Origin of the sequence: Paraburkholderia tropica (genome assembly GCF_014171495.1) — a bacterium.
Classification (GTDB): domain Bacteria; phylum Pseudomonadota; class Gammaproteobacteria; order Burkholderiales; family Burkholderiaceae; genus Paraburkholderia; species Paraburkholderia tropica.
On sequence record NZ_CP049134.1, the window covers coordinates 1,319,934 to 1,377,604 of the forward strand.

Annotated in this window: 50 protein-coding genes (2 of these 50 cut by a window edge); 40 read left to right on the forward strand and 10 right to left on the reverse strand. The window is 65.6% G+C overall.

The annotated features are described in order from the left end of the window. A protein-coding gene (locus G5S35_RS05925; protein WP_420874522.1) for a regulator crosses the window boundary here: on the reverse strand, positions 1-295 show its 5' portion. The gene continues 818 nt to the left of window position 1, outside the view; the window shows 295 of its 1,113 coding nt (coding positions 1-295); it begins with the start codon at positions 293-295; its stop codon lies off the left edge, out of view. Positions 296-708: 413 nt separating this feature from the next. Here G5S35_RS05925 and G5S35_RS05930 point away from each other — a divergent pair, with 413 nt between their 5' ends. From G5S35_RS05930 to ftsB, 9 genes are all read left to right on the forward strand, one after another. Then, on the forward strand, positions 709-1,962 hold the full coding sequence (locus G5S35_RS05930) for a lipoprotein-releasing ABC transporter permease subunit (RefSeq protein ID WP_065060257.1): 1,254 nt from the start codon (positions 709-711) through the stop codon (positions 1,960-1,962). Next, the gene (gene lolD, locus G5S35_RS05935; RefSeq protein ID WP_065060256.1) at positions 1,955-2,698 is read left to right on the forward strand and encodes a lipoprotein-releasing ABC transporter ATP-binding protein LolD; all 744 of its coding nucleotides are present in this window, start codon (positions 1,955-1,957) and stop codon (positions 2,696-2,698) included. The genes G5S35_RS05930 and lolD overlap by 8 nt, the downstream gene beginning before the upstream one ends. A 135-nt stretch (positions 2,699-2,833) precedes the next feature. Then, positions 2,834-3,622: a TatD family hydrolase gene (locus tag G5S35_RS05940; protein WP_065060255.1), complete on the forward strand. Its 789-nt coding sequence runs from the start codon at positions 2,834-2,836 to the stop codon at positions 3,620-3,622. Between the two features lie 67 nt (positions 3,623-3,689). Beyond that, complete coding sequence (locus G5S35_RS05945) at positions 3,690-6,407, forward strand: ComEC/Rec2 family competence protein (RefSeq protein WP_183038733.1); 2,718 nt, start codon at positions 3,690-3,692, stop codon at positions 6,405-6,407. Then, positions 6,404-7,219 (forward strand): alpha/beta fold hydrolase, encoded by an 816-nt coding sequence (locus G5S35_RS05950; RefSeq protein ID WP_065060253.1) that lies wholly within the window; start codon positions 6,404-6,406, stop codon positions 7,217-7,219. The genes G5S35_RS05945 and G5S35_RS05950 overlap by 4 nt, the downstream gene beginning before the upstream one ends. Positions 7,220-7,358: 139 nt before the next feature. After that, complete coding sequence (locus G5S35_RS05955) at positions 7,359-9,020, forward strand: CTP synthase (RefSeq protein ID WP_065060252.1); 1,662 nt, start codon at positions 7,359-7,361, stop codon at positions 9,018-9,020. Then, positions 9,017-9,871 carry a 3-deoxy-8-phosphooctulonate synthase gene (gene kdsA, locus G5S35_RS05960; RefSeq protein WP_027814924.1) on the forward strand — a complete coding sequence of 285 codons (855 nt, stop codon included), beginning with the start codon at positions 9,017-9,019 and terminating at the stop codon, positions 9,869-9,871. Before G5S35_RS05955 ends, kdsA begins: the two co-directional genes overlap by 4 nt. A gap of 413 nt (positions 9,872-10,284) precedes the next feature. Continuing rightward, entirely contained in the window at positions 10,285-11,568 is a 1,284-nt protein-coding gene (eno, locus tag G5S35_RS05965; protein WP_065060251.1) for a phosphopyruvate hydratase, read from the forward strand. A gap of 101 nt (positions 11,569-11,669) precedes the next feature. Next, complete coding sequence (gene ftsB, locus G5S35_RS05970) at positions 11,670-12,095, forward strand: cell division protein FtsB (protein WP_183038734.1); 426 nt, start codon at positions 11,670-11,672, stop codon at positions 12,093-12,095. A gap of 143 nt (positions 12,096-12,238) precedes the next feature. On the opposite strand, the gene G5S35_RS05975 is transcribed toward ftsB, so the two are convergent. The 3 genes from G5S35_RS05975 to G5S35_RS05985 form a co-directional block, all read right to left on the reverse strand. Next, entirely contained in the window at positions 12,239-12,682 is a 444-nt protein-coding gene (locus G5S35_RS05975) for a hypothetical protein (protein WP_065060249.1), read from the reverse strand. Between the two features lie 165 nt (positions 12,683-12,847). Next, complete coding sequence (gene hslO, locus G5S35_RS05980; RefSeq protein ID WP_065060368.1) at positions 12,848-13,795, reverse strand: Hsp33 family molecular chaperone HslO; 948 nt, start codon at positions 13,793-13,795, stop codon at positions 12,848-12,850. 63 nt (positions 13,796-13,858) lie between these two features. Then, positions 13,859-14,383: a gamma carbonic anhydrase family protein gene (locus G5S35_RS05985; protein ID WP_065060248.1), complete on the reverse strand. Its 525-nt coding sequence runs from the start codon at positions 14,381-14,383 to the stop codon at positions 13,859-13,861. Between the two features lie 237 nt (positions 14,384-14,620). On the opposite strand from G5S35_RS05985, the gene G5S35_RS05990 reads away from it, so the two are divergent. From G5S35_RS05990 to G5S35_RS06035, 10 genes are all read left to right on the forward strand, one after another. Then, entirely contained in the window at positions 14,621-15,520 is a 900-nt protein-coding gene (locus tag G5S35_RS05990) for a ferritin-like domain-containing protein (RefSeq protein WP_183038735.1), read from the forward strand. A gap of 70 nt (positions 15,521-15,590) precedes the next feature. Beyond that, entirely contained in the window at positions 15,591-16,487 is an 897-nt protein-coding gene (locus G5S35_RS05995) for an alpha/beta fold hydrolase (RefSeq protein ID WP_074984431.1), read from the forward strand. 106 nt (positions 16,488-16,593) lie between these two features. Then, a complete protein-coding gene (locus G5S35_RS06000) occupies positions 16,594-17,424 on the forward strand; it encodes a 3',5'-nucleoside bisphosphate phosphatase (protein WP_065060366.1) in 831 nt (276 codons plus the stop codon). Positions 17,425-17,599: 175 nt separating this feature from the next. After that, on the forward strand, positions 17,600-18,235 hold the full coding sequence (locus G5S35_RS06005; RefSeq protein WP_074984434.1) for an L-threonylcarbamoyladenylate synthase: 636 nt from the start codon (positions 17,600-17,602) through the stop codon (positions 18,233-18,235). 126 nt (positions 18,236-18,361) lie between these two features. Next, complete coding sequence (locus tag G5S35_RS06010) at positions 18,362-19,027, forward strand: site-2 protease family protein (RefSeq protein WP_065060245.1); 666 nt, start codon at positions 18,362-18,364, stop codon at positions 19,025-19,027. Between the two features lie 4 nt (positions 19,028-19,031). Beyond that, on the forward strand, positions 19,032-20,234 hold the full coding sequence (locus tag G5S35_RS06015) for a tryptophan--tRNA ligase (RefSeq protein ID WP_065060244.1): 1,203 nt from the start codon (positions 19,032-19,034) through the stop codon (positions 20,232-20,234). An 8-nt stretch (positions 20,235-20,242) separates the two neighbouring features. Next, entirely contained in the window at positions 20,243-20,914 is a 672-nt protein-coding gene (locus G5S35_RS06020; RefSeq protein ID WP_124263162.1) for a class I SAM-dependent methyltransferase, read from the forward strand. 45 nt (positions 20,915-20,959) lie between these two features. Beyond that, positions 20,960-21,865: a 4-hydroxy-tetrahydrodipicolinate synthase gene (gene dapA / locus G5S35_RS06025; protein ID WP_074984436.1), complete on the forward strand. Its 906-nt coding sequence runs from the start codon at positions 20,960-20,962 to the stop codon at positions 21,863-21,865. A 105-nt stretch (positions 21,866-21,970) separates the two neighbouring features. Then, the gene (gene bamC, locus G5S35_RS06030) at positions 21,971-23,110 is read left to right on the forward strand and encodes an outer membrane protein assembly factor BamC (protein WP_065060242.1); all 1,140 of its coding nucleotides are present in this window, start codon (positions 21,971-21,973) and stop codon (positions 23,108-23,110) included. A 7-nt stretch (positions 23,111-23,117) separates the two neighbouring features. Continuing rightward, complete coding sequence (locus G5S35_RS06035) at positions 23,118-23,891, forward strand: MBL fold metallo-hydrolase (RefSeq protein ID WP_074984437.1); 774 nt, start codon at positions 23,118-23,120, stop codon at positions 23,889-23,891. 122 nt (positions 23,892-24,013) lie between these two features. Here the strand turns inward: G5S35_RS06035 and G5S35_RS06040 are convergent, their stop codons facing one another. Beyond that, positions 24,014-24,709 carry a Bax inhibitor-1/YccA family protein gene (locus G5S35_RS06040; protein WP_065060240.1) on the reverse strand — a complete coding sequence of 232 codons (696 nt, stop codon included), beginning with the start codon at positions 24,707-24,709 and terminating at the stop codon, positions 24,014-24,016. Between the two features lie 325 nt (positions 24,710-25,034). Here G5S35_RS06040 and ndk point away from each other — a divergent pair, with 325 nt between their 5' ends. The 17 genes from ndk to G5S35_RS06125 all read left to right on the forward strand — a co-directional run bounded on the left by ndk (position 25,035) and on the right by G5S35_RS06125 (position 44,798). Further along, positions 25,035-25,460 carry a nucleoside-diphosphate kinase gene (ndk, locus tag G5S35_RS06045; RefSeq protein ID WP_027814909.1) on the forward strand — a complete coding sequence of 142 codons (426 nt, stop codon included), beginning with the start codon at positions 25,035-25,037 and terminating at the stop codon, positions 25,458-25,460. 122 nt (positions 25,461-25,582) lie between these two features. Continuing rightward, on the forward strand, positions 25,583-26,746 hold the full coding sequence (gene rlmN / locus G5S35_RS06050; protein ID WP_065060239.1) for a dual-specificity RNA methyltransferase RlmN: 1,164 nt from the start codon (positions 25,583-25,585) through the stop codon (positions 26,744-26,746). A 220-nt stretch (positions 26,747-26,966) separates the two neighbouring features. Beyond that, positions 26,967-28,106 (forward strand): helix-turn-helix domain-containing protein, encoded by a 1,140-nt coding sequence (locus G5S35_RS06055; RefSeq protein WP_074984439.1) that lies wholly within the window; start codon positions 26,967-26,969, stop codon positions 28,104-28,106. Between the two features lie 114 nt (positions 28,107-28,220). Further along, positions 28,221-29,543 (forward strand): flavodoxin-dependent (E)-4-hydroxy-3-methylbut-2-enyl-diphosphate synthase, encoded by a 1,323-nt coding sequence (gene ispG / locus G5S35_RS06060; RefSeq protein ID WP_065060237.1) that lies wholly within the window; start codon positions 28,221-28,223, stop codon positions 29,541-29,543. 131 nt (positions 29,544-29,674) lie between these two features. Further along, on the forward strand, positions 29,675-31,012 hold the full coding sequence (gene hisS, locus G5S35_RS06065; protein ID WP_065060236.1) for a histidine--tRNA ligase: 1,338 nt from the start codon (positions 29,675-29,677) through the stop codon (positions 31,010-31,012). Positions 31,013-31,145: 133 nt separating this feature from the next. Beyond that, positions 31,146-31,775, forward strand: coding sequence for a tetratricopeptide repeat protein (locus tag G5S35_RS06070; protein ID WP_065060235.1), 630 nt, complete (start codon positions 31,146-31,148; stop codon positions 31,773-31,775). Positions 31,776-31,862: 87 nt separating this feature from the next. Then, complete coding sequence (gene bamB / locus G5S35_RS06075) at positions 31,863-33,008, forward strand: outer membrane protein assembly factor BamB (RefSeq protein WP_183038736.1); 1,146 nt, start codon at positions 31,863-31,865, stop codon at positions 33,006-33,008. Between the two features lie 499 nt (positions 33,009-33,507). Then, positions 33,508-34,845, forward strand: a complete 1,338-nt coding sequence (der, locus tag G5S35_RS06080; protein ID WP_065060365.1) for a ribosome biogenesis GTPase Der — start codon at positions 33,508-33,510, stop codon at positions 34,843-34,845. A gap of 164 nt (positions 34,846-35,009) precedes the next feature. Next, positions 35,010-35,246 carry an RNA chaperone Hfq gene (gene hfq / locus G5S35_RS06085; RefSeq protein ID WP_027814901.1) on the forward strand — a complete coding sequence of 79 codons (237 nt, stop codon included), beginning with the start codon at positions 35,010-35,012 and terminating at the stop codon, positions 35,244-35,246. 73 nt (positions 35,247-35,319) lie between these two features. Continuing rightward, a complete protein-coding gene (gene hflX / locus G5S35_RS06090; RefSeq protein ID WP_173816756.1) occupies positions 35,320-36,492 on the forward strand; it encodes a GTPase HflX in 1,173 nt (390 codons plus the stop codon). A gap of 83 nt (positions 36,493-36,575) precedes the next feature. Continuing rightward, the gene (gene hflK / locus G5S35_RS06095) at positions 36,576-38,048 is read left to right on the forward strand and encodes an FtsH protease activity modulator HflK (RefSeq protein WP_065060232.1); all 1,473 of its coding nucleotides are present in this window, start codon (positions 36,576-36,578) and stop codon (positions 38,046-38,048) included. Positions 38,049-38,060: 12 nt separating this feature from the next. Continuing rightward, positions 38,061-38,960 (forward strand): protease modulator HflC, encoded by a 900-nt coding sequence (gene hflC, locus G5S35_RS06100; RefSeq protein WP_183038737.1) that lies wholly within the window; start codon positions 38,061-38,063, stop codon positions 38,958-38,960. A 44-nt stretch (positions 38,961-39,004) separates the two neighbouring features. Next, on the forward strand, positions 39,005-39,196 hold the full coding sequence (locus G5S35_RS06105) for a DUF2065 domain-containing protein (protein WP_065060230.1): 192 nt from the start codon (positions 39,005-39,007) through the stop codon (positions 39,194-39,196). A 123-nt stretch (positions 39,197-39,319) separates the two neighbouring features. Next, positions 39,320-40,471 (forward strand): ATP phosphoribosyltransferase regulatory subunit, encoded by a 1,152-nt coding sequence (locus tag G5S35_RS06110; protein WP_065060229.1) that lies wholly within the window; start codon positions 39,320-39,322, stop codon positions 40,469-40,471. A 189-nt stretch (positions 40,472-40,660) separates the two neighbouring features. Next, positions 40,661-42,007 carry an adenylosuccinate synthase gene (locus tag G5S35_RS06115; protein WP_065060228.1) on the forward strand — a complete coding sequence of 449 codons (1,347 nt, stop codon included), beginning with the start codon at positions 40,661-40,663 and terminating at the stop codon, positions 42,005-42,007. A 23-nt stretch (positions 42,008-42,030) separates the two neighbouring features. Further along, a complete protein-coding gene (locus G5S35_RS06120) occupies positions 42,031-42,606 on the forward strand; it encodes a phosphoribosyltransferase (RefSeq protein WP_065060227.1) in 576 nt (191 codons plus the stop codon). Between the two features lie 305 nt (positions 42,607-42,911). Continuing rightward, on the forward strand, positions 42,912-44,798 hold the full coding sequence (locus tag G5S35_RS06125) for a potassium transporter Kup (RefSeq protein ID WP_065060226.1): 1,887 nt from the start codon (positions 42,912-42,914) through the stop codon (positions 44,796-44,798). A gap of 147 nt (positions 44,799-44,945) precedes the next feature. On the opposite strand, the gene G5S35_RS06130 is transcribed toward G5S35_RS06125, so the two are convergent. Continuing rightward, positions 44,946-47,291, reverse strand: a complete 2,346-nt coding sequence (locus G5S35_RS06130; RefSeq protein ID WP_183038738.1) for a Tex family protein — start codon at positions 47,289-47,291, stop codon at positions 44,946-44,948. A 285-nt stretch (positions 47,292-47,576) separates the two neighbouring features. Here G5S35_RS06130 and G5S35_RS06135 point away from each other — a divergent pair, with 285 nt between their 5' ends. The 3 genes from G5S35_RS06135 (at position 47,577) to G5S35_RS06145 (ending at position 51,123) form a co-directional block, all read left to right on the forward strand. After that, positions 47,577-48,491, forward strand: a complete 915-nt coding sequence (locus tag G5S35_RS06135) for a hypothetical protein (RefSeq protein WP_183038739.1) — start codon at positions 47,577-47,579, stop codon at positions 48,489-48,491. An 82-nt stretch (positions 48,492-48,573) separates the two neighbouring features. Beyond that, positions 48,574-48,807 (forward strand): DUF465 domain-containing protein, encoded by a 234-nt coding sequence (locus G5S35_RS06140; RefSeq protein ID WP_074984447.1) that lies wholly within the window; start codon positions 48,574-48,576, stop codon positions 48,805-48,807. 75 nt (positions 48,808-48,882) lie between these two features. Next, positions 48,883-51,123 carry a DNA repair helicase YoaA gene (locus G5S35_RS06145; protein WP_183038740.1) on the forward strand — a complete coding sequence of 747 codons (2,241 nt, stop codon included), beginning with the start codon at positions 48,883-48,885 and terminating at the stop codon, positions 51,121-51,123. 226 nt (positions 51,124-51,349) lie between these two features. Here the strand turns inward: G5S35_RS06145 and G5S35_RS39390 are convergent, their stop codons facing one another. Both G5S35_RS39390 and G5S35_RS06150 read right to left on the reverse strand, forming a co-directional pair. Further along, positions 51,350-51,625: a hypothetical protein gene (locus tag G5S35_RS39390; RefSeq protein ID WP_074984450.1), complete on the reverse strand. Its 276-nt coding sequence runs from the start codon at positions 51,623-51,625 to the stop codon at positions 51,350-51,352. A gap of 231 nt (positions 51,626-51,856) precedes the next feature. Beyond that, complete coding sequence (locus tag G5S35_RS06150) at positions 51,857-53,107, reverse strand: cupin domain-containing protein (protein WP_183038741.1); 1,251 nt, start codon at positions 53,105-53,107, stop codon at positions 51,857-51,859. A gap of 32 nt (positions 53,108-53,139) precedes the next feature. Between G5S35_RS06150 and G5S35_RS06155 the strand changes: the two genes are divergently transcribed. Beyond that, positions 53,140-53,685, forward strand: a complete 546-nt coding sequence (locus tag G5S35_RS06155; protein WP_065060220.1) for an FKBP-type peptidyl-prolyl cis-trans isomerase — start codon at positions 53,140-53,142, stop codon at positions 53,683-53,685. Positions 53,686-53,768: 83 nt separating this feature from the next. Here G5S35_RS06155 and G5S35_RS06160 read toward each other — a convergent pair whose 3' ends face one another. Then, the gene (locus tag G5S35_RS06160) at positions 53,769-55,145 is read right to left on the reverse strand and encodes a hypothetical protein (protein ID WP_237181351.1); all 1,377 of its coding nucleotides are present in this window, start codon (positions 55,143-55,145) and stop codon (positions 53,769-53,771) included. Positions 55,146-55,218: 73 nt separating this feature from the next. Continuing rightward, on the reverse strand, positions 55,219-57,671 hold the 3' portion of the coding sequence (mutS, locus tag G5S35_RS06165; protein WP_124261199.1) for a DNA mismatch repair protein MutS. The gene runs 256 nt beyond the window's last position; 2,453 of the gene's 2,709 nt are visible here — the last part of the coding sequence; its start codon lies beyond the right edge, outside the window — the gene reads right to left on this strand; the stop codon is at positions 55,219-55,221.

Sequence of the window (57,671 nt, forward strand, 5' to 3'; positions counted from 1 at the left end):
GCGTGCCGCCGTCGGCAAGCAGCATCCAGGGCGCGAGCGGCGCTTCGTCGTCGGCGCTGGCGCTTTTGGCGTTGGCGCTCGCAGCGCCGTCGCCGAGCGCGCCGAACTGACGCGCGACCCAGCGCTCATGCGGCAGCGTGCGCTGGAAATCTTCGCCGATGACCTGCTCGCCGAGCGTCGCGCGCGCGATCAGCTTCGAGAGCGCGGGAAACTGCAGGCCGGCGAGGGCGGTCGGCGCAACAGCCGCGGACGGCAGCGCGAAAGGCACGAGGAGATGGAGGCGGTCGGCAGGCATGGTGCGCATTGTACTTCGGCGCTCGCGGCTGCTGGGCGCGGCGGGCGGCGCATCCGGCGCGTCGAGTGCACCGCGTTGGCGTGCCGTGCCATACGAATCAGTAACTTACCGACGATCGGCGCGGCAGGCGGGCACCTGCGCGCCGAATCCGCATCCAAGGGGCAGGGGCGCAGACTGGGCGGGTACAGGCGGCCCGGGATGGCGCAAAGTCCGTGAGACCCCCGTAGTGTGGCAAACTTCGCGCTTGGTTGCGGACATGTTCCGGCACGGAAATCGGGCGGCGCGCGGACCGGTGGTCCTGCATCGACGTGATCGCGACGCAAATATGCGACGTAACCAGCACGATGCGACGTAACCCGCGACGCAACCCACGCGCCCATGCCCGCGCAACGAAGACGCTTTAAAGGATTCGCTTGAAACTTCCCTACGAATGGCAGATAGGCTGGCGCTACACCCGCGCCGGCAAGCGCACGACCGGCAATGGCTTCATCTCGTTCATCGCGCTGATCTCGATGTCGGGCATCGCGCTCGGCGTGGCGGCGCTGATCGTCGTGCTCTCCGTGATGAACGGCTTCCAGCGCGACGTGCGCGACCGCATGCTCTCCGTGCTCGCGCACGTCGAAATCTTCTCGCCCACCGGTTCGATGCCCGACTGGCAACTGACCGCGAAAGAGGCCAAGACCAATCCCGAGGTGATCGGCGCGGCGCCCTATGTGGACGCCCAGGCGCTGCTCACGCGCGGCGACAGCGTGAACGGCGTGGCGCTGCGCGGCGTCGAGCCCTCGGAAGAACCGCAGGTCTCGGACATCGGCAAGGAAATGAAGATCGGCACCATGAACGATCTGACGCCGGGCAGCTTCAACATCGTGCTCGGCTCCGATCTGGCCGTGAATCTGGGCGTGACGAAGGGCGACAAGGTCACGCTCGTCGCGCCCGAAGGCACGATCACGCCGGCGGGCATGCTGCCGCGCCTGAAGCAGTTCACCGTGGTGGGCGTGTTCGAATCGGGGCACTACGAGTACGACAGCACGCTCGCGCTCGTGAACATCCGCGACGCCGAAGTGCTCTACCGCCTGGCCGCACCCAGCGGCGTGCGCCTGCGCCTGAAAGACATGCAGCGCGCGCCCGCCGTCGCGCGGCAGCTCGTGCACACGCTCTCGGGCGACCTTTATATTCGCGACTGGACGCAGCAGAACAAGACGTGGTTCTCGGCCGTGCAGATCGAGAAGCGCATGATGTTCATCATCCTCACGCTGATCATCGCGGTGGCGGCGTTCAATCTGGTGTCGTCGCTGGTGATGACGGTGACCAACAAGCAGGCCGATATCGCCATTCTGCGCACGCTCGGCGCGCAGCCCGGCTCGATCATGAAGATCTTCGTGGTGCAGGGCGTGACGATCGGCTTCGTGGGGACGGCCATCGGCGTCGCGCTCGGCTGCCTGATCGCGTGGAGCATTCCGTGGCTCGTGCCGATGATCGAGCATCTGCTCGGCGTGCAGTTCCTGCCGCCCTCGGTCTATTTCATCAGTGAACTGCCTTCGGAACTCGTCGCCGGCGACGTGATCCGTATCGGTTTGATTGCGTTCGTGCTGTCCGCGCTCGCGACGCTTTATCCCAGCTGGCGCGCGGCCAGGGTTCGACCGGCGGAGGCACTGCGCTATGAATGATCGTCAAGCGAAAAACACCATCATGAGCGGCGTGGCAAGCGACTATCCGTATGTGATCGAGGCGCACGGCATTTCGAAGGTGTTCGGCCAGGGCGCGCTCTCGGTGCAGGTGCTGCACGACACCGAAATCTCCGTGAAGCGCGGCGAGAAGCTCGCGATCGTGGGCGCGTCGGGTTCGGGCAAGAGCACGCTGCTGCACGTGCTCGGCGGTCTCGACGAACCGGGCACCGGCAACGTGAAGCTGCTCGGCAAGCCGTTCACCGAACTGTCCGAACGCGACCGCAACGATCTGCGCAACCGCGCGCTCGGTTTCGTCTATCAGTTCCATCATCTGCTGCCGGAATTCTCGGCGCTCGACAACGTGGCGATGCCGCTGCGCATCCGCCGCATGCCGCAAGAGGACGCGCGCCGCGAGGCGATGGCGATTCTCGATCGCGTGGGCCTCGCGCATCGCGCGCGTCATCGTCCGGGCGAACTCTCGGGCGGCGAGCGTCAGCGCGTGGCGATCGCGCGTGCGCTGGTCACGCGGCCCGCCTGCGTGCTTGCGGACGAACCGACCGGCAATCTCGACGGCAGCACGGCGGACACGGTGTTCAACCTGATGCTCGAACTCTCGGACCAGTTCCAGACGAGCTTCGTGATCGTCACGCACGATCCCGATCTCGCGGCGCGTTGCGACCGCATCGTGCGTCTGCGCGAAGGCATGCTGCACGAGGAGCCGGTTCTGCCGGTCTAGGCGCGCAGCAACGGCGTCGCCTTGCGCCACGCCTCGGGCCCGCGAGTTGCGCCGCAGTTCTGCCGCGTGATTCGCGGGCCTTGTTTTTGGGTCTATTTCGATGACGTTCGCCGTTTGCGGCAGGAGCGCGTAACCATGTGGATCGACACGCATTGTCATCTCGATGCCGGCGAATTCGACGCGGATCGCGACGCGGTGGCGTCGGCGGCGCGGGCGTCGGGGGTGGCGCGCATCGTGATTCCCGCGGTGGCGCGCGAGAACTTCGCGACCGTGCGCGCGCTCGCGCGGCGCACGCCGGGCGCGGTCTACGCGCTCGGGATTCATCCGCTCTATACGCCGCAGGCGCGCGACGAGGACATCGCCGCATTGCGCGCCGAAATCGAGGCGAGTCTCGACGATCCGAAGTTCGTGGGTATCGGCGAAATCGGTCTCGACTTTTTCGTGCCGGGGCTCGACGCCGAGCGTCAGCAATTCATCTACGACGCGCAGTTGAAGCTCGCGCGCGAATTCGAGCTGCCCGCGATCTGCCATGTGCGCAAGTCGCAGGATCAGGTGCTCAAGGGCTTGCGCCGCAACGGCGTGCGCTGCGGCATCGCGCATGCGTTCAACGGCAGTTTTCAGCAGGCGCAGGCGTTCATCGAGCAGGGCATGCATCTGGGTTTCGGCGGCAATCTGACCTTCGAGCGCGCGTTGCAGATTCGCCGGCTCGCGGAGCAGTTGCCGCTCGACGCCATCGTGATGGAAACCGACGCGCCCGACATCTCGCCGTCCTGGCTCTACAAGCAGCGCAACACGCCGGATCAGGTGCCGCGCATCGGCGCCGTGCTCGCCGCCTTGCGGGGCGTGACGCCCGAGGATGTCGCCCTTGGCACGACGGCTAACGCGACGGCCGCGCTGCCGCGGCTCGCGCTTTCGTCGGCATAATTTCCGCATGGGTGGCGCGCGAGACGGCAGGGTGTGAGGGCTTGCGCCGCCGTTTCGCGGAGGCGCTATGCGGGCGATGTGGTGCGGTTTCGCGCTGGGCGTGATCGCGCTGCAACAGCAGGCGGCGTTGCCGGGGCGCGTCGCGTGGTGCGGTCTGATCGCGTTGATGTTGGGCGCGGCGATCGGCGGCGCGCCGATGGTGCGGCGGGGTGCGCGAGGGCGCATCGTGGGCTGGTCAGCGCTTGCGCTTGCTTCAACGTGTGTCGGGTTCGGTTACGCGGCGTGGCGTGCGGAAATCCGGCTGGCCGAATCGCTGCCCGAAGCCTGGCAGGCGCGCGACGTCGACGTGACCGGGTATATCGCGCGCATGCCTGCTTTCGGTGAAGGATCGGCGCGCTTTCTCTTCGCAGTGGAATCCTGGCCGGGGCGCGAGCTGACGGCGAGCGCTTTGCGTTTCTCGCGTACGCCGCGTCTGCTGCAATTGAACTGGATCGCGCGCGACGCGCCCGTGCCGCCGCTCGTGCCCGGCGCGCGCTGGCGGCTGACGGTGCGGCTCAAACCGGCGCACGGCGAAGGCAATTTCGATCTGCGCGATACAGAGGCCGCCTTGCTCGCGCGCGGCGTGCGCGCGACCGGTTACGTCAGCGACGCCGCGCACGCGCAACGTCTGGTTCGCGACGCGCAGGGCATCGGCATCGCCATCGAGCGCAGGCGGGCGGCGGTGCGTGCGCGCATCGGCGAGGTGCTGGCGGACGCGCCGCATCGCGGCATCGTCGTCGCGCTTGCGACCGGTGCACAGGACGATGTCAGCGATGCCGACTGGCAACTGATGCGCAACACCGGCACGAGTCATCTCGTTGCGATCTCCGGGCTGCATCTCGCCTTCGTCGCCGGGCTTGCGGGCTGGCTGTCGGGCGCGCTCTGGCGGCGAGCGCGCTGGCGCGGCATGGAAGCGCCGCTCGTCCTGCCCGCCCAGAAAGTGGCGCTCGCGGGCGCGGTGTGCGCGGGAGCGGCGTATGCCGCGCTGGCCGGATTCAACGTGCCGGTGCAGCGCGCGCTCTGGATGCTGGCGGTGGCGGCGGTGGCGCTGCTGGGTTCGCGCGAGGTGTCGCGTTCGCATGTGCTGGCGTGGGCGCTCGGGCTCGTATTGCTGCGCGATCCGTGGGCGGTGACCGCGCCGGGATTCTGGTTGTCGTTCTGCGCCGTCGCGGCGATTCTGTATGCGGCCAGCGGCGTGCCGCGCATGCGCCGCGAAGAGGATGCCGAACTCACACCCGATGAAGTCGATCCGATGCGCGAGAAGGAGCCGGTGGCGGCCGAGGTGCCGCGTGGGCCTTGGCGCGAACGCTTTGCCTCGCTCGTCGATTGGCAGCGCTGGCGCCGCGCCGCCAGGCGTTTCGCGGCCCGTCTGCATGACGGCGCGCGCGTGCAATGGGCGGTCACGCTGGCGCTGGCGCCGCTCACCGCGTACTGGTTCCTGCAGATTCCGCTGATCGGGCCGCTGGCGAACGCCTTCGCGATTCCGTGGGTCAGCATGCTGGTCACGCCGACCGTGCTGGCGGGCGCGGTCTTGCCCGCGCCGCTCGACGCCTTCGCGCTGCGTGCCGCGCACGCTTTGCTCGACCGCCTCGCGATGGCGCTCGGCGCGCTCGACGGTCTGCCGTGGGCGCTGCTGCGTCTGCCGCAGCCGTCCGGCTGGGCGTTGGCCTGTGCGGCGGTGGGCGTCGCGTGGTTGCTCGCGCCGCGCGGGTGGCCGTTGCGCTGGCTCGCGCCGTTCACGTGGCTGCCGCTGCTTGCGCCGTCGCCGGGCGGCCCGCCGGAAGGCGCGTTCCGCCTCACCGCGCTGGACATCGGGCAGGGCACCTCCGTGCTGATCGAGACCGCGCGCCACACCTTGCTGTTCGACGCCGGGCCAGGCCCGGAATCCACCCACGCGGGCGAGCGGATCGTCGTTCCCTATCTGCAGACCCACGCCGTGACGCAACTCGACATGCTGATGGTGAGCCACGACGACTCCGACCACTCGGGCGGCGCTCAGGCCGTGCTCGAAGCGCTGCGGGTGCGGCAGTTCGTGGCGGGCATTCTGCCCGCGCATCGGTTGTGGGCGACAGCGCAGTCGCGCGGGGCGGAGCGCGTGCAGTGCGCGGCAGGGCAGCGCTGGCAGTGGGACGGCGTGACCTTCGAGGTGCTCTGGCCCGATGCGGGGCCGCTCGCGGGCAAACCCAATGCGCATTGCTGCGTGCTGCGCGTGAGCACGGCGGGCACATCCGGGGCCGCGTCGGCGCCGGATGGCGCCGTCACCGCCTTGCTTGCCGCCGATATCGAAGCCGCCACCGAGCGCACGCTGATGGCACGCGACCCCGACAAGCTGCGCGCCCAGATTCTCGTCGTGCCGCACCACGGCAGCCGCACGTCGTCGACTGAACCGTTCCTCGATTCTGTCTGGCCGCTCGTCGCGATATTTCAGGTAGGCTTCATCAATCGCTTTCATCATCCTTATCCGGGTGTCTATGCGCGTTACGCGTCGCGCCACATCGTGCTGGCGCGCAGCGATTGGGACGGCGCGGCGCGCATCGAGGCCGCCCCCGGCGCGTTGACGGTCGAGCGCTTTCGCGATACGCGGCGGCGTTACTGGATGGACCGGTTGGACCGGCCGGATCGGACCGAAGAGGCGGCGGTGGGCGCGATGCAAGGGGCGGCTGCGGTCCGCCCGCCCGGCACGCAAGACAACGACGACAACGACAATCCGACAAGAACGAACGGAACGGAGACAGGCCCAGATTGAAGAACGTCATCCATTTTTCCCATGCGAACGGCTTCCCGGCCTCGACCTATCGCACTTTCTTCGCCGAACTCGGCGACACCTACGAGCTGCGCTATATCGAGCGCATCGGCCACGACGCGCGCTATCCCGTCACGCGCGACTGGCCGCACCTCGTCGAGCAACTGATCGAGGACATCGGCAGCCGCTATGAGCAGCCGGTCTGGCTCGTCGGCCACTCGCTCGGCGGCTATCTTTCGCTGATGGCGGCGCTCAGGAAGCCGCAGTGGGTGAGGGGCGTGGTGATGCTCGATTCGCCCGTGATCGCCGGCTGGCGCAGCGGCATGCTGCGCGTGTCGCAGTGGACCGGGCTCGACGAGCGCCTGTCGCCCGCCGCCGCGACGCGCACGCGCCGCACCAGCTGGGCGAGTCGCGACGAAGCCTGGCGTCATTTCCACTCGAAGCCCGCGTTCGCGCGCTGGGACGAGCGCGTGTTGTCGGACTACATCGACTTCGGCATTCCTCAGACTTCGCCCGACGGCGCACGCACGCTCGCCTTCGACCGCCGCACCGAATACCTCATTTACCGCACACTGCCGCACACCTTCGGCACGCGGCTCGCGCATGGCTCGCCGGTGCCGGTGAGCTTCGTCGGCGGCACGCATTCGAAGGAGGTGCGGCAGGTCGGTCTCGGCGCGACGCGGCGCATCGCGGGCGAGCGCTTCGAGTGGATCGAAGGCAGTCATCTGTATCCGATGGAGCGGCCCATCGAGACCGCGCGCGCGGTGCAGCGCATGCTCTACGCGATGGGTAACGGCGGCTGGACGCGCGCCTGATGGCCGCCGTCTGGCGGGGCACGATCAATTCGGCACATGCTTCATTCGCGCCGCGCCCCGTCACGCAAGATGCTCTTTCAAAATTCAGGGTTAGCCCTTGCTTTACGGTATAATCCGTTTTTCCCGCGAGCATCCAGCGATGACCAAATATGTTTTCGTCACCGGCGGCGTAGTTTCTTCCCTTGGCAAGGGTATTGCCGCCGCCTCCCTCGCCGCGATCCTCGAATCGCGCGGTCTGAAAGTCACCCTCCTCAAGCTTGATCCCTACATCAACGTCGACCCCGGCACGATGAGCCCGTTTCAACACGGCGAAGTGTTCGTGACGGAAGACGGAGCGGAGACCGACCTCGACCTCGGCCACTATGAGCGCTTCATCAGCACGAAGATGCGCAAGGCCAACAACTTCACCACGGGCCAGATTTACGAATCGGTGATCCGCAAGGAACGCCGCGGCGACTATCTCGGCAAGACGGTGCAGGTCATTCCGCACATCACCAACGAAATCCAGGCGTTCATCGAGCGCGGCGCGGCATCCGCGACGTGCGGTGAGCCCGACGTGGCGATCGTTGAAGTGGGCGGCACGGTCGGCGACATCGAGTCGCTGCCGTTCCTCGAAGCCGCGCGTCAGATGAGCCTGCGCCTTGGCCGCAACAGCGCGTGCTTCGTGCACCTCACGCTGGTGCCGTTCATCGCCACGGCCGGCGAACTCAAGACCAAGCCCACGCAGCACAGCGTGCAGAAGCTGCGCGAAATCGGTATCTATCCGAACGTGCTGCTGTGCCGTGCAGACCGCCGCATTCCGGACGACGAGCGCTCGAAGATCTCGATGTTCTCGAACGTGCCCGAAGACGCCGTCATTTCGGTGTGGGACGCCGACAGCATCTACAAGATTCCGCAGATGCTGCACGACCAGGGTCTCGACTCGATCGTCTGCGACGAACTCAAGCTGTCCGCCAAGCCCGCCGACCTGTCGATGTGGGCCGAAATGGTCGAGAAGCTCGAGCATCCGCAGCACGAAGTCACGATCGGCATGGTCGGCAAGTACGTCGACCTGACCGAGTCGTACAAGTCGCTCATCGAAGCGCTGCGTCACGCATCGATCAAGACCTCGACCAAGGTCAACATCGAGTACATCGACTCGGAAGAGATCGACGAACAGGGCGTGGACAGCCTCAAGCATCTCGACGCGATTCTCGTGCCGGGTGGTTTCGGCCGTCGCGGCACCGAAGGCAAGATCAAGGCCATTCAGTACGCTCGTGAATCGAAGGTGCCGTACCTCGGCATCTGCCTCGGCATGCAGCTCGCCGTGATCGAATTCGCGCGCGACGTGGTGGGCCTGAAGCACGCGAACAGCACGGAATTCGACGCCGACACGCCGGACCGCGTCGTCGCGCTCATCACCGAATGGGCCGACCGCGAAGGCAAGGTCGAGAAGCGCACGGAAGATTCGGACCTGGGCGGCACCATGCGCCTCGGCTCGCAGCGCTGCCCGATCAAGCCCGGCACGCTCGCTTCGGAAATCTATGGCAAGGACGTGAACGAACGCCACCGCCACCGTTATGAAGTCAATAACGGCTACGTGCCCAAGCTCGAAGCCGGCGGCCTTATCATCAGCGCCCGTACGCCGACTGAAGACCTGCCGGAAATGATGGAACTGCCGCGCGACATGCACCCGTGGTTCGTCGGCGTTCAGTTCCACCCGGAATTCACGTCCACGCCGCGTGACGGCCATCCGCTCTTCAAGGCGTTTGTCGAAGCGTCGCTCGCGCACCAGCAGTCGCGCGCTCAGGAGAAAGCATGAATCTGTGCGGTTTCGAGGTCGGCCTCGACAAGCCGTTCTTTCTGATTGCAGGCACCTGTGTCGTCGAATCCGAACAGATGACGATCGACACGGCGGGCCGCCTGAAGGAAATCACGGCGAAGCTCGGCATTCCGTTCATCTACAAGTCGTCGTTCGACAAGGCCAATCGCTCGAGCGGCAAGTCGTTCCGCGGCCTGGGCATGGACGAAGGCCTGCGCATCCTCTCCGAAGTGAAGCGCCAGCTCGGCCTGCCCGTGCTGACCGACGTGCACACGGAAGAGGAAGTGGGCCCGGTGGCGTCGGTCGTCGACGTGCTGCAGACGCCGGCGTTCCTGTGCCGCCAGACCGACTTCATCCACGCGTGCGCGCGTTCGGGCAAGCCGGTCAACATCAAGAAAGGCCAGTTCCTCGCGCCGCACGACATGAAGAACGTGATCGACAAGGCGCGCGACGCGGCGCGTGAAGCGGGTCTTTCCGAAGACCGCTTCATGGCTTGCGAACGCGGTGTCTCGTTCGGTTACAACAACCTCGTGTCCGACATGCGCTCGCTCGCGATCATGCGCGAGACGGCGGCGCCGGTCGTGATGGACGTCACGCACTCGGTGCAACTGCCGGGCGGCCAGGGCACCAGCTCGGGCGGTCAGCGCGAATTCGTGCCGGTGCTCGCGCGCGCGGCCGTCGCAACGGGCGTGGCGGGTCTCTTCATGGAGACGCACCCGAACCCGGCGCAAGCGAAGTCCGACGGTCCCAACGCCGTGCCGCTGAACCGCATGGCCGACCTGCTCGAAACGCTCGTCACGCTCGACCAGGCGGTCAAGCGCACGCCGTTCCTCGAGAACGACTTCAACTGATTCACGTAGTCAGGCACCAGCGCGCTTCATGCGCGTCGTGTGCTTTGTCGTATGGCTTCACCGCAAGATTGGATCGCGGAGTTCTACCGTAGTGCTGAAGCATCGCGCGCCGCTTCGATTGCATGAGCGGCGCGATGGAGGAGCCGCGGCGAGCGGCCCGCCGGCGCAGCAGGTGTCATGAAGCGATGCCATGCTGTGCCAGACGGCAGCCGCGCCGCGCCAGATGTACAAGGCAGCGTGGCGGCGCAGCGATTACGCAGTGTGTAATCCTCGCGACGCAACAAGTTGAACCCGACGACCGCGCCGCCTGTCCCATGTGACGGTGTGTCCCGCGCGAGCGCGTAGACCGCGCTTCGCCGGAGTCGCAGATGGTGCGTGTCTCGCAAGAATTACTGTCATTTCCTGAGGAAACCATGAGTGCAATCGTAGATATCATCGGTCGCGAGATTCTGGATTCGCGCGGCAATCCCACCGTCGAATGCGATGTGCTGCTCGAATCGGGCACGATGGGCCGCGCGGCTGTGCCGTCGGGCGCGTCGACCGGCTCGCGTGAAGCGATCGAACTGCGCGACGGCGAAGCCGGCCGCTACAACGGCAAGGGCGTGCTGAAAGCCGTCGAGCACATCAACACCGAAATCTCCGAGGCGATCATGGGCCTCGACGCGTCGGAACAAGCCTTCCTCGACAAGACCCTGCTCGAGCTCGACGGCACCGACAACAAGTCGCGTCTGGGCGCGAACGCGATGCTGGCCGTTTCGATGGCCGTCGCGAAGGCCGCTGCCGAAGAAGCCGGCCTGCCGCTGTACCGCTACTTCGGCGGTTCGGGCGCGATGCAACTGCCGGTCCCGATGATGAACATCGTCAACGGCGGCGCGCACGCGAACAACAGCCTGGACATTCAGGAATTCATGATCGTGCCGGTGAGCCAGCCGACCTTCCGCGAAGCGCTGCGTTGCGGCGCGGAAATCTTCCACGCGCTCAAGAAGATCCTCTCGGATCGCGGCATGAGCACGGCGGTCGGCGACGAAGGCGGTTTCGCACCGAACTTCGGCAGCAACGACGAATGCCTGTCGACCATCCTGCAAGCGATCGAGAAGGCAGGCTACCGCGCCGGTGAAGACGTGCTGCTCGCGCTCGACTGCGCAGCCAGCGAGTTCTACCACGACGGCAAGTACCAGCTCGCGGGCGAAGGCCTGCAACTGTCGTCGTCGGAATTCGCCGACTACCTCGCGACGCTCGCCGACAAGTTCCCGATCGTCTCGATCGAAGACGGCATGCATGAAAGCGACTGGGCCGGCTGGAAGCTCCTGACCGAAAAGCTCGGCAAGAAGGTTCAGCTGGTGGGCGACGACCTGTTCGTCACCAACACGCGCATCCTGAAGGAAGGCATCGAGAAGGGCATCGCCAACTCGATCCTGATCAAGATCAACCAGATCGGCACGCTGACGGAAACCTTCGCAGCGATCGAAATGGCGAAGCGCGCGGGCTACACGGCCGTGATCTCGCACCGTTCGGGCGAAACCGAAGATTCGACCATCGCGGACATCGCCGTCGGCCTGAACGCAGGTCAGATCAAGACCGGTTCGCTCTCGCGCAGCGACCGCATCTCGAAGTACAACCAGCTGCTGCGCATCGAGGAAGATCTCGGTGATATCGCCAGCTACCCGGGCAAGTCGGCGTTCTATAACCTCCGCTAAGCGGACCTGAACGCGACAGCCGCCTTGCTGTCACTCTTCGTCATCCCTCTTCGCCGCCCTGCGTTCAGCGCAGGGCGGCGTATGTTTATCCGGCACCATCCATGCGGCTTGTCACTGTCGTCCTGATCATCCTGCTCGCGCTGATCCAGTATCCGCTCTGGTGGGGCCACGGCGGGTGGCTGCACGTGCACGAACTGCAAGGGCAGCTCGCACAGCAGCAAAAGCTGAACGACGACGAAAAACTGCGCAACGAACGCATCGCGGGCGAAGTGCAGGATTTGCAAAACGGCACCGCGGCCGTCGAGGAGCGTGCGCGCTACGAGATGGGTATGGTGAAGGACGGCGAGGTGTTCGTGCAGTTCGTCTCGCCGAATCAGCCGTTGCCGGCTACGCCCGCGGGGTCGTCGAATACGTCGACGCGTGGCGAGATGTCGGCGGCGCCCGTCAAGGTGGTGCCGAATCCGGTGTCGCGCGTGCCCGAGAAACATCACGGACACGGCAAGGAAACGAAGAAGAAGGCGGGCTGAGCGTCACAGCCAACGATGCGGTTCGATAGCGTCGAAATAAAAAGCGCGGCCATCCAGCGGATGCCGCGCTTTTTTATTGCCGCGTGATTTTGCGGGGCGAGCCTTATACGATCGTCGCCCCGATCGTTGCGCACGCTACGATTTCACCAGCCCCAACCCCAGCCCGGATAGCCGTAGCCGATCCCGGTGCCCCAGCCGCCGCCCCAACCGCCGCTGTAGTAGCTGCCGTAGACGTTCACGGGCGGCGTGTACGCGCGCGACCACGCCTGCGCGGCCGCTTCGGCGTTCGCGGCGCGATTGGATTCGGCCAGCGCCTGCTGGTCGATCGCGTCGTAGCGCTGAAGCTGCTCGGGCGTGAGGGCAGGGGCGGCCTGCTGCTGCGGCGCGACCGTGGCGGTCGCGCCAGCTTGATCGGCGGGCAGGCGGCTGTAGATCGGCGAAGGACCAGGCGGATCGAGCGTGCAGCCGCTCATCAGCACGACGCCTGCGGCGGCGGCCGTCAGCGCGGTCAGGTAGATGAGCGTTCTGGCGCGGCGCACGGTGCGCGCGGGCAGGCGAGGTGATGCAGCCCCGAGGTTCGTCTTCATGTTCTTGCTTCCCTTTATCGGTCGGATTCCGGATCTCTGGGCCACGCGCGCGGCCGCATGGACAGCCGGTTCCGTGAATCGGCTCATGGTGCCGCGCGGCGGCGCCGTCCGCGTGGCGGAAGACGGCGTGCCATGAGCCGGGGAAGCAATCACTGCTTTGCTGGCTTAGTGGCGCTGGTCCGCTGCGGGAGAGACTCCTTCTGAGAGCCCCGGCGTGGCGAAAAGTTGCGCCACATCGACGGGATCGAACTCGTAGCGCTGGTTGCAATAGTCGCAGTGAACTTCGACGTGGCCGCGTTCTTCGATCACGCTGTCCACTTCCTCGCGGCCCAGCATCTTCAGCATCGAGCCGACTTTTTCACGCGAGCAGCTGCACAGGAAGCGCGTGGTGGCGGGCTCGAAGTGCTGCACGTTCTCTTGCCAGAAGAGGCGGCGGAACAGCGTTTCCGGCTCCTGTTCGAGCAGTTCTTCGCGCGTGAGCGTGCCGCCGAGCGTGCAGACGCGTTCCCACGTGTCGGCGTCGAGTTCGTGCGGATGCGGCACGATGCCGCCGTCGCCGGGCAGCTTCTGCAGCAGCATGCCGACCGCGCGATCTTCGTTCGCGCCGAGCCACAGGCGCGTGTCGAGCTGCTCGGAGTGGTGCATGTAATGCTCGAGCACTTCCGAGATCGACTTCAGCGCACCGTCTTCGCCGTTCAGCGGCACGATGCCCTGATAAGGCTGCTGGCCGGGCTGCTTGTTGGCCGGATCGAGCGTGATCACGCAGCGGCCGCGGCCGTTCACGTTGACGAGTTCGGCGAGCGAGAGGTCGTCGGCGACGGTTTCCACGCCTTCGGCCAGACGCGCCGTGGCGCGCATGGAGAGGTCGGAGCTGCACTGCACGACCAGCATGCGGACCGGGCCTTCGCCGAGGATCTGCATGATCAGCGTGCCGTCGAACTTGAGGTTCGCGGAGAGCAGCGCGCAGGCGGCCATCATTTCGCCGAGCACGGTGCGCACCGGCGCCGGGTACTGCCGGCGCGTCAGCACCTCTTGCCACGTGTTGCGCAGCGAGACGATCTCGCCCCGCACCGGAGCGGCGCTGAACATGAATTTTTGCAACTGGTCGTTCACAATCTTTTCCTTCGTTTCGATGCGTGCGGCGCGCTCGCGCGGCATGACGGCGGCGAGCAGCCGTCAGCCAATGCGTACGAGTTGCGCCTTGAAATACTCGCGGCGTTGCGCGTAACCGTCCGCGTTACGCTTGAGGCCGGCGATGTCGGCCTCGGTCAGCTCGCGCACGACCTTGGCCGGCGCGCCGAGAATGAGCGAGTTGTCGGGGAACACCTTGCCTTCGGTGACCACCGCGCCCGCGCCAACCAGACAGTTGCGGCCGATTACCGCGCCATTCAAGACCACCGCCTGAATCCCGATGAGCGCGCCTTCCTTCACCGTGCAGCCGTGCAGCATGGCCTGATGGCCGATCGTCACGTTGGCTTCGAGCGTGAGCGGGAAACCGGGGTCGGTATGCAGCACCGCGCCTTCCTGCACATTGCTGCGCGCGCCGACCGAAATCAGCTCGTTGTCGCCGCGCAGCGTCGCGCCAAACCAGACGCTCGAGTCTTCGGCGAGTTCGACCTTGCCGACGATGGTCGCGTTGTCCGCGACAAACACGCTTTCGTGAATGGTGGGTGCGGCTTCGCCAAGCTTGTAGATGGCCACGGTGTTGCGTCTCCTTTTTGTCTTGCGAGGCTGCGGCGCGCGGGCGGGTGAGAGCGGGCGCGGGCGGCGCAGAGCGGGTGAATCGCGTATTGTAAACGGTTGCGCCCCGAGTCCGCCTGGCCCGGCTTGCGTGCCGCGTGCGGCAGGTCTCACGCGGGCCGCCGCGCCGCCGTGCCGTGCGTTCGTACTACGCCGTTCGACCGCCTGTTTTCTGCCCGCTTTTCTGCCTGCTTGACGATGAATTCCGTATTTCCCGACTCCGCGCGCACCGGCGCCGAATTATCCGTCGATGCCGCCACGTCGCAGCCAGGCTGGCGCGCCGCCGCGCTTGCGGCGCTGTACGAAGCCGATCCGCTCGCCAAGTCCGGCGCGGTGAGCGCGCTTTACGCGCTCGCCCAGGACGGCGCGGCGCGCGGCGAGACGCACTGGCACGCCGAACAGACGCTCAGCGCGCCCGGGGACCTGCCGGGCCGTCCCGCGCGCCCGGATCTGGTCGAGCCGCGCAGCCTCCAGCGCCGCAGCATGAGCACGCCGCAAGGGCGCGTGGTGCTGCTGCATGCGCTCGCGCACATCGAGTTCAACGCGATCAATCTCGCGCTCGACGCGGTCTGGCGCTTTCCGGACATGCCCGCTGACTTCTACGCCGACTGGCTGAAGGTGGCGGCGGAGGAGGCGTATCACTTCTCGCTGCTGGTCAAGCGGCTGGCGGACTACGGCCACGCCTACGGCGACTTCCCGGCGCACAACGGCCTCTGGGAAATGTGCGAGCGCACCAGCGGCGACGTGCTCGCGCGCATGGCGCTGGTGCCGCGCGTGCTGGAAGCGCGCGGGCTCGACGCCTCGCCGCCGATCCGCGCGCGTCTGAAACAGGCCGGCGACGACGAATCCGCCGCGATCCTCGACATCATCCTGCATGACGAAGTGGGGCACGTGCGCATCGGCAATCACTGGTTTCGCCATCTGTGCGCGCAGCGCGGACTCGATCCGCATGCGGCGTGGCTCGAACTCGCCGCGCAATACCATGCGCCGAAAATGCGCGGGCCGTTCAACTTCGAGGCGCGCCGTTCGGCGGGTTTCGACGACGCCGAACTCGAAACGCTGAAAGCCCAGGGTGGCGACGTCGACGCCGAAAAATAAACGCGCGCCGCCCATCTGTCAGAACCTGTCGATATAATCGAACGACCATTCGTTTTTTTGCGCGAGCGCAATGAATCTTTCCCGATCCGAATTCATCGACGTGAACGGCATCCGTCTGCATGTGCGCCGCTGGGGCGCCGAGGACGCGCCCACGCTCTTCATGCTGCACGGCTGGATGGATGTGGCCGCCTCGTTCCAGTTCGTCGTCGACGCGCTGGGCGGCGACTGGCAGGTGATCGCGCCGGACATGCGCGGCTTCGGCCTGTCGGACTGGCCGGTGGCGCAACGCGGTGCCGGCAACTACTGGTTCCACGACTATGTTGCCGATCTCGACGCGCTGCTCGATCACTACGCGCCCGAAGGCGAGGTGAACCTCGTCGGGCACAGCCTCGGCGCGAATGTCGTCTGTCTGTATGCGGGCGTGCGGCCCGAACGCGTGCGGCGCGTGGTCGATCTCGAAGGCTTCGGCATGCCCGCCACGACGCCCGCGCAGGCGCCCGGCCGTTTGCGCGACTGGCTCGACGAAATGCGCTCGCCGCCGCAACTGCGTCCCTACAAGACGCTCGACGACGTGGCGGCGCGCCTCACGAAGACGAATCCGCGCCTGCTGCCCGCAAGGGCGCGTTTTCTCGCGCAGCACTGGTCGAAGCCGGTGAGCGGCGCGCAGGGCGAGGGCTACATGCTGCTCGGCGATCCGGCGCACAAGATGGTCAATCCCGTGCTCTACCGGCTCGAGGAAATCATGGCGATCTGGGCGCAGGTGCGCGCCAAGGTGCTGCACGTCGAGGCCACCGATTCGGAAACGCTCGCGCGCATCGCGGGCAAGGTGCCGATCGGCGAATTCAAGCGTCGATTCGAGGCGTTTCCCGACTGGCGCGAGCGCTTTATCGACGACGCGGGCCATATGGTTCATCACGATCAGCCGGAGGCCATTGCGCGTCTCATCGAGGCATTCTGCGCGGCCTGAATGCCCGCCGAATGTGGGCCGAATGCCTGCTAAACGCGGTCGGAGCGGCCCCGGACGGCTTCGCCGCGTTGCAGTAAAATAAGGCTTCATTTTCCAGATGCCCGCAATGAACGCCGATCTCCACTGTCACTCCACTGTTTCCGACGGCCAGATGGCCCCGGCTGCCGTCGCGCAGCTGGCGAAGGCGGGCGGCGTGACGCTGTGGGCGCTCACCGATCACGACGAGCTGGGCGGCCAGCGCGAGGCGCGCGAAGCCGCCGAATCGCTCGGCATGCGTTATCTCTCGGGCGTCGAGATTTCGGTCACGTGGGCGTCGCGCACGGTGCATATCGTCGGTCTGCATGTCGATCCGACCGCTCCGGCGCTCGTCGAAGGGCTGGCCCGCACGCGCGACGGCCGCGCGGCGCGCGCCGAAGCCATCGGCGAACGGCTTGAGGAACTCGGCATTCCCGACGCCTATGCGGGCGCGCTCCAGTACGTCTCCAATCCCGACCTGATCTCGCGCACGCACTTCGCGCGCTTTCTCGTCGAATCCGGCCGCGCGCAGAACACCCAGGACGCGTTCTCGCGCTGGCTCGGCGACGGCAAACCGGGCTATGTGGCGCATCGCTGGGCGAAGCTGGCCGATGCCGTTTCGTGGATCAAGGTTGCGGGCGGCGAGGCCGTCGTTGCGCACCCGGGGCGCTACAACTATACGCAGCTCGAATTCGACACGTTCTTCGGCGAATTCATCGATCTGGGCGGCAAGGCGATCGAAGTCGTCACGGGCAGCCACACGCCCGACCAGTACGGCGAATATGCCGCCGTCGCGCGCCGTTTCGGCTTCGAGGCCTCGCGCGGCTCCGATTTCCACGCCAAAGGTCCGGACGCCATCGAGCCCGGCACGCTGCCGCCGCTTCCCTCCGACCTCAAGCCCGTCTGGGAGCGATGGCTGTAAGCCGCGTGGCCCAACGCTTCCGTTCCCGCCGCGCGGCCTGCGCCTTGCACCGCTGCGCGACGTCCGCTTTATCCGTTCGCTACGCTTTACGATAGCGCGTGCGCGTCGCCTTCGTGCCGCGCGACTGCCGTATCGACTGTTCCGTCCGTTCCGAATTCGTCAGCTGATTACTGCCATGTCACAGTTTTTTCGGCTTCACCCTGAGAATCCGCAGCCGCGCCTCGTCAAACAGGCGGTGCAGATCATCCGCGATGGCGGCGTGATCGCGCTGCCCACCGATTCGAGCTACGCGCTGGCCGCCCGCATCGACGACAAACACGCGGCCGAGCGCCTGCGCCGCATCCGTCATCTCGACGAAAAGGCGCTGCTCTCGCTGATGGTGCGCGATCTGTCCGAGCTGGCGAATTTTGCAATGGTGGACAACCGCCAGTACCGGCTGATCAAATCGGTGACGCCGGGGCCGTACGTGTTCGTGCTCGAAGCGACCAAAGAGGTGCCGCGGCGGCTTTCGCATCCGTCGCGCAAGACAATTGGTCTGCGCGTGCCGGGGCATCCGATTCCGCTCGCGATCCTCGAAGAACTGGGCGAGCCGCTGTTGGCGTCCACGCTGATCCTGCCGCCCGACACGGAACCGCTCAACGACCCCGACGAGATCCGCGAACGGCTGGAAAAGCAGCTCGATCTGGTGATCGACGGCGGGGCGTGTCCGTGGGAGCCGTCGAGCATCATCGATCTGACCGGCGCGGAGCCGGTGCTCGTGCGTGCAGGGCGCGGTTCGCTCGCGCCGTTCGGGCTGGAAGAGGAGGCGTGATGGCGGCGCGGGCGGCGATCCCGACGGCGCCGATGATGTCGACGAACCGCGCAATCCGGCCATTCGCTGCGCGTGTGGCCGCGCGCACCGCGGCGCGCCGCTAGCGCGTTGTTACAATACGCCGCCATGGAATCCACGATCATTCAGACGCTCGCCGTCTACGCCTTGCCCGTTATTTTCGCGATCACGCTGCACGAAGCCGCTCACGGCTACGTCGCGCGCCTGCTCGGCGACAACACGGCCTACGTCCTCGGGCGCGTCTCGCTCAACCCGATGCGCCACATCGACCCGGTCGGCACGATCGCGATGCCGCTCATTCTGTATGTGCTGACGAGCGGCGCCTTCGTGTTCGGTTACGCCAAGCCGGTGCCGATCGCGTTCGGCAATCTGCGCAATCCGCGCTGGGGCAGCCTGTGGGTGTCGGCGGCGGGGCCGCTCTGCAATTTCGTGCAGGCGATCCTGTGGGGCGTCTTCCTCATCGCGCTGAGCGCGGCGGGCGTCGACGAGCCGTTTTTCCTGCTGATGGCGCGCGCGGGTATGACCGTGAACATCGTGCTCTGCGTGCTCAACTTCTTCCCCTTGCCACCGTTCGACGGCGGGCGCGTGCTGGCCGCGCTGCTGCCGCCGCGCGCGAGCATTGCGCTCATGCGGATTGAACCGTATGGTTTCTTCATCGTCATGGCGCTGCTGGTGACCGGCATCTTTTCGCGTTTCTGGATGTATCCGTTGGTTCAAGTCGGTCAACTGGCCCTGAACGTCATCCTCAGTCCCCTCGTATCGCTATTCTCATAACATCATGTTCCCAGACCGTATTTTCTCCGGCATGCGGCCGACCGGGTCGCTGCACCTCGGCCACTACCACGGCGTGCTGAAAAACTGGGTCCGGCTTCAGTCCGAGTACCCGTGCTTCTTCTGTGTGGTCGACTGGCACGCGCTCACCACGCACTACGAGACGCCGGATGTCATCGAGAAAAACGTCTGGGACGTGCTGATCGACTGGCTCGCGTCGGGCATCGATCCGAATCAGGCCACGCTGTTCATCCAGAGCCGTGTGCCCGAGCACGCCGAACTGGCGCTGCTGCTGGGCATGAGCACGCCGCTTAGCTGGCTCGAACGCGTGCCGACCTACAAGGAACAGATCGAGAAGCTGCGCGACAAGGATCTCGGCACCTACGGCTTCCTCGGCTATCCGGTGCTGATGGCCGCCGACATCCTGCTGTACCGCGCCTCGCTCGTGCCGGTCGGCGAAGATCAGGTGCCGCACGTCGAGATGGCGCGCGAAATGGCGCGTCGCTTCAACTACATGTACGGCCGCGAGCCGGGCTTCGAGGAGAAGGCCAACGAGGCCGCGAAGAAGCTCGGCGGCAAGCGCTCGAAGCTCTATCACGAGCTGCGCAACGCCTATCAGCAGGAAGGCAACGAAGAGGCGCTCGAACAGGCGCGCGCGATGTTGTCCGAGTCGCAGAGCCTGTCGATGAACGACCGCGAGCGTCTGTTCGGCTATCTCGAAGGCTCGCGCAAGATCATCCTGCCGGAGCCGCAGGTGCTGTTGACCGAGGCATCGCGCATGCCGGGCCTCGATGGTCAGAAAATGTCGAAGTCGTACGGCAACACCATCGCGCTGCGCGAAGACGCCCAGTCGATCGAAAAGAAAGTGCGCACCATGCCGACCGATCCGGCGCGCGTGCGCCGTACCGATCCGGGCGATCCGGACAAGTGCCCGGTGTGGCAGTTGCATCAGGTCTACACGGACGAAGCGACGCACGCGTGGGTGGAGAAGGGCTGCCGTTCGGCGGGCATCGGCTGTCTGGAGTGCAAGCAGCCGGTGATCGAAGGCATCCTGCGCGAGCAGCAGCCGATGCTCGAACGCGCGCAGAAGTACATGGACGATCCGTCACTGCTGCGCGCCATCGTCGCCGACGGCTGCGACCGCGCGCGCAAGTACGCCACGGAAACGATGCGCGACGTGCGCGAGGCGATGGGCCTCTCGTACAGCTAAGGCGCGCGATGACGCTCATCTCGGGGTCCACGCCCGTTGCCGCGGGCATGCACGGGCTCGGCGAGCCGTCGCCCTGGGTGTGCCGCTGGGCGCATCTGGTCTCGCCCGGCGGCACGGTGCTCGATCTGGCCTGCGGCGCGGGGCGGCACGCGCGCTGGTTCGCGCAGCGCGGCCATCCGGTGGCCGCGCTCGATCGCGACGGCGCGGCGCTCGCCACGATGCGCGAGATTCCCGGCATCGGCACATTAGAGTGCGACCTCGAAGGCGCGCCCTGGCCGCTGCCCGCCGATGTGCGTTTCGCCGGCATCGTCGTCACGAATTACCTGCATCGTCCGCTGATGGCGCGCCTTATCGACGCGCTCGCGCCGGGCGGCGTACTTATTTACGAAACTTTCGCGCAAGGGAACGAGACGGTCGGAAAACCGTCGAATCCCGCGTTCCTGCTGGCGGCGGGAGAGCTGTTGGCGATCTGCGCGCCGACGCTGCGCGTCGTCGCCTACGAAGACGGATTCCTCTCACAACCGCGTGAGGCGTTCGTTCAGCGGATCTGCGCGGTGCGCGAGGCGGAAAAATCTTCCGCTGCACCGCGCTCGGGGTCGGACGCAAATCAGGCCGAAAATTCCGGTAACGGGCCTGTGACTCAGGTACTACCCGTACCGCGTTACGATCTGACCGGCTAATCCGCTACAATCGCGGTTTAACGTACTCATTTTTCTGACGTTTCAATGGCTAACGGCACTCAGGACGGCATTACGCTCGGCGGCAGCATTCCCGCGATCGTCACTCCCATGCACGAAGACGGCAGTCTCGACCTGCCGGCATTCCGCAAACTGGTCGACTGGCACGTGGAAGAGGGGACCGATGGTCTCGTCGTGGTCGGCACGAGCGGCGAGTCCGCCACGCTGGACGTCGAAGAGCACATCCTGATGGTCAAGACGGCCGTCGAACACGCCGCGGGCCGCATGCCGATCATCGCCGGCGCGGGCGGCAATTCGACCGCCGAAGCCATCGAACTCTCGAAGCACGCGAAGGACGTGGGCGCGCAGGCGACGCTCCAGGTCGTGCCGTACTACAACAAGCCGACCCAGGAAGGCATGTATCGCCACTTCGCGAAGATCGCGGAGACGGTCGATCTGCCGGTCGTCCTGTACAACGTGCCGGGCCGCACCGTCGCCGACATGACGAACGAGACCATCCTGCGCCTCGCGCAGGTGCCGGGCATCGTCGGCGTGAAGGAAGCCACGGGCAACATCGACCGCGCGGCGCACCTGATCAAGCACGCGCCGGACGGCTTCAAGATTTTCAGCGGCGACGATCCCACCGCGATCGCCCTGATGCTGCTGGGCGGTCACGGCAATATCTCGGTGACGGCCAATGTCGCGCCGCGTCAGATGAGCGACCTGTGCAAGGCCGCCATCGCCGGCGACGTGAAGACCGCGCGCGAGATCCATCTGAAGCTGTTGTCGCTGCACAAGAACCTGTTCATCGAATCGAATCCGATTCCGGTGAAGTGGGCGCTGCAGGAACTCGGCCGCATCGAAAGCGGCATCCGACTGCCGCTCACGCCGCTCGACGCGCGCTACCACGACGTGGTGCGCACGGCATTGCGCGAAGCCGGTTTGCTGGGCTGATCGTCAGCCAAGCCGCCGAATTTTCAATCGACGTCGCCATCGCCCAAGCGCTGACAGTTTTCTGGCAGACCGAGGCTTAGCGTTCCTGGTATCACGAAGGTCCACATGAAACGTTCCGCTTTTTCCCTCCACGCAACCCGCATGGCGGTGCTGGCGCTCGCACTCGGCTCGCTCGCAGGCTGCGAGTCGCTGAACGACATGTTCGCGTCCGATCGCGTCAACTACAAGGACACGTCGAGCGCGCCGCCGCTGGCCGTGCCGAAGGATCTGTCCTCGGCGCCGGGCGATCAGAAATATGTCGCGCCGCCCGCGACGGTGGCGCTCGGCGGCGCCGCGCAGCGCACCGTCACGCAGCAGGGCAACGCCGTGCTCGGCGTGCCCAGCGCGCAAGACCCGCTCGGCATGCACGTCGAACGCGACGGCGACCGCCGCTGGCTGGTGGTCGACGGCCGCACGCCCGACGACGTCTGGCCGCAACTGCAGGAATTCTGGAGCGATAACGGTTTCACGCTGACGACCGATTCGCCCAACACCGGCATCATGACCACGGACTGGGCGGAAAACCGCGCCAACATTCCGGACGACTGGTTCCGTCGCACGATTGGCCGCGTGATCGATTTCGCGTACTCGTCGGGCACGCGCGACCGCTTCCGCACGCTGGTGTCGCGCGGTCCGGATGGCCAGACCGACATTTCGGTCACGCATAGCGCGATGGAAGAAATGCTCACGGGCCAGGACAAGACGGGTTCGAAGTGGGTCGAGCGTCCGCGCGATCCGGCGCTCGAAGCCGAATTCCTCGCCAAGATCATGCAGAAGTTCGGCTTGACCGACGCGCAGTCGAAGCAGCTGCTGACCGACGCGCGTCCGTCGGTGGCCGCGGTCAAGGTCGCGGCGGGTCCGGACGGCACCACGCTGAACCTGCCTGAAGCGTTCGACACGGCCTGGCTGCGTGTGGGCCTCGCACTCGATCGCACCAACTTCACGGTCGACAACCGCGACCGCGAAAAGGGCATCTACTACGTGCGTTACGCCGATTCGATGCAGGAACTGAAGGGCGACGGCCTGTTCGGCAAGCTCTTCTACAACCCGAAGAAAGCGAACAAGAACCAGGGTCCGGAGTTCCAGATCGCGGTGCGCCCGAACGGCAGCTCCACCCAGGTGGCGGTGCTCAACGAAAGCGGTCAGGTCGATACCTCGTCGGACGCCCAGCGCATCGTGTCCGCGCTGCACGCCCAGCTGAACTGATCCCGCCGTGCGCTTTGCAAGCCTCGGCAGCGGCAGCGAGGGCAACGCGCTCGTCGTAGAAGCAGGCAGCGGCGCGACGCCCACGCGCGTGCTGCTGGACTGCGGATTTTCGGCGAAAGAAGTCGAGCGGCGGCTCGCACGCGCGGGCCTCGCCGCCGATACGCTCAGCGGCATTCTCATCACGCACGAACACAGCGACCACATCGGCAGCGCGCTCACGCTGGCGCGCCGCTGGTCGATCCCGCTCTATATGAGCTGGGGGACGGCGCAAGCCGTCGGTGCCGACGACGCCAATGTCGAGCTCAACATTCTCTGGGGCGACGAGACGGTCGAAATCGGCGAGCTGGGTGTGCTGCCTTACACGGTGCCGCACGATGCCCGCGAGCCGCTGCAATTTGTCTTCAACGACGGCGCGAGCCGTCTCGGCGTGCTGACCGACGTCGGCGAATCGACGTCGCATATCAACACCGTGCTGAGCGGCTGCGACGCGCTCGTGCTCGAATACAACCACGACCTCGACATGCTGACGGGCAGCCGTTATCCGGCGTCGCTCAAGGCGCGCATCAGCGGGTCGCACGGACATTTGAACAACGACGCGGCGGGCGACATTCTCGCCGCGCTCGACCGCTCGAAGCTGCGCCATCTGATCGCGGCGCATCTGAGCCAGCAGAACAACACGCCGGAACTGGCGCGCGCGGCGATGGCCGCGGTGCTCGGCAACGCGGCTACCGAAACCGGGGTGGCATCGCAAGACGAAGGGTTCGACTGGCTGACACTCTGAGCGAGCCAGGTTGCAGACGAAAAAAAGCCCATGACGAAGGTCATGGGCTTTTTTGTTGGCCGCCGCTTTCGTTGCGCGGGCGGCGACCGGGGCCGGATCAGGTCCGGCCCGCTTGGCGCCGCTTAGTTGCGGTTGCCGCCGAAGATGCCGAGGATTGCGAGCAGGTTCGTGAACACGTTGTACAGGTCCAGGTAGATCGCGAGCGTGGCCGAGATGTAGTTGGTCTCGCCGCCGTTCACGACGCGCTGCACGTCGAACAGCATGTACGCCGAGAAGATCACGATGGCCAGCACGGACACGGTGAGCATCAGCGCGGGCAGGTGCAGGAAGATGTTCGCGACGCTGGCGAGCAGGATCACGACCACGCCCATGAACAGCCACTTGCCGAGGCCCGAAAAATCACGCTTGCTGACCGTGGCGATCGTGGCCATGGCCGCGAAAATCACGCCGGTGCCACCAAAAGCGAGCATGATGAGCGACGGGCCGTTCGAGAAGCCGAGGATGAACGACAACAGGCGCGAGAGCATCAGGCCCATGAAGAACGTGAAGCCGAGCAGGACGAAGACGCCGGCCGAACTGTTCTTGGTGCGTTCGATAGCAAACATGAAGCCGAAAGCGATGGCGAAGAACGCCAGCAGACTCATGGCCGGGCTGGTGGCGGCGAAAAGCGAGAAACCCGTGGCCACGCCCACCCACGCACCGATGACGGTCGGCACCATCGAGAGCGCGAGCAGCCAGTAGGTGTTGCGCAGTACGCGGTTGCGGGTCTCGGCGCTGGTGACGCTGCCACCACGGCCGAAGTTGTAGGACTCGTTCATGCTTTCTCCTTGCGTGAGACGCGTGGTTCACGTAATTGAGGGCGCGCGCAAATGCGTGGCGCGCTCCCTCGTAAGATAGGTGCGACCGCCCAGAGTTTCAACGGGATGCCACACAGTTTCCGTTATGTTTCACCAGCGTAAGCCGCCATTCTTAAGCCTCGCTGAAAGGCGCGGCTGTGTGGCGTTTGTACGGTGTTTGTACCTTGCGCTCACCTGATTGGCGCGGTTTGCACGCCAATCAGGGTTCAATCGCAATCATACATGGGAACATGCTACAATTGCGGATTCATTTGAACTTGTAACCTCTTAATTTTCTGGAGTTTTTATGGCGATCGAACGCACCCTGTCGATTATCAAGCCGGACGCAGTGGCAAAGAACGTGATCGGCCAGATCTACAGCCGCTTCGAAAACGCTGGCCTGAAGATCGTGGCATCGCGCATGGTCCAACTCTCGCGCGCCGACGCAGAGAAGTTCTATGCTGTTCACGCTGAGCGTCCGTTCTTCAAGGACCTGGTCGAGTTCATGATCTCGGGTCCGGTCGTCATCCAGGCGCTGGAAGGCGAAAACGCAATCCTGAAGCACCGCGACCTGATGGGCGCGACTGACCCGAAGAAGGCGGAAAAGGGCACGATCCGCGCCGACTTCGCAGACAGCATCGACGCAAACGCAGTCCACGGTTCGGATGCAGCGGAAACGGCACGCGTTGAAATCGCGTTCTTCTTCCCGGAAGTCAACGTTTACTCGCGTTAAGCGATAAGCGGCAGTTCAAAGTAGCATAGGGTCGCGAACGGCGATGACGTCCACCGTCCGGTGCCGGGTTCTCTCGAAACCGGCGGTGCACGCGCTCTCGCACTGAAATGGCAGGATTCGACATGACGAGCAGTTCCACCGTCAACCTTCTCGATCTCGACGCCCAAGGGCTTGTCGCTTATTGCGAAAGCCTGGGCGAGAAGCCGTTTCGCGCCAAACAGCTTCAGCGCTGGATCCATCAATACAATGCCGCCGACTTCGACGGCATGACGGATCTGGCCAAATCGCTGCGCGAGAAGCTGAAAGGGCGCGCATGTATCGGCATGCCCGACATCATTTCCGACAACGTTTCCTCCGACGGCACGCGCAAGTGGCTCGTGGACGTCGGCAATGGCAACGCGGTCGAAACCGTGTTCATCCCCGAAGAAACGCGCGGCACGCTGTGTGTGTCCTCGCAGGCGGGGTGTGCGGTCAATTGCCGGTTTTGTTCGACCGGCAAGCAAGGTTTTTCACGCAATCTGAGCACCGCAGAGATCATCGGTCAGCTGCGTATGGCGGAGTTCGCCCTGCGCGCGTCGCTGCTCGGCGAGGCCGGCGGCCGTGCCAACGGCGGTGAAGGCAAGGGCGAGCGCGTCATCACGAACGTGGTGATGATGGGGATGGGCGAGCCGCTGCTCAATTACGACGCGGTCGTGCCCGCCATGCGCCTGATGCTCGACGACAACGCCTACGGCCTGTCGCGCCGTCGCGTCACGCTTTCCACGTCCGGCGTCGTGCCGATGATGGACCGCCTGGGCGCCGACCTGCCGGTGGCGCTCGCGGTGTCGCTGCACGCTCCGAACGACGCGCTGCGCGACGAACTCGTGCCGCTCAATCGCAAGTATCCGCTGCGCGAGCTGATGGCTGCGTGCCAGCGCTATCTGAAGGTGGCGCCGCGCGACTTCATCACGTTCGAGTACTGCATGCTCGACGGCGTGAACGATACGGAGGAGCACGCACGCCAGTTGCTCGCCGTGACGCGCGACGTGCCGTGCAAGTTCAATCTGATCCCGTTCAACCCGTTCCCGGAGTCGGGTCTGCTGCGCTCGAAGAACGAGCAGATCAAACGTTTCGCGCAGATTCTGATGGATGCGGGCGTCGTCACCACCGTGCGCAAGACGCGCGGCGACGACATCGACGCGGCCTGCGGTCAGCTCGCCGGCGAGGTGAAGGACCGCACGCGTCTTGCCGAGCGCACCCAGCGCGCCGGGCAGAAGGTCATCGAAGTCCGTCCCGTGCAGCATTGAGGGCGGCGGCGCGGGCGAGGGGCCCGGGCCGGATGCAACGCGGGTGCGGTCGCGCGGGGGTACGCGGCGGCATCGGCGAGTTTGACAAGAAACGTTGCAGAAGCGATCGGAAGCGGCACAGAGGCCGCGCATTTTGTTATAAAACGGTCTGCGAATCGGGGCCGGGCGCGCTGCGCCCGCCGGTTCCGGGATTGAAAAGAATCGACGCAAGGACTTTGGGATGAGCGAGCCGCAGCACCCCTTCGGGACAGACGGGACAGAGACCCACGCAGGCCGTACGGCGCAGGAGGGCGCGCCGTCGCCGGTGCAGGCCGTGCCGGACACGCTGGGCGCAGTGGGTGCGCGTCTCGCGCAACTGCGCGAGGCGAAGGGCTGGTCGGTCGAGGACGTCTCGGCGCGCCTGAAGGTGGCGGTGTCGAAGCTGCGCGAGCTGGAGGCGGGCGACATCAGCCATCTGCCGGACACCACGTTCGCGGTGGGCGTCGTGCGTGCCTACGCGAAGCTGCTCGGCGCGGACCCCGCGCCGCTCACCCAGGCGCTGCGCCGCGAGCGCGGCGTGCCGGAACAGGATCTGTCGATGCCGGCTTCGGCGGGCGCCGACCTGCCGCGCGGGCGCGTGTCGCTGTCGCTCGGCGGCGGCGGGGCGCGTGCGCCGCGTCGGCGTGCGTCGTGGCTGTGGGGCCTCGGCATCATCGTGATCGCGGTGATCGCGCTCTCGATGCTGCATACGAATAGTGGTGAGTCGTCGGCATGGTTCGCGCGGATCAAGTCGATGGCCAACGGCGCGACGGCGGAGTCGGGTGCATCGTCGGCAACGGTGGCCGAAGGCGCGACGGCGAACGGCGACGACGCGGCGTCGGGTGCGCAGGCCGATCAGGCGGCGCAGAGCGGCGATCAGGTCGGTGCGCAGGCAGGCGACCAGGCACCGGCGCAGGCCGCGGCGCAAGCGACTGCCAGCGCGCCGCAAGCGGCAAGCGCCGCACCCGCGGCGAAGGCGACGAATGCCACCGTGGCAACGGTTGCAGCGGCGAGCGCAACGCAAGCCGCGGCGGCCAGTACACCGGCAGTCGCAACGACCGCGCAGGGCGCATCGGCTGCTGCTGCGGCCGGCGACACCTCGACGTTCGCGATTCGCGTGACGCAGGACACCTGGGTCAGCGTGCGCGGCAAGGATGGCAAGGAGGTTTTCTCCGGCCTCGTCCACGGCGCCGACTCGCGTGAGATCAGCGCCGCCGCGCCGATGAAGATTACAGTGGGCAACAAGGCCGGCATCGAGTCGATGACCATCGACGGTCAGCCGGTCGACGCGGCGAAGTACGCGTCGTCGCGCGGCAATGTCGCGCGCTTCGTGCTGCCCTGATAGAGACATGGCATGCGTCGCGGCCGGCGAAGTATTCAAAAGCCGGCCGCGACGCTTTTTCAATTCGCGCGGCGCAGCAGCTGCATGAGCAGCGGCGGTGCGCGCGAGGTGTAAATGGGTTTTTCGATGCAGAGCGAAACGCAATCCCCGTCCAGCAACAGTCAGATCGTGTCGAACGAACCGATCCTCGGCGGCCACGCGCTGCGCCGCAAGTCGCACGCCGTGCACGTGCGCTGGGGCGGCCAGCTGGTGACGATCGGTGGCGACGCGCCTGTGCGCGTGCAATCGATGACCAATACCGACACCGCTGACGCGATCGGTACGGCAATCCAGATCAAGGAACTGGCGCAAGCCGGTTCGGAACTCGTGCGCATCACGGTCAACACGCCGGAAGCGGCGGCTGCCGTGCCGCACGTGCGCGACCAGCTCGACCGCATGGGCGTGATGGTGCCGCTCGTCGGCGACTTCCACTACAACGGCCACCTGCTGCTGCGCGACCATCCGGCCTGCGCGGAAGCGCTCTCGAAGTACCGGATCAACCCGGGCAATGTGGGTCAGGGCGCCAAGCGCGACACGCAGTACGCGCAGATGATCGAAGCTGCCATCAAGTACGACAAGCCGGTGCGTATCGGCGTGAACTGGGGCAGCCTGGATCAGGACCTGCTCGCGCGCATGATGGACGAAAACGCAGCGCGTTCGGTGCCGTGGGAATCGCAGAGCGTGATGTACGAAGCGCTCATCCAGTCGGCGATCGGCTCGGCGGAACGCGCGGTCGAACTCGGCCTCGGCCGCGACAAGATCATCCTGTCGTGCAAGGTCAGCGGCGTGCAGGATCTGATCGCCGTGTACCAGCAACTCGCGAAACGTTGCGACTTCGCGCTGCACCTGGGCCTCACGGAAGCGGGCATGGGCTCGAAGGGCATCGTCGCGTCGACGGCGGCGCTCTCGGTGCTGCTGCAACAGGGTATCGGCGACACCATCCGTATCTCGCTCACGCCGGAACCGGGTGCATCGCGCACGGGCGAAGTCGTGGTCGGCCAGGAAATCCTGCAGACGATGGGTCTGCGCTCGTTCACGCCGATGGTCATCGCGTGCCCGGGTTGCGGCCGCACGACCAGCACGCTGTTCCAGGAACTGGCGTCGCAGATCCAGGGTTATCTGCGCGCGCAGATGCCGCTCTGGCGCGACGAGTTCCCGGGCGTCGAAACCATGAACGTTGCGGTCATGGGTTGTATCGTCAACGGTCCGGGCGAGTCGAAGCACGCGAACATCGGCATCAGCCTGCCGGGCTCGGGCGAAAACCCGGCCGCGCCGGTTTTCATCGACGGCGAAAAGGTCAAGACGCTGCGCGGCGAGCGCATCGCCGAAGAGTTCCAGCAGATCGTCAGCGACTACGTCGCGCGCAAGTACGGCAAGGCCGAAGTCGCGGCTCATTAAGGGGTTGCGGCGCGCCTGATCGGCGCGCTTGCGACCACGCGCCCGGCGGCCTCGCTTCTGACTTCTGACATAGCCGCGCCATCGGGCAGATCGACCGCCACGCACAACCGAACATCGTCAATCGCAACACCATGAGCGAACAGAAAAGAAAGCCTGAAAAGCTGACCGGCGTGAAGGGCATGAACGACATCCTGCCGCAGGACGCCGCGCTGTGGGACTTCTTCGAAACCACCGTGAAGTCCATGCTTCGTTCGTACGGCTATCAAAATATCCGTACGCCGATCGTCGAGCACACGCAGCTCTTCACGCGCGGTATCGGTGAAGTGACCGACATCGTCGAAAAAGAGATGTACAGCTTCACCGACTCGCTGAACGGCGAACATCTCACGCTGCGCCCCGAAAATACGGCGGCGGTCGTGCGTGCGTCGATCGAGCACAACATGCTCTACGACGGCCCGAAGCGTCTCTGGTATGTCGGTCCGATGTTCCGTCACGAGCGTCCGCAGCGCGGCCGTTATCGTCAGTTCCACCAGGTCGGCGTGGAAGCGCTCGGCTTCTCGGGCCCGGACGCGGACGCAGAAATCATCCTGATGTGCCAGCGTCTCTGGGACGATCTCGGCTTGACCGGTATCAAGCTCGAAATCAACTCGCTGGGTCTGGCGGAAGAGCGCGCGGCGCATCGCGTCGAACTCATCAAGTATCTGGAACAGCACGTCGATCTGCTCGACGAAGACGGCAAGCGTCGCCTGTATACGAACCCGCTGCGCGTGCTCGACACGAAGAATCCCGCGCTGCAGGAAGTGGCGAACAACGCGCCGAAGCTGATCGACTTCCTCGGCGAGCATTCGCGTGCGCACTTCGAGGGGCTGCAACGCATCCTCAAGTCGAACAACATTCCGTTCACGATCAATCCGCGTCTCGTGCGCGGTCTCGATTATTACAATCTGACCGTGTTCGAGTGGATCACCGACAAGCTCGGCGCGCAGGGCACGGTCGCTGCCGGCGGTCGTTACGACCCGCTGATCGAGCAACTCGGCGGCAAGCCCACGGCGGCCTGCGGCTGGGCGATGGGCATCGAGCGCATTCTCGAACTGCTCAAGGAAGAGGACCTCGTGCCGGAAGCCGAAGGTTGCGACGTCTACGTCGTGCACCAGGGCGAAGCGGCGCGCGATCAGGCTTTCATCGTCGCGGAACGTCTGCGCGATACCGGCCTCGATGTGATCCTGCATTGCAGCGCCGACGGTCAGGCGGCGAGCTTCAAGTCGCAGATGAAGCGTGCCGACGCGAGTGGCGCAGCGTTCGCCGTGGTGCTCGGCGAGGACGAAGTGGCGAAGGGTGTGGCGGGTGTTAAACCGCTGCGCGGAGTGGCCGCCGACGCCCGCAACGAGCAACAAACGGTAGCGCTTGAGGACTTGACCGAATATCTGATCAATGCGATGGTTGCATCCGCCGAAGACGGCGACGACTGATCGCGACGCTCGAATCAAGATTGGATCAAGATTTGCGGCGCGCCCGGACGGCACGAATCGCCTGAAATATCGGCATGAAGTGCGGCGGCGCGCCCCATAACAGGCTTCAGAATAAACGAGGAATCGCGACGCGATGAGTTACCACGACGAACAGGAATCGATCGAGAGTTTCAAGGCATGGTGGACGCAGTGGGGTAACGCCACTACGTGGCTCGTGCTGATCGTACTGCTCGCGCTCGCCGCGTGGAACGGCTGGAACTTCTGGCAGCGCCGCCAGGCGGCCGAGGCCGCCGTGCTGTACGACCAGGTCCAGCAGGCCGTGAACGGCAGCGACAAGGCGCTCATCACGCGCGTCGCGAGCGATATGGAAGACCGCTTCGGCGGTACCGCGTATGCGCAGATGTCGGCGCTCGCGGTCGCGAAGGCGCTCTACATGGCGGGCGACACGGCAGGCGCGAAGGCGCAGCTGCAGTGGGCCGCCGACCACGCGAAAGACGAAGAATTCCGCCAGGTCGCGAAGCTGCGTCTCGCTTCGCTGCTGCTCGACGAAAAGGCCTACGATCAGGGCCTCGCCCTGATTCCGCAGCCGGATGCGGGTCCGTTCAAGGGCGTCGTTGCTGACGGCCGCGGCGACCTGCTGGCAGCGGCCGGCAAGCGCGACGACGCGCGCGCTTCGTACAAGCTCGCGCTCGACAGCCTGCCGAAGACCGACGCCTCCGAGCGTCAACTGATCCAGTTCAAGCTCGACGCGCTGGGCGGCTAAGCAAGCGGCGGGCGTGGTGCCGTGTGCGCGTCGCCCGCGAATCGAATCAAACAATTCAACTCAACTCCTTTGATGCTTCGTTCACCGATGAATCTGCTGAAACGAACCGTTGTGCCCGTCGCCTGCGCGATGACCGTCCTTGCTCTGGCGGCCTGCTCATCGACGAAGGACGAGCGCCGCGTGCCGGTGCCGCTGACCGAGTTCAAGCCGGTGCTGGACGTCCAGCAGGTGTGGAAGGCAAGCGTCGGCAAGGCCGGCCGCTACCTGTTCTCGCCGGTCGCCGTCGGCGACTCGGTCTATGCCGCCGGCGCCAACGGTTCGGTCAAGAAGATCGACGCCGCTTCCGGCAAGGAAGTCTGGAGCACGAAGCTCAAGGACGACATTTCGGCAGGCGTCGGCAGCGACGGCAACCTGACGGCCGTCGGCGGCCTGAAGGGCGAAGTCTACGTCCTCGACTCGAACGGCAAGCTCTCGTGGCAAGCCAAAGCGCCCGGCGAAATCATTTCGCCGCCGCTGGTCGGCAACGGTCTCGTGATCGTGCGTACGATCGACGGCCAGATCGTCGCGTTCAATGCGCAGACGGGTGAGCAGAAGTGGCTCTATCGCAATCGCGCGGTACCGCTGAACCTGCGCGTCTCGGCCGGCATGACCTTCGCGGGTGACCAGGCGGTGCTCGCGGGCTTCCCGGGCGGCGCCTTCGCGGCGATCAACCTGCAAAGCGGCGACGCATTCTGGGAAACGCCGGTGTCGTATCCGAAGGGCGTGACCGAAGTCGAGCGTATCAACGACGTGAGCGGTCCGCCCACGCTCGTCGGCGCCACGACCTGCGCGGTGACGTTCCAGGGCCAGCTCGGCTGCTTCGACGCCAACTCGGGCCGTGCGATGTGGGAAAAAGCATTCTCGAGCACGACCGGTATTGCTCAGGACGATGCCACCGTGGTCGGCGGCGACGACTGGTCGGTCGTGAAGGCCTACAGCGTGTCGACCGGCGCGCAAACGTGGACCACCGACAAGCTCAAGAATCGCGACGTCAGCGTGCCGGCACTGCTGGGTCACGCAGTCGTGGTGGGAGACTATCAAGGCTACGTGCACTTCCTCTCGCTCGACGACGGCAGCTTCGTCTCGCGCGTGAAGACCGACGGCAGCCCGATCGTGGCCGCTCCGGTGCTCGCGGGCAACACGCTCGTCGTGCAGACGAAGGACGGCGACCTGTACGGTCTGCGTCCGCGTTAAGCGAATCAAGGCGTCCGGCGCACCTTGCCGGTCGCACTGAAGGGGCCGCCCCCGCGGGGTGCGGCCTCTTGCATTTGGTGCGTCACAGCGCCACATGAAGAAATCAGGACGGCGTCCGGGCATGATGCGGCGCGCCGTCGAGCGAGCCGGCGCACGCCGGCCGCGCGCATGTCGGCACGGCCCCGCATGACGCCACGCGCGTCGCGCGCATTCCGGGACCGGCCACTGTACCAGGCGAATGCTTCTGACTGCCGGGCCAGTGCGCCGGGCCGGACTGCGAGGCCGAAGAAGAAAGTCGATCTGGTCCGCCCGAGGCTTCATCCGGCACCTGCCGGGTCCCGATGACCGCTCAACGGCTCCTCAATGGCCGCGAGCGTCGGGCCCGGTGTCCATTTCGTGATAATTTGCAACTGATGCAGCCCTGCGGGCTACCATGCAGGCGCTTGCCGCGCATCGCGCCGGACGTTCCGGCGCCGCGCCTTACTGTAGAAAAGATCAGATGAAACCCGTTATCGCCCTCGTCGGGCGCCCCAATGTGGGGAAATCCACGCTCTTCAACCGGCTCACGCGTTCGCGCGATGCGCTGGTGGCCGATTTGCCCGGTCTCACGCGCGACCGCCACTACGGCGAAGGGCGCGTGGGCGATCGCGCGTATCTGGTCGTCGACACGGGCGGTTTCGAACCCGTCGCGAAGGACGGCATCCTGCATGAAATGGCGCGCCAGACGCGTCAGGCCGTGGAAGAAGCCGACATCGTCGTGTTCATCTGCGACGGCCGCAATGGCCTCGCGCCGCAGGACAAGCACATCGCCGATTACCTGCGCAAGACCGGCCGTCCGATCTTTCTCGTGGTCAACAAGGCCGAGGGCATGAAATACAGTGCCGTGGCCGCCGACTTTTACGAACTCGGCCTCGGCGACCCGCGCGCGATTTCGGCTGCGCACGGCGACGGCGTGACCGAAATGATCAACGAGGCGCTCGACCAGGCCTACACCGATCGTCCGGAAGAGGACGAAGACGACGCCAGCAAGCACGGCGTGAAAATCGCGATCGTCGGTCGCCCGAACGTCGGCAAGTCGACGCTCGTGAACACGCTGATCGGCGAGGATCGCGTGATCGCGTTCGACATGCCCGGCACGACGCGCGATTCGATCTATGTGGATTTCGAGCGCAACGGCAAGAAGTACACGCTGATCGACACGGCCGGCCTGCGCCGTCGCGGCAAGGTGTTCGAAGCCATCGAGAAGTTCTCGGTCGTGAAGACGCTGCAGTCGATCGCCGACGCTAACGTGGTGATTCTGCTGCTCGATGCGCACCAGGAAATCTCCGACCAGGACGCGCATATCGCGGGCTTCGTGGTCGAGCAGGGCCGTGCGCTGGTGGTGGGCGTGAACAAGTGGGACGGCATGGACGACCACGCACGCGACCGCACCAAGCATCACCTGCAACGCAAGCTGAAATTCCTCGATTTCGCCAAGATGCACTTCATTTCGGCGACGGAAAAGTTCGGCATCGGCGCGCTCATGCGCTCGGTGGACGACGCCTACGCCGCCGCCATGGCCAAGCTGCCGACGCCGCGTCTCACGCGCGCGCTGATCGAAGCGGTGGAGTTCCAGCAGCCGCGCCGCCGCGGTCCGGTTCGCCCGAAACTGCGCTACGCGCACCAGGGGGGACAGAACCCGCCGATCATCGTGATCCACGGCAATGCGCTCGATGCGATTACCGATACTTACAAACGCTATCTGGAGAACCGTTTCCGGGAAACTTTCTCGCTGACGGGGACTCCATTGCGCATAGAGTTTCGTTCCTCGACGAATCCCTACACTGACAAGAGTTGAGCTTCGTTCGCTACCGCGCTTAACCTGGTCGTTCACCGCCCTGGCCGGACGGCCAGTACAGGCGCGGGGGAGCGAGAATCAGCTATAGTGTAGCGATTGGCGGCGGATTTCTTTTTCTTCGTCGCCAATTTAAGTTAAACCTGCAAAAAAATACGGAGTTTGCTATGAGCAACAAAGGGCAACTGTTACAAGACCCGTTTCTGAACGCGCTGCGCAAGGAGCACGTGCCTGTTTCGATCTATCTGGTCAACGGCATCAAGCTTCAAGGGAACATTGAATCGTTCGACCAGTACGTCGTGTTGCTCCGTAATACGGTTACGCAAATGGTTTACAAGCACGCCATTTCCACGGTGGTCCCGGCCCGTCCGGTGAACTTCCACCCGGATTCGGAAGCGTCCTGACCCATGACGCGGCCGGTCCGGGGCGCCTCGCTGGCGATCCGGGCCGGCCGTTTCCATTTTGACATCAGCTAATTTGATCAACGCCGCACTTGTCGGCATCGACTTCGGCAAGACCGACTTCGAAGCCAGCCTCGAAGAACTCAGCCTGCTCGCCAAAAGCGCGGGCGCCCATCCTGCTGTCACGCTCACCGGGCGTCGTTCCAGCCCCGACGCCGCCATGTTCATCGGCAGCGGCAAGGCCGAGGAACTCCGTCTCGCCTGTGAAGCGAACGACATCGAAATCGTCATCTTCAATCACGCGCTGTCGCCCGCCCAGCAACGTAATCTGGAGCGCGCACTCGGCCGCCGCGTGGTGGATCGCACGAGCCTCATTCTCGACATCTTCGCCCAGCGCGCCCGCAGCCACGAAGGCAAGCTGCAGGTCGAACTCGCCCAGCTCCAGTACCTCGCCACGCGCCTCGTGCGCGCCTGGACTCACCTGGAGCGTCAGAAGGGCGGTATCGGTCTGCGCGGGCCGGGCGAAACGCAGCTCGAAACCGACCGCCGGCTGATCGGCGAGCGCATCAAGATGCTGCAGGGCAAGCTCGCCAAGCTGCGCCGTCAGCACGGCACGCAGCGTCGTCAGCGCGAACGTACGCGCACGATGAGCGTGTCGCTCGTCGGCTATACCAACGCGGGCAAGTCCACGCTCTTCAACGCGCTCACGAAAGCGCAGGCCTACGCGGCCGACCAGCTGTTCGCGACGCTCGATACGACGTCGCGGCGCGTCTGGCTCGGCGACGAAGTGGGCCAGATCGTGCTGTCCGACACCGTGGGTTTCATCCGCGAACTGCCTCACCAGCTGGTGGCCGCGTTCCGCGCAACGTTGCAGGAAACCGTGCAGGCCGACCTGCTGCTGCACGTGGTGGACGCCTCGAGCGCCGTGCGACTCGATCAGATCGATCAGGTCAACGACGTGCTGCACGAGATCGGCGCCGACACGATCCGCCAGGTGCTGGTGTTCAACAAGATCGACGCCGTGCCCGAACTGGCGGCGCGAGGCGGGACGGTCGAGCGGGACGAATATGGTAATATTTCGCGCGTCTTTTTGAGCGCGCGCACGGGCGTCGGACTGGATGCGCTGCGCGCCGCCATCGCCGAAATCGCGACCGCCGAACCGCTTGCCGGGGCGTCGCAGCCCCAGGCCGCAACCGACTGGAATGCGGTGCCGCACGAACCCAGCAGGGAAGCCGAGCACGGCCGCTGAGCGGTCCGTGGGGCGCCCATGCGGCGTCCCGGCGGTTTCTCCCACGCACATGACCCGCTGTCTACTCTGGTGAACGAACTCAGGTGAACGATTACAACAAGCGGACTGGCTGGCAGCGCCCCCGCGCCATTTTCTCGTTGAACGACCCGCGTTGGGGCCGTGGCGAGGGCAATGGCCAGCGCACGGAAGACACCCGTCGCCCGTCGGGCAATAACGGCAACAACGGCGGCGGCAAGGGCGACGGCCCGCCCGACCTCGACGAAATGTGGCGCGACTTCAATCGCCGTCTGTCGTCGTTGTTCGGCAAGAAGGGCAAGGGCCCCGGCGGCATCGGCCCGCGCCAGGACAACGGTCACGGAGCGCGCATCGGCGTGGGCCTCGTGCTCGGCGTGCTGATCGCCATCTACGTCGGCAGCGGCGTGTTCGTGGTGCAGGACGGCCAGGCCGGCGTGGTGCTGCAATTCGGCCAGTATCGCCATACGGTCGGTCAGGGCGTGCACTGGCGCCTGCCGTTCCCGTTCCAGACGCATGAAATCGTCAACATCGGCCAGATCCGCAGCGTCGAGATCGGCCGCAACAATCTCGTGCGTCCGTCCAACGTGAAGGACGCCTCGGTGCTCACGCACGACGGCGACATTCTCGACGTGCGCTTCACCGTCCAATACCAGGTCAAGCAGCCGACCGACTATCTGTTCCGCAGCGTCGATCCCGATCTCACCGTGAGCCAGGCCGCGCAGGCGGCGGTGCGCACGGTCGTGGGTGCGCACAGCACCAACGATCTGCTATACGCCGACCGCGAACCGATCCGCGCGCAACTGGCTGACACCATTCAGCACGCGCTCGACGAATACAGGACCGGCCTCGGCGTGACGGGCGTGACGATCCAGAGCGTCACCGCGCCCGACCAGGTGCAGGCCGCGTTCGACGACGAAGCGAAGGCGCATCAGGACCGCGAGCGTGCGAAGCGCGACGCGCAGGCGTACGCCGACCAGCTGCTGCCGCGCGCGCAAGCCGACGGCGCCCGTCTGATCGACGACGCCAAGGCGTACAGCGACCGCGTGGTCGCGCAGGCGCAGGGCGATGCCCAGCGTTTCAACAGCGTCTACGAGCAATACGCGAAGGCGCCGGCCGTGATTCGCGAGCGCATGTATCTGGACACGATGCAACACATCTACTCGAATACGACGAAGGTGTTCGTCGACAGCAAGTCCGGCAATAACGTGATCTATCTGCCGCTCGACAAGCTCGTCGAGGCAACGCGTCAACGCGCCGCAGCAGCGGCGGGAGCCGCGGCCGCGACCGGAGCCGCGGCGCAGAATGTCGCGCCCAACGCAGCCGCCAACGCTGCGTCGGCGCCCGACGCGAATGCCGCCGCGCCGTCCGCGAACAGCGACACGCAGCCGCAGAGCGCCCAGCCGCAAAATACGCAGCAGGGCGCCCAGCAGCAAGGCGCGGCGCCCGCGCCCTCGGCTAGCGACGCCGCGCAGGCGGCCAGCGACGCTTTCCGTTCGCGCGACGCACTGCGTTCGCGCGGTCGCGAAGACGACGTGCAATAACGGAGCGCCGATATGAACAAGATCATTGCGTTCGTCGTCGCCTTCGTGGTGGTGGTGTTGCTGGCTTCGTCGTCGGTCTTCGTCGTCGATCCGCGTCATGTGGCGGTCGTGTCGTCCTCGGGTGGCTCGAAGGCTTCGCTCGCGGAGCCCGGCCTGCACGTGAAGCTGCCGCCGCCGTTCCAGGTCGCGACGTTTATCGACACGCGCATTCAGGCATTCGACGCGCCCGACGCCGATCGTTACACGACCTCGGACAAGTCGGAACTGCTCGTGAATCCGGTGGTGCGCTATCGCGTTGCCGATCCGCTCAAGCTCTTTGGCGCGACCAAGGGCGATACGCAGACGCTCGCCGACCGGCTCGCTTCGCTGTCGCGCGACGCACTCGCCGATGCCTTCTCGAAGGTCACGCTGTCCGACGCGCTTCGACAGCAGGAAGCCATCGCCAATGCCGCACGCGACGCGCTCAAGACGGCCGCCGCGCCGCTCGGCATCGACGTGATCGCCATCGAACTCACGCGCATCGACTACCCGGCGGAAGTCGCCAACGTGGTCTATAAGCGCATGAGCGCGGCGCGCGAGCAGGCCGCCGCCGACGAGCGTGCGAAGGGCGCCGCCGACGCGCAGCAGATCAAGGACGACGCGGAGCGCAAGCAGCAGGACGTGGTCGCCGACGCATACAGCCAGGCGCAGGCCATCAAGGGCGAAGGCGACGGCAAGGCCGCTGCAATCGCCGCGCAGGCATTCGGCCGCGATCCGGACTTCTATCGCTTCTATCAGAGCATGCAGGCGTATCGCGAGAGCTTCAAGCCGGGCGACGTCGTCGTGGTCGATTCGTCGAGCGACTTCTTCCGCTTCATGCGCAGTCCGAATGGAGACGCGCCGCAGGCTCCCGCCGCGTCGCGCAAACACTAAATTGAGACACAGGCGCCGCGCGTGTGCGCGGCGCATTTCTTCGCATGGACATAGCCGGCTCCCTGTTGCTCGCGATCGCACTGATGCTGATTATCGAGGGCATGTTCCCGTTCGTCTTTCCGACGGCGTGGCGCGACACTTTCCGTAGAATTGCGGAACGGCCGCCGCATCACATCCGGATTGGCGGGTTGATCGTGATGGCGCTCGGCCTCGTGCTGCTCATGCTCGCCACCTGAATTCAAGGCGCGCGCCGCGAGGGGCGCGCCGTTTCTATCGTCCGGTCCGTTCATGGCCCGAGTGAGGCGCGCCTTCGCGTGCGCCGCCGGCCTGCGTGGCCCTTTTTGTCGTAGGACTCACCGATGTCGACCTGGTTACTTCCCGAGAATATCGCCGACGTGCTGCCGTCCGAGGCGCGCAAGATCGAAGAACTGCGCCGCCGCCTGCTGGACCGCTTCCGCGCCTATGGCTACGAAATGGTCATGCCGCCGCTGCTCGAGTACCTCGAGTCGCTGCTGGTGGGCAGCGGGCGCGATCTGAACCTGCGCACCTTCAAGCTCGTCGATCAACTCTCGGGCCGCACGCTCGGGCTGCGCGCCGACATGACGCCGCAGGTCGCGCGCATCGACGCGCATCTGCTGAACCGTCAAGGCGTGACGCGCCTGTGCTACGCGGGCAACGTGCTGCATACGCTGCCGCGCGGCCTGCACGCCACGCGCGAGCAGATCCAGATCGGCGCGGAAATCTATGGCCACGCCGGCCTCGAAGCCGACCTCGAAATCCAGCAGCTGATGCTCGACGCGCTGCGTCTCGCGGGCCTCACGCAGGTGCGCCTCGATCTGTCGCACGCGGGCGTGCTCGCGGCGATCTTCGAAGCCGATCCAGCGGCTGCCGCGCTCGGCGACGCATTGTATGAAGCGCTCGCCGGAAAGGACGTGCCGCGCCTGGCCGAACTCACGGCGAAGCTCGCGCCGGTCACGCGCGACGCGCTGCGCGCGCTGCCGACGCTGTACGGCGACGCGAGCGTGATCGACGAAGCCCGCAAGCGTCTGCCGGCGCTGCCCGGCATCGCGCGCGCGCTCGACGACCTGGCGTTCCTCGTCGGCGAAATCGAAGGCGCGGAACTGGCGCTCGATCTCGCCGATCTGGGCGGCTACGCGTATCACAGCGGCGTGATGTTCTCGGCTTACGTGGACGGCGTGCCGAACGCCGTCGCGCGCGGCGGCCGTTACGACAAGGTGGGCGAGGCCTACGGCCGCGCGCGCGCGGCAACCGGTTTCTCGCTCGATCTGCGCGAAGTGGCGCGTATTTCGCCGGTCGAAGCGCGCAGCAGCGCGATTCTCGCGCCGTGGAAGCACGACGAGGCGCTGCGCGCGGCCGTTGCGGCCCTGCGCGATTCGGGTGAAGTCGTCATCCAGGCGCTGCCGGGTCACGATCACGACATGGACGAGTTTGCCTGCGACCGCACGCTGGTCGAGCGCAATGGCGTCTGGGTCGTCGAAGCGCGCGCTTAAACGACCGCAAAGCCGTCACAAAACAGCCACAAAGCGGACATAATGCGACGCCCGGCGTATTTGCCGGGCAGGGCGTCTCGCTGCGCAGGCTGTTGAGCGCAAAAGGAAATTCCTGGAAATTCGGGAAAAAAAGGCGGTCTTGTCGCCGAACCCAGGTAGAATACGTTTTTAACCAGCTAACGAAACACCATGTCTGCCAGCGCAGTGAATGTAACCCCGGGACGCAACGTCGTCGTCGTGGGCACCCAATGGGGCGATGAAGGCAAGGGCAAGATCGTCGACTGGCTGACGGACCACGCGCAAGGCGTGGTGCGTTTCCAGGGCGGTCATAACGCCGGCCACACACTCATCATCGGCGGCAAGAAGACCATTCTCCGACTGATCCCGTCGGGCATCATGCGCGCCGGCGTCGCCTGCTACATCGGCAACGGCGTGGTGCTCTCGCCTGAAGCCCTGTTCAAGGAAATCGGCGAGCTGGAAGAAGCGGGCATCGACGTCCAGAAGCGCCTCTTCATCTCCGAAGCCACCACGCTCATCCTCCCGTACCACATCGCCATCGACCAGGCGCGTGAAGCCAAGCGCGGCGCCGCGAAGATCGGCACGACCGGCCGTGGCATCGGCCCGGCGTACGAGGACAAGGTCGCGCGTCGCGGTCTGCGCGTGCAGGATCTGTTCGAGCCGGAAACGTTCGCCGCGCGTCTGCGCGAGAACCTCGACTACCACAACTTCGTGCTGACCCAGTACCTGGGCGCGCCGGCCGTGGACTATCAGCAGACGCTCGACACGATGCTGTCGTACGCCGAACGCCTGAAGCCGATGGTCACGGACGTGTCGCGTCGCCTGTACGACGTGAACCACGAAGGCGGCAACCTGCTGTTCGAAGGCGCGCAAGGCACGCTGCTCGACATCGATCACGGCACCTATCCGTTCGTCACGTCGAGCAACTGCGTCGCAGGTGCGGCGTCGGCGGGCGCGGGCGTCGGTCCGCAAAAGCTCAACTACGTGCTCGGCATCACCAAGGCGTACTGCACGCGCGTCGGTTCGGGCCCGTTCCCGAGCGAACTGTACGACGCCGACAACGCTGATCGCCAGGAAGAAGTGGGCCTCACGCTCGCGAAGGTCGGCAAGGAATTCGGTTCGGTCACGGGCCGTCCGCGCCGCACCGGCTGGCTCGACGCCGCCGCGCTGCGCCGCTCGATCCAGATCAACGGCGTGACGGGCCTGTGCATCACCAAGCTCGACGTGCTCGACGGCCTCGAAGAAGTGAAGCTCTGCGTCGGCTACAAGGTCGACGGCCAGGACGTGGACATCCTGCCGCGCGGCGCCTCGCAAGTTGCGGCCTGCGAGCCGGTCTACGAGACCTTCGCGGGCTGGAAGGAAAGCACCATCGGCATCACGCAGTTCGACGCGCTGCCGCAGAGCGCGCAGGCATACCTGAAGCGCGTGCAGGAAGTCGCCGGCGTGCCGATCGACATGGTTTCGACCGGCCCGGATCGCGACGAAACGATCCTGCTGCGTCATCCGTTCAAGGTCTAAGTAGCAAGAAGGTAGAAGCAAAGATGATTCAAATGATGGACCCGCGCAACGACGACAAGAACCTGTGGGTCGGCTGGGACGAATACCACCGGCTGATCGAAATGCTCGCGCTTCAGGTGCACGAGTCGCGCTGGAAATTCGATCAGATCCTGTGTCTCGCGCGCGGCGGCCTGCGCGTGGGCGACCAGCTCTCGCGCATCTATGATCTGCCGCTGGCGATTCTTGCGACCAGCTCGTACCGCGAAGCGGCGGGCACGGAGCAGGGCGATCTCGACATCGCGCAGTACATCACGATGACGCGCGGTCACCTCGAAGGCAACGTGCTGCTCGTCGACGATCTCGTCGATTCGGGCGTCACGCTCGCGCGCGTGCAGGATCACCTGAAAGAGCGTTACCCGGCCGTGACCGGCGTGCGCTCGGCCGTGCTCTGGTACAAGGGCTGCTCGAAGGTGAAGCCGGACTATTTCGTCCAGCATCTGCCGACGAACCCCTGGATTCATCAGCCGTTCGAGGAGTGGGACACGGTGCGTCCGCATAATCTCGGCGCGTGGATCAAGCGCGGTCTGCAACAAGCCCAGCAGCAGAATTCGCAGGGTTGAAGCACGCTGGCGTGCCGCCGCAGCCTTCGGGCGGGTGCGGCGCGGCCAGACCATCAACGGAGCCTTTCGAGGCTCCGTTTTTTTTGCTGCCGAGGCGCGTGTCGGTGCGTTTCGGCGGGTTTCGGCGCGTTTTTACGCGCAAGGTCGCCGGTCGGGGCACAGACGGCTGACCGCGGCAAAGCGCCAATGCTAAACTGCGCGGGGACAAGAGTACGTCGCGGGGTCACAACGGCCACTCGGGTTCCGCCCGTAGCCGGTTTAGAATAGCGCTCGAATTTTTCCGCCTCAAACGGATCTCTGCGTATATGACAACTAGCACGCACGTGGCAAAACAGCCGCTACCTTCCCTGGCCGTAGCGGCCATCGGCGTGGTGTTCGGCGATATCGGCACGAGCCCGCTGTACTCCCTGAAAGAGGCGTTCAGCCCTTCTCACGGCATTCCGCTTACCAATACGTCCATCCTTGGCGTCATCTCGCTGCTGTTCTGGGCGATCATGATCGTCGTCAGCGTCAAATACGTGCTCATTGTGATGCGCGCCGACAACAACGGCGAAGGCGGCGTGCTCGCGCTCATGGCGCTCGCGCTGCGCTCGCTCGACCGCAAGAGCCGCTCGGTCGTGGTGCTCACCGCGCTGGGCATCTTCGGCGCCTGCATGTTCTACGGCGATGCGGTGATCACGCCGGCCATCTCGGTGATGTCGGCCGTCGAAGGTCTGGAGATCGCCGCGCCCAAGCTCACGCATCTCGTGCTGCCGCTCACGATGGTGATCCTGATCGCGCTGTTCTGGATCCAGCGTCACGGCACCGCGCTCGTCGGCCGCCTGTTCGGGCCGATCATGGTGATCTGGTTCATCACCATCGCCGTGCTCGGCGTCTCGCGCATCGTGCAGCAGCCGGGCGTGATCGCAGCGCTCAATCCGTACTACGCCTTCTCGTTCATGAGCGCGCATCTGCTGCAGGCCTACGTGGTGCTCGGCTCGGTCGTGCTGGTGCTGACCGGCGCGGAGGCGCTCTACGCCGATATGGGGCACTTCGGCGCGAAGCCCATCCGCTGCGCGTGGTACGGGCTCGTGATGCCCTCGCTGGTCCTCAACTACTTCGGTCAGGGCGCGCTGCTGATGCAGGACCATCGCGCGATCGAAAATCCGTTCTTCCTGCTCGCGCCGGACTGGGCGCTCCTGCCGCTCGTCGTGCTGTCGACGGTCGCCACGGTGATCGCTTCGCAAGCCGTCATTTCAGGCGCGTACTCGCTGACGAGCCAGGCGATCCTGCTCGGCTACGTGCCGCGCATGAAGGTGCTGCACACGTCCGATCTCGCGATCGGCCAGATCTATGTGCCGGTCGTGAACTGGATGCTGCTGTTCATCATCCTGTGCATCGTGGTCGGCTTCAAGAGTTCCGATAATCTGGCCGCCGCGTACGGTATCGCCGTGACCGCGACCATGGTGATGACCACGATCCTCGTGAGCGTCGTGATGACGAAGCTGTGGAAGTGGAACAAGTGGCTGGTCGGGCTCATCATCGCGGGCCTGCTGATCATCGACCTCGGCTTCTTCGGCGCGAATCTGCTCAAGGTCGAGGAAGGCGGCTGGCTGCCGCTCGGTATCGGCGCGCTGCTGTTCTTCCTGCTGATGACGTGGTTCAAAGGCCGCATGATCGTGAAGGAACGCACGGCTGCCGACGGCATTCCGCTGATGCCCTTCCTGCAAGGTCTGCTCGCGCATCCGCCGCATCGCGTGTCGGGCACCGCCATCTATCTGACGGGCAGCGACACGCTCGTGCCGGTGAGCCTGCTGCACAACCTCAAGCACAACAAGGTGCTGCACGAGCGCACGATTTTTCTCACGTTCAAGATTCGCGATATTCCGTACGTGTCGAACGCGGAGCGCGTGAGCGTGAAGGATATCGGCGGCGGTCTCTATCTCGTGAAGGCCGATTACGGCTTCAACGAAACGCCGGACGTGAAGGCGGTGCTCGAGGAGATCGGCCGCATCGAAGGCATGTCGTTCGAGATGATGGACACGTCGTTCTTCCTCGCGCGCGAAACGGTGGTGCCGACGCAATTGCCGGGCATGTCGATCTTCCGCGAGCGCGTGTTCGCGTGGATGCACCAGAACGCCGCCAAGCCGACCGACTTCTTCAGCATTCCCGCGAATCGCGTGGTCGAGCTGGGGACGAAGATCGAGATCTGATCGTCTGCTCGATGACGCAAAAAAGCCGCCCGCGGGCGGCTTTTTTATTGCGCGATTTTCGCGCGGCTCAGCGCTTCATGGACTTCAAGCGCTTCAGGCACGGCGCGGGCTTGCATTTCGCGCGCCCCGCGCCGCGTGTGGCCGATCTCAGCGCTTGAGCTTCGCGAACGCCGCCGCCATCGCGTTCACCGGCTCTTCGCCGCGCGAACGTTGACCGCCGCGATTGGCGTTGCCGCCGCGATCATTGCGATCACGGCCGCCGCCATTCGCCGCGCCGCCACCGGCGCGCTGCGCCGCGCTCGCGGGATCGTCGTCCATACGCATCGTGAGCGCGATGCGCTGACGCTTCACGTCGACGTCGAGCACCTTCACCTTCACGACCTGACCGGCCTTCACGACTTCGTGCGGGTCCTTGATGAACTTCGTCGACATCGCCGAGACGTGCACGAGACCGTCCTGATGCACGCCGATGTCGATGAACGCGCCGAACGCCGCCACGTTGGTCACGACGCCTTCGAGCACCATGCCCGGCACGAGATCGGAGACTTTCTCGACGCCGTCGCGGAACGTGGCCGTCTTGAATTCGGGACGCGGATCGCGACCCGGCTTTTCGAGTTCGGAGAGGATGTCGCGCACGGTCGGCAAACCAAAACGCTCATCGACGAATTCGGCGGGCGAGAGACCCGAGAGCGCCTCGCGGCTACCGAGCACATCGCCGATCGTGCGATGGATCTTCGCGAGCATGCGCTCGACGACCGGATACGCTTCCGGGTGCACCGACGAGCGATCGAGCGGATTCTCGCCGCTGTTGATGCGCAGGAAGCCCGCGGCCTGCTCGAAGGTCTTGTCGCCGAGGCGCGGCACCTTCTTCAGATGCTCGCGCGAGGGGAACGGACCGTTTGCATCGCGGTAATCGACGATATTGCGCGCAAGCGTCGAGTTCAGGCCCGACACGCGGGCGAGCAGCGCGACCGAAGCCGTATTCGCGTCCACGCCCACGGCGTTCACGCAGTCCTCGACCACGGCGTCGAGCGAACGCGCGAGTTCGCGCTGGTTCACGTCGTGCTGATACTGGCCGACGCCGATCGCCTTCGGCTCGATCTTCACGAGTTCGGCGAGCGGGTCTTGCAGACGACGCGCGATCGACACGGCGCCGCGCAGCGAGACGTCCAGTTCCGGGAATTCCTTCGCCGCCAGTTCGGACGCCGAATAAACCGACGCGCCGGCTTCCGACACGACGATCTTCTGCAGCTTCAACTCGGGATGCTTCGCGATCAGTTCGCTCGCGAGCTTGTCGGTCTCGCGCGAAGCGGTGCCGTTGCCGATGCTGACGAGTTCGGCCTGCGTCTGCGCGGCGATGCGCGCGAGCTTCGCGAGCGAGCCGTCCCAGTCGCGGCGCGGCTCGTGCGGGTAGATCGTGTCGGTCGCGAGCAGCTTGCCGGTGCGATCGACCACGGCCACCTTGACGCCCGTGCGCAGACCCGGATCGAGGCCGATCACGGCCTTCGGGCCGGCCGGCGCGGCCAGCAGCAGATCCTTGAGGTTGCGCGCGAACACGCGGATCGCCTCGGTCTCGGCCAGTTCGCGCAGGTTCGTCAGCAGTTCGTTTTCGAGGTGCGGCTGCACCTTCACGCGCCAGCACCAGCGGCACACGTCGGAGAGCCACTTGTCGGCGGGGCGGCCCAGATTCGAAATGTTGAAGTGGCGCGCGATATGACCTTCGCCCGGATGCGGCGTCTGCGTGTCGAGCTCGCCGCCGAGGCCCAGCTTGACCATCAGCACGCCCGCGTTACGGCCGCGGAACAGCGCGAGCGCGCGGTGCGACGGCACGGTCTTGATGGTCTCGGAGTAGTCGTAGTAGTCGCGGAACTTCTCGCCTTCCTCTTTCTCCTTGCCTTCGATCACGGTCGACGTCACCACGCCCTGGTTTTGCAGCCAGTCGCGCAGCTTGCCGAGCAGTTCGGCCGTTTCGCCGAATTGTTCGGAGAGGATGTCGCGCGCGCCGTCGAGCGCGGCCTTCACGTCGGCGACGCCTTTCTCCGCGTCCACGTATTGCGCGGCTTCCGTCTGCGGATCGAGCAGCGGATTGGCGAGCAGTGCGTCGGCGAGCGGCTGCAGACCGGCTTCGCGTGCGATCTGCGCGCGCGTGCGGCGCTTGGGCTTGTACGGCAGATAGAGGTCTTCGAGAACCTGCTTGCTGTCGGCGGTCTCGATGGCGGTGCGCAGTTCGTCGGTGAGCTTGCCTTGCTCTTCGATGCTCGCGAGGATCGCGGCACGGCGCTCTTCGAGTTCACGCAGATACAGCAGACGCTCTTCGAGCGTGCGCAGTTGGGTATCGTCGAGATTGTCCGTGACTTCCTTGCGGTAGCGGGCGATGAACGGAACGGTCGCTCCTTCGTCGAGAAGCTGGACGGCGGCCGCCACCTGACGCGGTTGAACGTTCAATTCGGTGGCGATACGCTGGACGATCTTGAGTGCTACGGTTTCCGTCATAGGGTCTGGATATTCCTGCGAGGATCGGTTTGCAGTCCGGTTTTCGGTCCGACGACCGGGCGGAGCGCACCCGCGAGGGAACGCCCGCTGGCCGGTGGAGCGGGGCATTTTGCCATAAATGGCGGAGCGCTCGAGTCGGGGGGTGTTAGAATTTCCCCCATGTTCCGCTGCCCCCAGAAGACGTTGATCCCATTCCGTTTGTCACCTGTCCGGTCCGTCGCGCGCGAAGGCGCTGCATGGCGGACCTCCGCCCGCGCGGCGGTTTGTGCCGTCGCGTTGCTGGCGATGGCGAACGTTCCGGCCCTCGCGCAAGACGAGGCCGCCCAGCAGGCGGTGTCGGGCGCTCCCGCGGCTAGCGGCGCGCAAATCGCGAGCCCGGTGGAAGTGGGCGGTCCGATCGGTTCGGGCGCGGCGGCTGCGGGCTTGCCGGCTTCGGCTGCGATCGCGGCGTCGGGTGCAACGAACGCCGATGTGCAGAACGATTTTGCCGCGCGTCAGAAGGTGCTCGACCGGCGCACGGCGGAGAACAACTATCGCTATGGCGTGGCGCAGCACGACTGCTACGACACGTTCTTCGTGAATCACTGTCTGGGCAAGGCGCGCGACGCGATGCGCGTGGTGCAGGCGGACATCCGCCAGAAACAGTTGCAGCTCGACGAAGAGCAGCGCGCCGACAACGCGCGCCGCCGCGACGAGCAGACCGCCCTGCAACGCGCGCGCGACGAGGCGGACGCACCGCAGCGCGCCGCGAATGAGGCGAAGAGCGCGCAGGCGTTCGAGGACAAGCAGCGTCAGCACGAGCTCGATCAGGCGCAGCGCCAGGCCGAAGCGCCGCAGCGCGCCGCGAACGAGCAGGCGTATCAGGACAAGCTGCGCCAGCACGCGCTGGATCAGGCGCAGCGTCAGGGCGAACAGGCCCAGTCTCAACGCGCGGCCAACCAGGCTGCGTACGACAAGAAGCAATCGGATTTCCAGAAGCAGCTCGACCAGGCGCGCGCCGAAGGCCAGCAGAAGGCGCAGGAGCGCAACCAGAAGGCTGAACGCTTCCAGCAGAAGCAGGACGAAGCGGCGAAGCACAAGGCCGACGTCGAAGCGCGTCAGAAACAGGCGGCCGAGAAGGCGCAGCAGCAGGCGCAACAGAAGCAGCAACAGGATCAAAAGCAGCAACAGCAGCAAAAACAGCAATCGCAGGGCCAGTAGCACCACGCTTTTTCAGCCGGTCAGCAACCTCAGGCGCGCGACCCTTCGCACGGCGCGCGCCGATCATGACGAGGAGGCGAGCATGCGCGAGCATCGTGAAGTCAAAGGCGAGGTCCTTCGTGACCGCATTCTGCAACTGGAATCGGAACACGGCGACCTCAATCGTCAGATCGAGAGGCTCTGCGAGACGTCGGACTTCGACGATCTCGAACTGCAGAAGCTGAAGAGGCGCAAGCTCAAGCTCAAGGACAACATCATCCTGCTGCAACTGCAGCTGGACCCCGATTCAACGAAGACCTCGAACGGGCACGCCTGATTCCGGGTCCCGGCAGGCGCCGGGGCGCGGCCGCAGTCGGGCTGTGCCTCGAGGACCGAGCAGGAACCGCTTGCCTTGAATTCAACGACCGTTTCCCGAACCCAGCCTGCACGCGATGGCGGCGCGCAGGCTGGTGACGCTCGCGCCGCGCAAGCCGCATCGCCCGCGCTGAGCACGCGTCGCGCCGCCGAACTCCAGGAACTCTTTGCCGCCGACGGCTTGCTCGCGCGCGAGATCGACGGCTATCGTCCGCGTGCCGCGCAGATCGAGATGGCGAGTGCCGTGGCCGCGGCGATGGAAGCCGCCGCTCAGGCGCAACCCGATCCCGCCGCGTTCGAGTTGCAATCGCGTTCGGCGCGCCGTCTGGAACGCGGCGCACCCGCGCCGGCTGCCGCGAATGGCGACGAAGCGTCGCGTGCCGATTCGGGCGACAACACGCTGATCGTCGAGGCAGGGACGGGCACGGGCAAGACCTACGCGTATCTCGTGCCGGCCATGTTGTGGGGCGGCAAGGTGATCGTCTCCACGGGCACGAAGCACTTGCAGGATCAGCTCTTCGCCCGCGACATTCCCACCGTGCGCGACGCGCTCGCGGTGCCCGTGAGCGTCGCGATGCTCAAGGGCCGCTCGAACTACCTGTGCCACTACTACCTGCAACGCACGGCCGACAACGGCCGCTTGCCGTCGCGCCAGGAAACCTCGTATCTGCAGGAGATCATCCGCTTCGCGAAGATCACGCGATCGGGCGACAAGGCCGAACTCGCGAGCGTGCCGGAGACGGCGGCCGTGTGGTCGATGGTCACTTCGACGCGCGACAACTGCCTCGGCCAGGAGTGTCCGCATTACAAGGATTGCTTCGTGATGCACGCGCGCCGCGAAGCGCAGCAGGCCGACATCGTGGTGGTGAATCACCATCTGTTCTTCGCCGACATCATGCTGCGCGACACCGGCATGGCCGAATTGCTGCCGAGCGCGAACACGATCATCTTCGACGAAGCGCATCAACTGCCTGAAACCGCCACGCTGTTCTTCGGCGAGACGCTCTCGACGGCGCAGTTCCTCGAACTTGCGCGCGATTGCGTCGCCGAAGGCCTGGCGCATGCACGCGATGCGGTGGAGTGGGTGAAACTGGCCGCCGGTGTCGAACGCGCCGCGCGCGACGTTCGGCTCGCGTTCAAGGAAGATTCGCTGCGGCTGTCGATCACGCAGTTGCCGGAAGACCATCCGCTTTTCGACGCACTCGACGCGTTGCAGACCGAACTGGGCACGCTCGCGACGGCGCTTGCCGGTCAGGCTGAGCGTGCGGAATCGCTGGGTACGTGCCTGCGCCGCGCACGCGAGTTGCAGGGCATTCTCGCGGGCTGGACCGGCGCCGCAGTGGCCGAGCCGGCGCGCAAGCCCGAAGGCGAGGGCGAAGCCGCCAAAGAATACCCGAGCGACGACGAAAAGGTCCGCTGGGTCGAAGTGTTCTCGCACACGGTGCAGTTGCACGAGACGCCGCTCTCGGTTGCGCCGATCTTCGCGAAGCAGCGCGCGGGCGTGCCGCGCACATGGATTTTCACGTCGGCGACCTTGTCGGTGCGCGGCGACTTCACGCACTACGCGGCGCAAATGGGCTTGAGCTCGCGCCGTTCGATGACCTTGCCGAGTCCGTTCGATTATCCCGAGCAGGGCTTGCTGTACGTGCCGCGCAATATGCCGCAGCCGTCGTCGCCGCAATTCACCGACGCCGTGTTCGATGCGGCCTTGCCGGCGATCGAGGCATCGGGTGGCGGTGTGTTCATGCTGTGCACGACGCTGCGCGCGGTCGATCGCATCGCCGCGAAGCTGCGCGACACGATCGAGGCGCGCGGCTGGAACACGCCCTTGCTCGTGCAGGGCGACGCGAGCCGCACCGAATTGCTCGAACGCTTCCGCGCTTACGGTAACGCGATTCTGGTGGGTAGCCAGAGCTTCTGGGAAGGTGTGGACGTGCGCGGCGATGCGCTCTCGCTCGTCGTCATCGACAAGCTGCCGTTCGCGCCGCCCGACGATCCCGTGCTGGCCGCGCGACTCGATGCGCTGACCAAGAAAGGCTTGAGTCCTTTTGCGGTACATCAACTTCCGCAAGCGGTGATCACGCTCAAGCAGGGCGCGGGCCGCCTGATTCGCGCGGAGACCGATCGCGGCGTGCTGATGATCTGCGATACGCGTCTTGTCGATAAGCCCTATGGGCGTCGCATCTGGCAAAGTCTGCCGCCGTTCAAGCGCACGCGCGAAATCGAAGTCGTCAAGGCGTTCTTCGATGGCGAAGAAGAGGGCGCGCAAGCGAGCTGAACAGGCTGTGCGCGTAATACGCGCTTGCAGATGCGTCGCGCTTGTTACATGCGCGGCGCATGAAGAAAGTCTCGATATCTCGATAGGGGAAACAAAAAGCCACGAACTTGCGTTCGTGGCTTTTTGCTTGCCCGCTGTGCGACTGGCGATGTCGTCAGGCTGCACCGCGGTTCGCAGCGATGCCCGCTGGAGCCGAAGCTCGGCACGGGCCTCGTGCGAATGCAGCTTACTGGCTTGCGCCCGATGCCGGAGCAGCAGCCGAAGCGCCTGCGTCCGAAGCAGCAGCGCCAGCGTCCGAAGCAGCAGCCGTAGCCGAAGCAGCAGCGTCGCTCGCAGCAGCAGCAGCGCCCGAAGCAGCAGCAGCAGCGTCCGAAGCGGCAGCAGCCGGTGCCGAAGCAGCCGTTGCGTCGCTAGCCGGCGCAGCGGCTTGGTCGCTGCTCTTGTTGCACGCAGCGAGTGCAACAGCTGCCAGCAGGGATGCTACGAGGAGGGATTTCTTCATGATCACGTCCTTTTATGGTTAAAGGTAAGCAACAGCGCAAAATAATACCGGTAATGTGCCCCAACACCGACCTGAGCCGCTGGTGGAGATGCACTGCAAGAGCGTGAATCTTCCCTACGGCCTGGGCGGAAATTATAGGCACTTTCGTATCGACCGTCGACAAATCCGGGGACAATACGTTGTCTTTCTCATACAAGCACTATATTAGTACGGTATAACAGTCCGAAGCGCTTACGCAAGCTCCCCGGTCCGTATCCAGCCCGCACAATACCATTCGTGTAGTAACGCTGTCACACACGAATCGTGTGAGAGTGTTACAAAGCGTTTCCCATCCAGAAAGCGGTTGTCGGCCAAGGCCGGCAGCCACTTTTTGGCTTCTCTGAGCAAGTACTGTTCCCCGTTCAGGTAGTACGACCGCGCATCGTAAAGCAGGATCGTCCTGCGGTCGAGTCTTATCCCGCTTTTCGCGGCGCGCGCAACAAAACGGGCCTCGTCGAGGGGTTTTTCGGGGGCGTCGAAGACCACATTGGCCTTCGGTTCCGAAAGGTACGAGCCCACGAACGACGACACATCGCCATCGCTCCAACGCACTTTAGCAAGCACGGCCGCAACGCGCTCCACAAGTGCCGGGGGCACTTGCGCGGGATGCGCCACAGCGGGCTGATCCGGGTCGCGGTAAAGCGCGCTCTTGCCGCCCTTCGCGCCGGGCTGCGCGGCGTCGTCGGCGCCACGTTCGGCGAGCCAGTAAAGAAACTGATTCGTGAGCTCCGACGTGGAAGGCGAGCGAAAGCCGATCGAGCAGGTCATGCACTCGCCTTCGGCCACGCCGTCGTGCGCGATGTGCGGCGGCAGATAGAGCATGTCGCCAGGCTCCAGCACCCATTCTTCCTCGGGTTCGAAATTCGCGAGAATTTTCAGCGGCATGCCTTCCTGCAACGACAGGTCGCGCTGCGCGCCGATGCGCCAGCGGCGCTTGCCGTGCACCTGCAGGAGAAACACATCGTAGGAATCGAAATGCGGGCCGACACCGCCGCCATCGGTCGCATACGAGATCATCAGATCGTCGAGACGGGCGTCGGGCGCGAAACGGAAGCGTTCGAGCAGCGCGCGGGCGCGATCGTCGTGAAGATCGGCGCCTTGCACGAGCAGCGTCCATTGACGCGTTTTCGGCGTGGGCAGTTCGTCGGCGCCGAACGGGCCGTGTTCGAGCGACCAGCGCTTGCGGAAATGCGTGATGAGGCGCGATTCGACGTCGTCGCTGTCGGCAAGCGCGAACAACTCGTCGCGCGAAAGCGGCGCTTCGATGCCGGGTATCGCCTGGCGGATCAAGAGCGGCTTTTTCTGCCAGTATTGCTTCATGAACTGCGCCGGACTCAGGCCGCCCAGCAACGATGTGGGTGCGTCGGGCGCGGGGCGTGCCGCGGAGGAGGGGGCGCGCTGCTTGCGCGCGTCCTCCACGTGGTCAGGGGACCGCTTGGGCATCGTATAATGTGGTCTGTAATCTGGAGGATCGAATGAAAATTGCAAAGGACACCGTCGTGTCGGTCGCTTACAAGCTATCGGATGCGCAGGGCAATCTGATTGAGGAAAGCGACGAGCCGATGGTCTATCTGCACGGCGGCTATGATGGCACGTTCCCCAAGATCGAGGAAGTGCTGGACGGCAAGGAGCCGGGCTTCGAGACCCAGATCCAGCTTGAGCCGCAGGATGCGTTTGGCGAGTACGATCCGGAACTCGTGAAGATCGAGCCGCGCACCCGTTTCCCTGAACCGCTCGAAGTCGGCATGCAGTTCGAAGGCACGCCGGAAGAAGGCGATGAGGATCTCGACGCGCTCATCTACACGGTCACCGACGTCGCAGAAGACAAGGTCGTGCTCGACGGCAATCATCCGCTGGCCGGCATGGCCCTGCGTTTTTCGCTGAGCGTGAAGGAAGTGCGTCAGGCGACGGAAGACGAAATCGAGCACGAGCACGCGCACGGCGCCGATGGTCTCGAAGTCATCGACGAAGACGAGGAAGACGACGGCGACGAAGCCGAGTCGAAACCTACCCTGCACTGATCTCGCCGATCAGTCGACGCGCCGGCCTCAGGGCCGGCGTTTTTCGTTTACGCGCGGATTCGGCGACGCGGCGGTTCGCTCGTTCAATACCCGGGCGCCGCGCTGCTGGCGGGTGAGGCGCCGTGACCGACCCACGGCGGTGCAAGCTGGAGCGGCGCGGTGCGGGCGCCCGGCGCGTTCGTGGACGGCGCGCCTTGCCAGTCCGGCGGCATCGATGCGCCGCTGGCCGGGGTGGCGGGCATGCCATTCACACCGTAGGCGTTGTTGACGTCCGGCGCTTGCTGCATACCGGGGATTTCGGTGACGTCGGGCATCGACGACACCTCGGGCATGTCCGGCACGGCAGGCGACGCGTTGCTGCCCGGCATCGGCGGCGGTTCCTGCGGCGGCAGGAGCGGCAGATGTTTCGGTACGTCGCGCACGCTGATGCGTAGCGGCGTGCGGCGCGTCATGTCTGCGTCGATCTGTAGCCATTGCGTGAGCGGATCGCGCAGCGCGAGGCTGATGCGCGTCACGTTTGCAATCCTGACGCCCTTTTCGGTGCGCAAAGGTTGATCGATCGCGAAGCCGCGCGCGAGGCGCGTTTCGTCCGGGTTGACGATCACGATCGGCCCACGGAAGGTCTCGGCGGCCTTGATGAGGCTGCGCCGCAATTCGGTATAGCCGTCGCGTTGCGCGCGGCGGAAACGCAGCCACGCGAAGCGCTCGGGTCGCTCGTAGTGCTCCGGCATCGCGTTGCCCTGCATGAAGATGACGATGGCCCGCGCGTTGCGCCGCCGTGCGTATTCGGCCGCGTGTTCGAGCCAGAACCCGTTGGCGATGACGCGGTCTTCGAATTCGCCGTTGCGCCCGCCTGCGTTCAGATAATGGTTGTTGTCGCCGGGCACGTTCAGCGCGATGAACACGGTGTCGCCGGTTTGCCAGCGCGCATTTTCCCGATATGGCCGGAAGCGCGACACTTCGCTTTCGCGCGTGAGCGTCAGCGGATTTTCGCCGAGCGAATTGCTGTCGCCGAAAAAATTCTGACGCAGAAAATCGAGACGCTCGACCGGGTCCCAGGCGCCGCTGCCGTTCATGCCGCAGTTCGCCCAGTCGCGCTGGCCGGGCACGAACACGAGCGGCGGCCGCGATGCCGAGAGCAAGGCGTGGCGGCGCTCGTACAGGTTGTCCGCGCACGATTCGCGCGGGCCTTTGAGATTGCCGTCGTAGACCACGAAGGCAATTTGCGGATCGCGCCCGATGGCATCGACGAGACGTTGCAGCGTGCCTTCGTCGCCGGGCTCGGTCACGACGTTCGCGAGCACGGCGAACGAATAGCGCTGCGAGGACGCGGCCGATTGAGGCTGTGCCCAGGCAAGGCCGGGCAACGCGAGCGCAATGAGCAAACCCGGCAGTGCGAGCACGAACCGCAGTGCGCTCAGACGCCACGCCCGCACCGACGCGCGCCACCTGCCGTGCATATTTTTCAGATAGCGCGAATGCATCCGCCCGCGGCCTCGTGTGGCAGGCCGCGGCGGCGTCGCAGAGCGACGCTCAGCGTTTGGCGTCCGGCGCTGTGGCCAGCTCATGCAGTTCGTACAGCAGGTCGAGTGCGTCGCGCGGACGCAGCTCGTTGGGATCGATGGCACGCAACCGCTCCGCCACGCGCGCCGCCGCCGGATCTTCCTCGGCTTGCGGCGCATCTTCGACATAGTGTTTCGGGGCGTCGAATTCGTCGTCGCTCGCGGCGGCGGGCGCGGCGAACAGATCGAGTTGCGGCGTGGGCTGGCCCGCCGACATCTGCTCGAGATGCACGAGATGCTTGCGCGCCGCGCGTATCACCGAATTGGGCACGCCCGCGAGTTGGGCGACCTGCAAGCCGTAACTCTGGTTCGCCGGACCTTCGCTGACGGCGTGCAGGAACACGATGCCGTGACCGTGCTCGACCGCCGAGAGATGCACGTTCGCCGCCTGCGCGAATTCAGCGGGCAGTTGCGTGAGTTCGAAGTAGTGCGTGGCGAACAGCGTGTGGCAGCCGTTGCCCGACAGCAGATGGCGCGCGATCGCCCATGCGAGCGCGAGGCCGTCGAACGTCGAGGTGCCGCGGCCGATTTCGTCCATCAGCACGAGGCTTTGCGGCGTGGCGTCGTTGAGGATCGCCGCGGCTTCGGTCATTTCCACCATGAAGGTCGAGCGGCCGCCCGCGAGGTCGTCCGCCGCGCCGATCCGCGTGAAGATGCGGTCGATCGGACCGAAGCGCGCGCGCTTCGCGGGCACGTAACTGCCGACGTAGGCGAGCAGCGCGATCAGCGCGGTCTGGCGCATGAACGTCGACTTACCGCCCATGTTCGGGCCGGTGATCAGCAGCAGCTTGCGGTCCGCGTTGAGCACGCAGTCGTTCGCGATGAACTGCTCGACCTGCGCCTCGACCACCGGATGCCGGCCTTGCTCGATCTCGATACCGGGCGCGTCGGAAAACGACGGCGCGGCCCAGTCGAGCGCGCGCGCGCGTTCCGCGAACGCGGCCAGCAGGTCGAGTTCGGCGAGCGCGGCGGCCACGCGCTGGCAATCGAGCAGATACGGCAGCAGCGATTGCAGCAGCGCGTCGTAGAGCGCCTTCTCGCGTGCGAGCGCGCGTTCCTGCGCGGAGAGCGCCTTGTCCTCGAACGTTTTCAGTTCGGGCGTGATGTAGCGCTCGGCGTTCTTCAGCGTCTGGCGGCGGCGATAGTCGTCGGGGACCTTGTCGGTCTGGCCGCGCGTGACTTCGATATAGAAGCCGTGCACCTTGTTGTATTCGACGCGCAGATTGCCGATGCCCGTGCGTGCGCGTTCGCGTGCTTCGAGATCGATCAGGAACTGGCCGCAGTTCTCGGACATGTCGCGCAGTTCGTCGAGTTCCGCGTCGTAGCCGCGCGCGATCACGCCGCCGTCGCGGATCATGGCCGCCGGTTCCGGCGCGACCGCGCGATGCAGCAGTTCGGCGCATTCGGGCGGCGGATCGAGCAGATCGACGATGCGGGCGAGCGACGCCGATGCGCCGCCGGCCGCCGCGACTTGCTCGCGCAGCGCGGGCAGGGCGGCGAAGGTGTCGCGCAGGCTCGACAGGTCGCGCGGACGCGCCGACAGCAGCGCGAGGCGACCGGTGATGCGTTCGACGTCGGCGATCTGGCGCAGAGCGCTGCGCAGCGCATCCACGCTGGCGGGCGGCGGGGCGTCGAGCAGCGCGCCGATGGCTTGCTGGCGAGTTTGCGCAATGCCCGCGTCGCGCGGCGGATGATGCAGCCAGTGGCGCAGCAAACGGCTGCCCATGGTCGTGCTGCAGGTGTCGAGCAGCGAACACAGCGTGGGCGACTCGGTGCCGCGCAATGTTTCGGTGAGTTCGAGATTGCGCCGCGTGGCCGGATCGAGGCCGATATATTCCGACTCCGCTTCGACTTTCAGGCTGCGCACGTGACGCAATTGCTGGCCTTGCGTGGCCGCCGCATACAGCAGCAGCGCGCCAGCCGCGCCACAGGCGCTCGTGAGCGTCTGCGCGCCGAAGCCGTCGAGGCTCGCGACGTCGAGTTGATCGCACAGACGCTGGCGGCCCGACGCGACGTCGAAGTGCCAGGCGGGCACGCGCGTCAGCGCGCCCGGCGTGGTGCCCGATCCTGCGGAAGGCGGCGCCCAGCCCGACGACTCCGCCGGCATTTCCGCGACCAGAATTTCCGCGGGACGGATGCGCTCGAAGGCCGCCGCGACCTGTTCGGGGGCGACTTCCGCGAGGCGCAGCGCGCCGCTTGCCAGATTGAGCCACGCGAGACCGACGTTGACGGTCGCGCCGCGCCGGTTGTGGCCGGGGCAGACCGCCATCAGATAGACGTCGTTCTTGTCGGAAAGCAGGGCGGCGTCAGTCAGCGTGCCGGGCGTGACCACGCGCACGACCTTGCGCTCGACCGGTCCTTTGGACGTGGCCGGGTCGCCGATCTGTTCGCAGATCGCCACCGACTCGCCGAGCTTCACGAGCT

Coding starts and splice junctions, on each gene's coding strand:
- G5S35_RS06140 (WP_074984447.1), top strand. CDS start 48,574: ATGCGCGAGCATCGTGAAGTCAAAGGCGAGGTCCTTCGTGACCGCATT.
- G5S35_RS05955 (WP_065060252.1), top strand. CDS start 7,359: ATGACCAAATATGTTTTCGTCACCGGCGGCGTAGTTTCTTCCCTTGGC.
- G5S35_RS06105 (WP_065060230.1), top strand. CDS start 39,005: ATGGACATAGCCGGCTCCCTGTTGCTCGCGATCGCACTGATGCTGATT.
- kdsA (WP_027814924.1), top strand. CDS start 9,017: ATGAATCTGTGCGGTTTCGAGGTCGGCCTCGACAAGCCGTTCTTTCTG.
- G5S35_RS06000 (WP_065060366.1), top strand. CDS start 16,594: ATGAACGCCGATCTCCACTGTCACTCCACTGTTTCCGACGGCCAGATG.
- G5S35_RS06005 (WP_074984434.1), top strand. CDS start 17,600: ATGTCACAGTTTTTTCGGCTTCACCCTGAGAATCCGCAGCCGCGCCTC.
- G5S35_RS06160 (WP_237181351.1), bottom strand. CDS start 55,145: ATGCACGGCAGGTGGCGCGCGTCGGTGCGGGCGTGGCGTCTGAGCGCA.
- G5S35_RS06135 (WP_183038739.1), top strand. CDS start 47,577: ATGGCGAACGTTCCGGCCCTCGCGCAAGACGAGGCCGCCCAGCAGGCG.
- G5S35_RS05940 (WP_065060255.1), top strand. CDS start 2,834: ATGTGGATCGACACGCATTGTCATCTCGATGCCGGCGAATTCGACGCG.
- G5S35_RS06015 (WP_065060244.1), top strand. CDS start 19,032: ATGTTCCCAGACCGTATTTTCTCCGGCATGCGGCCGACCGGGTCGCTG.
- bamC (WP_065060242.1), top strand. CDS start 21,971: ATGAAACGTTCCGCTTTTTCCCTCCACGCAACCCGCATGGCGGTGCTG.
- hflC (WP_183038737.1), top strand. CDS start 38,061: ATGAACAAGATCATTGCGTTCGTCGTCGCCTTCGTGGTGGTGGTGTTG.
- eno (WP_065060251.1), top strand. CDS start 10,285: ATGAGTGCAATCGTAGATATCATCGGTCGCGAGATTCTGGATTCGCGC.
- G5S35_RS05945 (WP_183038733.1), top strand. CDS start 3,690: ATGCGGGCGATGTGGTGCGGTTTCGCGCTGGGCGTGATCGCGCTGCAA.
- G5S35_RS06110 (WP_065060229.1), top strand. CDS start 39,320: ATGTCGACCTGGTTACTTCCCGAGAATATCGCCGACGTGCTGCCGTCC.
- G5S35_RS05990 (WP_183038735.1), top strand. CDS start 14,621: ATGAATTCCGTATTTCCCGACTCCGCGCGCACCGGCGCCGAATTATCC.
- G5S35_RS06040 (WP_065060240.1), bottom strand. CDS start 24,709: ATGAACGAGTCCTACAACTTCGGCCGTGGTGGCAGCGTCACCAGCGCC.
- G5S35_RS05995 (WP_074984431.1), top strand. CDS start 15,591: ATGAATCTTTCCCGATCCGAATTCATCGACGTGAACGGCATCCGTCTG.
- G5S35_RS05975 (WP_065060249.1), bottom strand. CDS start 12,682: ATGAAGACGAACCTCGGGGCTGCATCACCTCGCCTGCCCGCGCGCACC.
- G5S35_RS06130 (WP_183038738.1), bottom strand. CDS start 47,291: ATGACGGAAACCGTAGCACTCAAGATCGTCCAGCGTATCGCCACCGAA.
- hisS (WP_065060236.1), top strand. CDS start 29,675: ATGAGCGAACAGAAAAGAAAGCCTGAAAAGCTGACCGGCGTGAAGGGC.
- G5S35_RS39390 (WP_074984450.1), bottom strand. CDS start 51,625: ATGAAGAAATCCCTCCTCGTAGCATCCCTGCTGGCAGCTGTTGCACTC.
- rlmN (WP_065060239.1), top strand. CDS start 25,583: ATGACGAGCAGTTCCACCGTCAACCTTCTCGATCTCGACGCCCAAGGG.
- G5S35_RS06120 (WP_065060227.1), top strand. CDS start 42,031: ATGATTCAAATGATGGACCCGCGCAACGACGACAAGAACCTGTGGGTC.
- G5S35_RS06055 (WP_074984439.1), top strand. CDS start 26,967: ATGAGCGAGCCGCAGCACCCCTTCGGGACAGACGGGACAGAGACCCAC.
- der (WP_065060365.1), top strand. CDS start 33,508: ATGAAACCCGTTATCGCCCTCGTCGGGCGCCCCAATGTGGGGAAATCC.
- G5S35_RS06125 (WP_065060226.1), top strand. CDS start 42,912: ATGACAACTAGCACGCACGTGGCAAAACAGCCGCTACCTTCCCTGGCC.
- G5S35_RS06070 (WP_065060235.1), top strand. CDS start 31,146: ATGAGTTACCACGACGAACAGGAATCGATCGAGAGTTTCAAGGCATGG.
- G5S35_RS06020 (WP_124263162.1), top strand. CDS start 20,243: ATGACGCTCATCTCGGGGTCCACGCCCGTTGCCGCGGGCATGCACGGG.
- ftsB (WP_183038734.1), top strand. CDS start 11,670: ATGCGGCTTGTCACTGTCGTCCTGATCATCCTGCTCGCGCTGATCCAG.
- hfq (WP_027814901.1), top strand. CDS start 35,010: ATGAGCAACAAAGGGCAACTGTTACAAGACCCGTTTCTGAACGCGCTG.
- G5S35_RS06010 (WP_065060245.1), top strand. CDS start 18,362: ATGGAATCCACGATCATTCAGACGCTCGCCGTCTACGCCTTGCCCGTT.
- dapA (WP_074984436.1), top strand. CDS start 20,960: ATGGCTAACGGCACTCAGGACGGCATTACGCTCGGCGGCAGCATTCCC.
- ispG (WP_065060237.1), top strand. CDS start 28,221: ATGGGTTTTTCGATGCAGAGCGAAACGCAATCCCCGTCCAGCAACAGT.
- G5S35_RS06150 (WP_183038741.1), bottom strand. CDS start 53,107: ATGCCCAAGCGGTCCCCTGACCACGTGGAGGACGCGCGCAAGCAGCGC.
- G5S35_RS06115 (WP_065060228.1), top strand. CDS start 40,661: ATGTCTGCCAGCGCAGTGAATGTAACCCCGGGACGCAACGTCGTCGTC.
- bamB (WP_183038736.1), top strand. CDS start 31,863: ATGAATCTGCTGAAACGAACCGTTGTGCCCGTCGCCTGCGCGATGACC.
- ndk (WP_027814909.1), top strand. CDS start 25,035: ATGGCGATCGAACGCACCCTGTCGATTATCAAGCCGGACGCAGTGGCA.
- G5S35_RS06155 (WP_065060220.1), top strand. CDS start 53,140: ATGAAAATTGCAAAGGACACCGTCGTGTCGGTCGCTTACAAGCTATCG.
- lolD (WP_065060256.1), top strand. CDS start 1,955: ATGAATGATCGTCAAGCGAAAAACACCATCATGAGCGGCGTGGCAAGC.